Annotated in this window: 48 protein-coding genes (2 of these 48 cut by a window edge); 22 read left to right on the forward strand and 26 right to left on the reverse strand. The window is 51.4% G+C overall.

Annotation, left to right across the window (positions count from 1 at the left end; all coding sequences use genetic code 11):
* The 4 genes from CCY32_RS07605 to CCY32_RS07620 all read left to right on the forward strand — a co-directional run.
* Positions 1-133: the final stretch of an SIS domain-containing protein gene (locus CCY32_RS07605; protein WP_088329998.1), read on the forward strand. It extends 464 nt beyond the left edge of the window; only the last 133 of its 597 coding nucleotides appear in the window; the start codon falls outside the window, past its left edge; its stop codon occupies positions 131-133.
* Entirely contained in the window at positions 126-707 is a 582-nt protein-coding gene (gene dolP, locus CCY32_RS07610) for a division/outer membrane stress-associated lipid-binding lipoprotein (RefSeq protein WP_088329999.1), read from the forward strand. The genes CCY32_RS07605 and dolP overlap by 8 nt, the downstream gene beginning before the upstream one ends.
* A 347-nt stretch (positions 708-1,054) precedes the next feature.
* On the forward strand, positions 1,055-4,225 hold the full coding sequence (locus CCY32_RS07615; protein ID WP_088330000.1) for a TonB-dependent receptor: 3,171 nt from the start codon (positions 1,055-1,057) through the stop codon (positions 4,223-4,225).
* Positions 4,226-4,357: 132 nt separating this feature from the next.
* Positions 4,358-6,208, forward strand: a complete 1,851-nt coding sequence (locus CCY32_RS07620; protein WP_246840557.1) for a prolyl oligopeptidase family serine peptidase — start codon at positions 4,358-4,360, stop codon at positions 6,206-6,208.
* Between the two features lie 65 nt (positions 6,209-6,273).
* On the opposite strand, the gene CCY32_RS07625 is transcribed toward CCY32_RS07620, so the two are convergent.
* The 8 genes from CCY32_RS07625 to CCY32_RS17190 form a co-directional block, all read right to left on the reverse strand.
* Positions 6,274-6,669, reverse strand: a complete 396-nt coding sequence (locus CCY32_RS07625) for a ClpXP protease specificity-enhancing factor (RefSeq protein ID WP_210401699.1) — start codon at positions 6,667-6,669, stop codon at positions 6,274-6,276.
* Positions 6,669-7,301 carry a stringent starvation protein SspA gene (gene sspA, locus CCY32_RS07630; protein WP_088330002.1) on the reverse strand — a complete coding sequence of 211 codons (633 nt, stop codon included), beginning with the start codon at positions 7,299-7,301 and terminating at the stop codon, positions 6,669-6,671. Before sspA ends, CCY32_RS07625 begins: the two co-directional genes overlap by 1 nt.
* A gap of 132 nt (positions 7,302-7,433) precedes the next feature.
* Positions 7,434-8,168 carry a cytochrome c1 gene (locus CCY32_RS07635; RefSeq protein ID WP_088330003.1) on the reverse strand — a complete coding sequence of 245 codons (735 nt, stop codon included), beginning with the start codon at positions 8,166-8,168 and terminating at the stop codon, positions 7,434-7,436.
* Positions 8,165-9,433: a cytochrome bc complex cytochrome b subunit gene (locus tag CCY32_RS07640; protein ID WP_088330004.1), complete on the reverse strand. Its 1,269-nt coding sequence runs from the start codon at positions 9,431-9,433 to the stop codon at positions 8,165-8,167. The genes CCY32_RS07635 and CCY32_RS07640 overlap by 4 nt, the downstream gene beginning before the upstream one ends.
* Position 9,434: 1 nt before the next feature.
* Positions 9,435-10,028: a ubiquinol-cytochrome c reductase iron-sulfur subunit gene (petA, locus tag CCY32_RS07645; protein WP_088330005.1), complete on the reverse strand. Its 594-nt coding sequence runs from the start codon at positions 10,026-10,028 to the stop codon at positions 9,435-9,437.
* A 330-nt stretch (positions 10,029-10,358) separates the two neighbouring features.
* Positions 10,359-10,751, reverse strand: coding sequence for a 30S ribosomal protein S9 (rpsI, locus tag CCY32_RS07650; protein ID WP_088330006.1), 393 nt, complete (start codon positions 10,749-10,751; stop codon positions 10,359-10,361).
* A 13-nt stretch (positions 10,752-10,764) separates the two neighbouring features.
* A complete protein-coding gene (gene rplM / locus CCY32_RS07655; RefSeq protein WP_088330007.1) occupies positions 10,765-11,193 on the reverse strand; it encodes a 50S ribosomal protein L13 in 429 nt (142 codons plus the stop codon).
* Between the two features lie 28 nt (positions 11,194-11,221).
* Positions 11,222-11,392, reverse strand: coding sequence for a hypothetical protein (locus CCY32_RS17190; RefSeq protein ID WP_168171449.1), 171 nt, complete (start codon positions 11,390-11,392; stop codon positions 11,222-11,224).
* A 415-nt stretch (positions 11,393-11,807) separates the two neighbouring features.
* On the opposite strand from CCY32_RS17190, the gene CCY32_RS07660 reads away from it, so the two are divergent.
* The 4 genes from CCY32_RS07660 to CCY32_RS07675 are packed head-to-tail and all read left to right on the forward strand — an operon-like array spanning position 11,808 to position 17,112.
* On the forward strand, positions 11,808-12,632 hold the full coding sequence (locus CCY32_RS07660) for an SAM-dependent methyltransferase (protein WP_168171450.1): 825 nt from the start codon (positions 11,808-11,810) through the stop codon (positions 12,630-12,632).
* Between the two features lie 46 nt (positions 12,633-12,678).
* Positions 12,679-12,954: a hypothetical protein gene (locus CCY32_RS07665; protein WP_088330009.1), complete on the forward strand. Its 276-nt coding sequence runs from the start codon at positions 12,679-12,681 to the stop codon at positions 12,952-12,954.
* 7 nt (positions 12,955-12,961) lie between these two features.
* Entirely contained in the window at positions 12,962-16,159 is a 3,198-nt protein-coding gene (locus CCY32_RS07670; protein WP_141096191.1) for an ATP-binding protein, read from the forward strand.
* On the forward strand, positions 16,156-17,112 hold the full coding sequence (locus tag CCY32_RS07675; RefSeq protein WP_088330011.1) for a diguanylate cyclase: 957 nt from the start codon (positions 16,156-16,158) through the stop codon (positions 17,110-17,112). The genes CCY32_RS07670 and CCY32_RS07675 overlap by 4 nt, the downstream gene beginning before the upstream one ends.
* Before the next feature lie 46 nt (positions 17,113-17,158).
* Here CCY32_RS07675 and CCY32_RS07680 read toward each other — a convergent pair whose 3' ends face one another.
* Positions 17,159-18,001, reverse strand: coding sequence for a transporter substrate-binding domain-containing protein (locus CCY32_RS07680; RefSeq protein WP_168171451.1), 843 nt, complete (start codon positions 17,999-18,001; stop codon positions 17,159-17,161).
* A gap of 190 nt (positions 18,002-18,191) precedes the next feature.
* Between CCY32_RS07680 and CCY32_RS07690 the strand changes: the two genes are divergently transcribed.
* Positions 18,192-20,195, forward strand: coding sequence for a TonB-dependent receptor (locus CCY32_RS07690; protein ID WP_210401700.1), 2,004 nt, complete (start codon positions 18,192-18,194; stop codon positions 20,193-20,195).
* Here the strand turns inward: CCY32_RS07690 and CCY32_RS07695 are convergent.
* The 4 genes from CCY32_RS07695 to CCY32_RS07710 all read right to left on the reverse strand — a co-directional run bounded on the left by CCY32_RS07695 (position 20,186) and on the right by CCY32_RS07710 (position 26,045).
* On the reverse strand, positions 20,186-21,154 hold the full coding sequence (locus CCY32_RS07695) for a GGDEF domain-containing protein (RefSeq protein ID WP_088330015.1): 969 nt from the start codon (positions 21,152-21,154) through the stop codon (positions 20,186-20,188). The genes CCY32_RS07690 and CCY32_RS07695 overlap by 10 nt on opposite strands.
* A gap of 30 nt (positions 21,155-21,184) precedes the next feature.
* On the reverse strand, positions 21,185-23,110 hold the full coding sequence (locus CCY32_RS07700) for an EAL domain-containing protein (RefSeq protein WP_141096192.1): 1,926 nt from the start codon (positions 23,108-23,110) through the stop codon (positions 21,185-21,187).
* Between the two features lie 241 nt (positions 23,111-23,351).
* Positions 23,352-24,431 carry a ferrochelatase gene (gene hemH / locus CCY32_RS07705; protein ID WP_088330017.1) on the reverse strand — a complete coding sequence of 360 codons (1,080 nt, stop codon included), beginning with the start codon at positions 24,429-24,431 and terminating at the stop codon, positions 23,352-23,354.
* Between the two features lie 18 nt (positions 24,432-24,449).
* Positions 24,450-26,045 carry an AbgT family transporter gene (locus CCY32_RS07710; protein ID WP_246840558.1) on the reverse strand — a complete coding sequence of 532 codons (1,596 nt, stop codon included), beginning with the start codon at positions 26,043-26,045 and terminating at the stop codon, positions 24,450-24,452.
* A gap of 240 nt (positions 26,046-26,285) precedes the next feature.
* On the opposite strand from CCY32_RS07710, the gene CCY32_RS07715 reads away from it, so the two are divergent.
* From CCY32_RS07715 to nspC, 3 genes are all read left to right on the forward strand, one after another.
* On the forward strand, positions 26,286-27,656 hold the full coding sequence (locus CCY32_RS07715; protein ID WP_168171452.1) for an MATE family efflux transporter: 1,371 nt from the start codon (positions 26,286-26,288) through the stop codon (positions 27,654-27,656).
* 139 nt (positions 27,657-27,795) lie between these two features.
* Complete coding sequence (locus CCY32_RS07720) at positions 27,796-28,998, forward strand: saccharopine dehydrogenase family protein (protein WP_088330020.1); 1,203 nt, start codon at positions 27,796-27,798, stop codon at positions 28,996-28,998.
* Between the two features lie 89 nt (positions 28,999-29,087).
* Positions 29,088-30,224: a carboxynorspermidine decarboxylase gene (nspC, locus tag CCY32_RS07725; protein ID WP_088330021.1), complete on the forward strand. Its 1,137-nt coding sequence runs from the start codon at positions 29,088-29,090 to the stop codon at positions 30,222-30,224.
* 4 nt (positions 30,225-30,228) lie between these two features.
* Here nspC and CCY32_RS07730 read toward each other — a convergent pair whose 3' ends face one another.
* Both CCY32_RS07730 and CCY32_RS07735 read right to left on the reverse strand, forming a co-directional pair.
* On the reverse strand, positions 30,229-31,890 hold the full coding sequence (locus CCY32_RS07730; protein WP_088330022.1) for an acyl-CoA dehydrogenase family protein: 1,662 nt from the start codon (positions 31,888-31,890) through the stop codon (positions 30,229-30,231).
* Positions 31,871-32,374: a thioredoxin gene (locus CCY32_RS07735; RefSeq protein ID WP_141096193.1), complete on the reverse strand. Its 504-nt coding sequence runs from the start codon at positions 32,372-32,374 to the stop codon at positions 31,871-31,873. Before CCY32_RS07735 ends, CCY32_RS07730 begins: the two co-directional genes overlap by 20 nt.
* A 208-nt stretch (positions 32,375-32,582) precedes the next feature.
* On the opposite strand from CCY32_RS07735, the gene CCY32_RS07740 reads away from it, so the two are divergent.
* Positions 32,583-33,335, forward strand: a complete 753-nt coding sequence (locus tag CCY32_RS07740; protein ID WP_088330024.1) for a hypothetical protein — start codon at positions 32,583-32,585, stop codon at positions 33,333-33,335.
* Between the two features lie 210 nt (positions 33,336-33,545).
* Here the strand turns inward: CCY32_RS07740 and CCY32_RS07745 are convergent, their stop codons facing one another.
* From CCY32_RS07745 to CCY32_RS07760, 4 genes are all read right to left on the reverse strand, one after another.
* Entirely contained in the window at positions 33,546-35,978 is a 2,433-nt protein-coding gene (locus CCY32_RS07745) for a prolyl oligopeptidase family serine peptidase (RefSeq protein WP_088330025.1), read from the reverse strand.
* Between the two features lie 221 nt (positions 35,979-36,199).
* On the reverse strand, positions 36,200-37,264 hold the full coding sequence (locus tag CCY32_RS07750; RefSeq protein WP_088330026.1) for a hypothetical protein: 1,065 nt from the start codon (positions 37,262-37,264) through the stop codon (positions 36,200-36,202).
* Between the two features lie 84 nt (positions 37,265-37,348).
* Positions 37,349-37,822, reverse strand: coding sequence for a peptide-methionine (R)-S-oxide reductase MsrB (msrB, locus tag CCY32_RS07755; RefSeq protein ID WP_088330027.1), 474 nt, complete (start codon positions 37,820-37,822; stop codon positions 37,349-37,351).
* Between the two features lie 22 nt (positions 37,823-37,844).
* Complete coding sequence (locus CCY32_RS07760) at positions 37,845-39,806, reverse strand: class I adenylate cyclase (protein ID WP_088330028.1); 1,962 nt, start codon at positions 39,804-39,806, stop codon at positions 37,845-37,847.
* Positions 39,807-39,997: 191 nt separating this feature from the next.
* Between CCY32_RS07760 and CCY32_RS07765 the strand changes: the two genes are divergently transcribed.
* Positions 39,998-40,627 carry an OmpA family protein gene (locus CCY32_RS07765; RefSeq protein ID WP_088330029.1) on the forward strand — a complete coding sequence of 210 codons (630 nt, stop codon included), beginning with the start codon at positions 39,998-40,000 and terminating at the stop codon, positions 40,625-40,627.
* A 15-nt stretch (positions 40,628-40,642) separates the two neighbouring features.
* Here CCY32_RS07765 and CCY32_RS07770 read toward each other — a convergent pair whose 3' ends face one another.
* Positions 40,643-43,513, reverse strand: coding sequence for an FAD-binding and (Fe-S)-binding domain-containing protein (locus CCY32_RS07770; protein WP_088330146.1), 2,871 nt, complete (start codon positions 43,511-43,513; stop codon positions 40,643-40,645).
* A 106-nt stretch (positions 43,514-43,619) separates the two neighbouring features.
* On the opposite strand from CCY32_RS07770, the gene CCY32_RS07775 reads away from it, so the two are divergent.
* On the forward strand, positions 43,620-44,477 hold the full coding sequence (locus CCY32_RS07775) for a MurR/RpiR family transcriptional regulator (RefSeq protein WP_088330030.1): 858 nt from the start codon (positions 43,620-43,622) through the stop codon (positions 44,475-44,477).
* Between the two features lie 105 nt (positions 44,478-44,582).
* On the opposite strand, the gene CCY32_RS07780 is transcribed toward CCY32_RS07775, so the two are convergent.
* From CCY32_RS07780 to CCY32_RS07795, 4 genes are read right to left on the reverse strand one after another with little or no spacing between them, the layout of a single operon-like run.
* Positions 44,583-45,722, reverse strand: a complete 1,140-nt coding sequence (locus tag CCY32_RS07780) for a DUF1343 domain-containing protein (protein WP_088330147.1) — start codon at positions 45,720-45,722, stop codon at positions 44,583-44,585.
* Between the two features lie 47 nt (positions 45,723-45,769).
* Positions 45,770-46,729 (reverse strand): N-acetylmuramic acid 6-phosphate etherase, encoded by a 960-nt coding sequence (gene murQ, locus CCY32_RS07785; RefSeq protein ID WP_088330031.1) that lies wholly within the window; start codon positions 46,727-46,729, stop codon positions 45,770-45,772.
* Positions 46,729-47,625 (reverse strand): BadF/BadG/BcrA/BcrD ATPase family protein, encoded by an 897-nt coding sequence (locus tag CCY32_RS07790; protein WP_088330032.1) that lies wholly within the window; start codon positions 47,623-47,625, stop codon positions 46,729-46,731. The genes murQ and CCY32_RS07790 overlap by 1 nt, the downstream gene beginning before the upstream one ends.
* A gap of 3 nt (positions 47,626-47,628) precedes the next feature.
* Complete coding sequence (locus CCY32_RS07795; RefSeq protein ID WP_088330148.1) at positions 47,629-49,215, reverse strand: sodium:solute symporter; 1,587 nt, start codon at positions 49,213-49,215, stop codon at positions 47,629-47,631.
* 198 nt (positions 49,216-49,413) lie between these two features.
* Here CCY32_RS07795 and CCY32_RS07800 point away from each other — a divergent pair, with 198 nt between their 5' ends.
* The 6 genes from CCY32_RS07800 (at position 49,414) to CCY32_RS07825 (ending at position 55,556) form a co-directional block, all read left to right on the forward strand.
* Positions 49,414-51,297, forward strand: coding sequence for a glycoside hydrolase family 3 N-terminal domain-containing protein (locus tag CCY32_RS07800; protein ID WP_246840559.1), 1,884 nt, complete (start codon positions 49,414-49,416; stop codon positions 51,295-51,297).
* Between the two features lie 242 nt (positions 51,298-51,539).
* Positions 51,540-52,340, forward strand: coding sequence for a putative hydro-lyase (locus CCY32_RS07805; protein WP_088330033.1), 801 nt, complete (start codon positions 51,540-51,542; stop codon positions 52,338-52,340).
* A 10-nt stretch (positions 52,341-52,350) separates the two neighbouring features.
* A complete protein-coding gene (locus tag CCY32_RS07810; RefSeq protein ID WP_088330034.1) occupies positions 52,351-53,076 on the forward strand; it encodes a 5-oxoprolinase subunit PxpA in 726 nt (241 codons plus the stop codon).
* Positions 53,073-53,780: a 5-oxoprolinase subunit PxpB gene (gene pxpB, locus CCY32_RS07815; RefSeq protein WP_088330035.1), complete on the forward strand. Its 708-nt coding sequence runs from the start codon at positions 53,073-53,075 to the stop codon at positions 53,778-53,780. Before CCY32_RS07810 ends, pxpB begins: the two co-directional genes overlap by 4 nt.
* Positions 53,777-54,727, forward strand: a complete 951-nt coding sequence (locus CCY32_RS07820; protein ID WP_088330036.1) for a biotin-dependent carboxyltransferase family protein — start codon at positions 53,777-53,779, stop codon at positions 54,725-54,727. Before pxpB ends, CCY32_RS07820 begins: the two co-directional genes overlap by 4 nt.
* Complete coding sequence (locus CCY32_RS07825) at positions 54,720-55,556, forward strand: glutamate cyclase domain-containing protein (protein ID WP_088330037.1); 837 nt, start codon at positions 54,720-54,722, stop codon at positions 55,554-55,556. Before CCY32_RS07820 ends, CCY32_RS07825 begins: the two co-directional genes overlap by 8 nt.
* 22 nt (positions 55,557-55,578) lie before the next feature.
* Here CCY32_RS07825 and trxC read toward each other — a convergent pair whose 3' ends face one another.
* Both trxC and CCY32_RS07835 read right to left on the reverse strand, forming a co-directional pair.
* The gene (gene trxC, locus CCY32_RS07830) at positions 55,579-56,034 is read right to left on the reverse strand and encodes a thioredoxin TrxC (RefSeq protein WP_088330038.1); all 456 of its coding nucleotides are present in this window, start codon (positions 56,032-56,034) and stop codon (positions 55,579-55,581) included.
* Positions 56,035-56,199: 165 nt separating this feature from the next.
* Positions 56,200-57,048 (reverse strand): TIGR02285 family protein, encoded by an 849-nt coding sequence (locus tag CCY32_RS07835; RefSeq protein WP_088330039.1) that lies wholly within the window; start codon positions 57,046-57,048, stop codon positions 56,200-56,202.
* Between the two features lie 297 nt (positions 57,049-57,345).
* Between CCY32_RS07835 and CCY32_RS07840 the strand changes: the two genes are divergently transcribed.
* Positions 57,346-57,671 carry the start of a hypothetical protein gene (locus CCY32_RS07840; RefSeq protein WP_088330040.1) on the forward strand. It continues 670 nt past the right edge of the window, so only the first 326 of its 996 coding nucleotides appear in the window; it begins with the start codon at positions 57,346-57,348; its stop codon lies off the right edge, out of view.

The raw sequence follows: 57,671 nt of genomic DNA on the forward strand, positions 1-57,671 counted from the left end.
ACCCAATGATTTGGAAATCCGGGTGCCTTCCAATAAGCCCCAGCGAACTCAGGAGGTGCATCAGCTGGTCATTCACACTCTTTGCACTGGTATTGATAATTGTCTTTTCCCCGAACATAGCGGAGATGAATAAGGTGAAAAAAATAACCCTGTTACCCCTACTACTGATCTGTCTGGTTTTGCTGCAAGGATGTGCTGCAGTTGTTGTTGGAGCCGGTGTTGGTGCGGCTGCGGTTGCCCATGATCGGCGTACAGTAGGAACACAGTTAGATGACAAGACTTTAACGTCTCGCATCAACACGGCTCTGAATGAAAATGCCAACCTGAAAAAATACGCTCATATCAATGCCTATGTTTTCAACGGCGTGACATTACTGGTAGGTCAGGCGCCCAATGACGATTTAAAGCGCCAGGCGCAGCAGGTTGCCGAATCTCTTCCCCATGTAACCAAGTTGCACAACCAGATACGCATCGGCTCGCCAACAGTCACCTCAACCCGCACCCATGATATCTGGCTGGCCACCAAAGTCCGCAGTGTATTACTCACCGATAAATCCGTTGATGGGCTGCATATTAAAGTCATTGTTGAAGACTCTGAAGTCTTCTTAATGGGTCTGGTTACGCGCCAGGAGTCGAATCAAGCGGTGGAAGTGGCTCGCAACATCGATGGCGTGGCGCGTGTGGTCAAAGCATTCGAGTATCTTTAGAGAATTAGTATTCCAAAAAGAACAATATTTATGCAAAAAGATATAAGCACATCCACCCAATACGTAAATAAATCATTCCAGTTTTTTAGGGTATAGCTTTACATCGGCCAGTTGAATGGTTCTTTCCTAACTAAGTGCGCCTGTGCCTAGGGGCGCACTTTGATCTTCAGCCTTAAAATTACATTTTTTTACAAATGTGTTTCGGGATATTGAATTCTTGAACCATTCGTAATAAAAACGTAATTGTGGTGTCTGACTGCTCCTACCACTTCTGTGGCATCAGTCGGATTACAAAATAAAAAAGCACACCAACAACCAGTTGGGTCAATGTATTCCAGGGAAACACTATGATAAGAAAAAGCAAAGTCGCGAAGGCGATTCAATACTCATTGCTGCTAAGCTCCATGGCCATTGCGCCGGGTGCTCTGGCTCAGGCAGAAGATTTACTTGAAGAAGAGACGCTCGAAGAAGAGCCGGTAGAAAAAGTGGTCATTACCGGTTCCCGTATTCGCCGCGCCGAATTCTCCAGTGCCTCCCCCATCCAGGTCATCGATGGTGAAGTGTCAAGAGAACTGGGTTTGTTTAATGCCGAAGACATGTTGCAAACCAGCACACAGGCTTCAGGCCTGCAAATTGACAACAGTTTTGGCGGTTTTGTACTGGATAACGGTCCGGGAAGCTCTACCATTGGTTTTCGTGGACTGGGCGCAGCAAGAACCCTGGTGCTGATGAATGGTCGCCGTATTGCACCTGCTGGTGTAGGCGGTGCCCCCGTAGCGGCCGATCTCAACCTGATTCCGGGTGTGATGATCGACAGAGTTGAGAACCTTTTTGACGGTGCATCAACGGTTTATGGTTCAGACGCCATTGCTGGCGTGGCCAACATCATCCTGCGTCAGGATGTGGAAGGATTCGAATTTGAAGGGTCTTATTCCAACCCTGAAGCCGGTGGCGGTGAAGAAGAGATCTTCTCACTCATGTACGGTAAAACCTCTGACAAGTGGTCCTTTACCATTGGTGCTGAATACAACAATCAGCGCAGACAGTCTATTGCTCAGAACGCTTTCACCGGAGAGTGTACCGAGCTCCATTATGAAGATGAGCAGGGTAACATTCTGTCCGAATACCGTGGTTTGGCTCCATCAGCGTTGCCAGACGACGCCTGTGATATCTTCCCCTTGACCAACCGTGTATTTTTTAACAACTTTTACGGAAGCTTGTATTACACGCCCGGAAGCACCAATACCGGTATCGATAACTTCACTGAAACCGGTATCCCATTCAGCCTTGTCGGCTTCCACCCTAGCTGGATAGCGGTCGATGACAACGGAGATGGCATTGCCGATGCGGGAATCGTTGACGGCAATGGCGATGGCTTGCAGGATATTTCCTTCAAAGACCCCTTCTACGCTTATGGTCGCAGTGACTATTACCGTTCTGGAGACTTTATCAGTGCCAACAAGCGCTACTCTGTGATGGTTAATGGTGATTACAGCTTCGGCGATGATAACGACACCAGAGCCTTCTTCGAAGGTCTGTATGCCAAAAGAAATTCTGACTCCTTTAGCCCCGGTGGCCAGTTCTTCCCGGTGGTACCGGCTTCTAACCCCTACAACCCTTGCGGTATCTATGCTGAACAAGACTGTCTGTCCTTCCTGGGTGTACAGGGCGGTCGGGTTCTGGCGCAGCCTATTCTTAACATCCGCGGTGATCGCGACCAGAGCGACGTAGATGTCTCTCAATATCGCCTGTTAGCCGGCCTGGAAGGTAACATCGGCGCCCTGGATGACCTCGGCATGGGTAACTGGGTGTATGAAGTGCATGCAGCATACAGCTCGTCAACGGGTGAAAATACCATTCAGGGTGTTCACAGAGGACGATTAAGCAACTCACTGAACACCTCAGTACTCAATGACGACGGCAGCATTACCTGTGGTAACGGCTCCGATGGTTGTGTACCGGTAAACCTGTTTGCTCCTAACATCTATCAGGAAGGTGGCGGTACTTTCACCGATGCAGAGGCTGCGTACCTGTTTACTGATCGCTATATGGAAACCAAAGTTAAGCAAACCATGTTCAGCGGCTTTATTACCGGTGACTTGTTGAGCTTGCCATGGAACGATGAAATTGTACCGATCGTACTGGGTGCCGAGTTCCGTAAAGACGAAATTGAATCAAACCCCAACGAAGCAACTTCTGAGGGCCTCATCCAGCACTACTTCTCAGATAAGGGAGCCGATGGTTCGCGTAATCTGAGGGAAATCTTCACTGAATTTGAACTGCCGCTGGTACGTGGTCACAAATTTGCCGAAGAGCTGACAGTGACCGCGTCTGGTCGCTGGACAGATGAGAGCTACTACGACCCTGCTACGACGTACAGCCTGAAAACTGTCTATCGTCCGGTAGAGTGGTTTACACTGCGCGGCACCAAGGGAACCTCGTATCGTGCGCCTAACTTGCGCGAGCGCTTCCTGAACGGCACCACAGGGTTTAATGATGTAACCGATCCTTGCGTTGTACCTACCGCGGCAAGAGACGGTGACCCATTAGATCCAAACGCCTTACCTACTTACAATGCAGGCAACGACACCCGCCAGCAGCGTGTACTTAATGCCTGTATCGCCAACGGTGTTGATCCTACCTCCCTGGGTATTGGTAGTGCGCAAAATACCTACACGCCTCAGGTCAACGTGGAAATCAGCACGGGTGGCTCTGAGACACTCAGTGAAGAGAACTCAACCGCTAAAACATGGGGTCTGGTATTTGAACAGCCCTTCAGTGATGCCTTTGATCTGACCTTGTCAGCTACCTGGTATGACATTGAAATCGTAAACGCTGTGGTAGAGCCGGGTAACCAGTACATTGTTGATCAGTGCTACGACAACCCTGACATACCTGATGGCAGCAGCGGTTTCTGTAGCCGTATTACCCGTGAAGCAAACGGTGATATGACACTGCTGGATGCCAGCTTTATCAACGCCGGGCTGGAAACCTCCAGGGGTATCGATTACAACGTCTACTATAGTCAGGACTTTATTGTTGGTGAGAAAACCCTGGGCGTGACCTTTGACCTGTTAGCCACCAACATGAAAGAACAGATGTTTGATATTCTGGGCTCAGTTGATGACAACGTGGGTGAGCCGGCATTCCCTGAATGGCGCGCCAATTCACGCCTGTCACTCGAATACAGTGACTTCCGTGTTAGCTGGATCACCCGCTTTATTCAGGGTGGTGAGCTGGATGATCCAGAAGAGTTCGACCCGACCAATGCGGCGTGTGATGGCCTCAACATAGGTTGCCGTCCTGTACCCTATACAGAAGACTACTATCGTCACGATGTTGCTGTGAACTACACACAAGACAACTACAGCGTGACCTTTGGTATCCGTAACGTCTTCGATGAAGCACCATCGAAAGCTGACGATGACGGTGTGTTCTCTGTGCACAACATCCCACTGGGTATTGGCTATGACCTCTTCGGTCGTACTGCCTACTTGAACTTCGGTATGAATTTTTAATTAATACCGATTAGCAGGTTAAATAGCACCAATTGTCTTACAGTTGGTGCTATTTTTTTTCACTCAACACTAAAAGAGCAAGTCATGAAATGTAGCAAGTTAGTTTCTATTACTCTTTTTGGCCTAATCTCAATGTTTGCATCAGCAAAACAGACGCTGCCATTAGATGCCTTTGCCATGCTGCCTGCCATTCAGCAGGTGAGCGTATCAAGGGATGGCAAACAGCTGGCAATGCTAAGAGCCACCAGTAAAAATGGCGATTACATTATTGAGGTGCGTAAGGTCGATAATCTCAAGGGCGAACCCGTTCGGCTGGGCGCGGATCGCATGGAGATCACTGGGTTCCAGTGGTTAAACAATAAAAAGCTGGGGGTAGGCTTTCGCCAGAACATTCAGGATGGCAACAAAAACTACTGGGTTAGTAAATACGCCATTGTCAATGCCGATGGCAAGGGCGACTGGCTTGTTCCCTTCAGAAGTGACAGTCAGGCCAGCTTTTCACTGCTAAGCTCACTGCCGGGCGATGAAGATGAAATACTGCTGGAATACGATATCAACAATAATCGTATTCCCGATGTCATCCGTTTTAACATTGAAAATGGTCGCAGCCGCACTGTTCTTCGGGGTAACACAGAAATCAGTGGTGGATTTATTCCTGATAACCAGGGAGAGATTCGCGCTGCTCAGGGCTTTAATGCTGCAGATACCACCATTGACCTGTATGCCCGTGCATCCACAGAAGATGACTGGGTTAAGGTCAAGAGTATTTCTCCTAAGAAACGGGAAGTGTTTGATTTTCTCTACTTTTCAAAAGAGAGTCCCAGCAAGGTCTACATAAAGGCCACTCTGGGCGAAGATAAGGCCGGTATCTATCTGTACGATATTAAAACCGGTGAATACTCGGAGCGCCTGTTTGGCCTGAAATCAGTAGATGCAAGTTCAGTGGTACTCAGTAGCAAGGAGGAAGACAGAGGTGCCTTACTAGGCTTCAGTTTTACCACCAAACACCCGGATGTTTATTTTACCGACCCCGCAGAACAGGCGTTACAGGAATCCATAGAAGCACTGTTTGAAGATAAGTTTGTGCGTATGGTCAGTCGCTCTGAAGATGACAATGTCATTGTGATCAATACCCGTTCAGATAAAGATCCCGGCACGTACTACCTGCTGCAGGACAAGCAATCCCTGAGTAAACTGGGTGAGGTCTTTCCGCTTATCGAACCGCAGCACCTGTCTGATGTAAAATACATCAGCTACAAGGCTGCTGATGGCTTAAAGATCCCGGCCTACGTCACCATTCCCTCTAAAGGTGAAAAACCTTACCCCACCGTGGTCATGCCTCATGGCGGTCCCTGGGCCCGTGATGTCGTGATCTATGATGAGTGGTCGCAGTTACTGGCACATCATGGATATCTGGTAATACAGCCTCAATTTCGTGGCTCTGAAGGCTATGGCCTGAATCATTGGATAGCCGGAGATAATGAGTGGGGCCTGAAAATGCAGGACGACATGGATCAGGGCGCACAGTTCCTGGTAGAAAAAGGCCTGGCCGATCCAAAACGTCTTGCCATGTTTGGCTGGAGTTATGGGGGCTATTCTGCATTTGTCGGATCTATGCGTGAAAACAATATTTACCAGTGCACCATCGCCGGAGCCGGCGTCAGTGATCTGGCACGCATCAATGCCACCCTGCACGACAGTATCTTCCTTAGAGAGCTACAGCGACCAACGATTTCAGGCGTTTCACCGCTGGACCAGGTAGAAAAAGTCAATGTGCCCATTATGGTGGTTCACGGTGATATCGATCAGCGTGTTCCGGTAGAGCACAGCCGCTTATTCGTTGAAGAACTGAAGGAACACAATAAGGATTATAAGTACGTTGAGTTAGAGGGTGCCGACCACTTCTCCAACACCTTATATTACAATCACAAGACACAATTCTATTCCGCCATGCTGGATTGGCTTGAGAATAAGTGTTTCTGAGAACAACCTGTATTCATCAGGTACAAAAAAGGCGCCTCAGGGCGCCTTTTTTTATAGACCTATTATTATTTAACCACTTTTAATTGTGGTTTGCCTTTGGAAGGTGGCGGCTCCGGTGGTGGCGGCGTGTTATCCGGCTCATCATCTTCCGCAGTGAAGATCGTCCCTGCGCCATTTTCTCTGGCATAGATAGCCATAACGGCTGCCATGGGAATATGCAGTCTGCGTGCTACTCCGCCGAAACGGGCATCAAAGGTGACATCCAGATTACTCAGCTGTAATTTGCCGCACGCAGAGGGGGAGATATTCAACACTATCTGACCATCCCGTACATGCTCCTGCGGCACCTGGGTACCCTCAACCGTGGCATCCACCACCAGGTGCGGCGTCAACTCGTTATCCAGAATCCATTCATGGAAGGCCCGTAACAAATAAGGTTTGTTCGAAGTCATTACTGCCATCAAAGCGGATTGTGAATTTCGCGTTCCTGATCCGTCAGCGATGCTTTAAAGGACGGACGCTCAAAAATACGGTTCATATAGTTCTTCACGTCTTTGGCGCCATTACCCGTCAGTTCAATCCCCAGCGCCGGCAAACGCCACAACAGCGGTGCCAGATAACAATCCATCAGACTGAATTCTTCACTCATAAAATAGGGGTTGTCAGCAAACAGTGGCGCCAGCGCCAAAATGCCTTCTCGCAAATCGTTGCGAGCCGTAGCAATATCACCTTCTTTCTTCATAATGCGATCGGCAATACTGTACCAATCCTGCTCTATACGATGCATCATCAGGCGACTCTGGCCTCGGGACACCGGGTAAACCGGCATCAACGGCGGATGGGGGAAGCGCTCGTCCAGATATTCCATAATAATGTGTGAGCGATACAGTACCAGTTCACGATCCACCAGGGTTGGCAAGGTACCGTATGGGTTTAACTCCAGCAAATCTTCCGGCAGGCTGGCCGGATCAACGAAGCTGATTTCAACGCCCACGCCTTTTTCTGCCAGGACAATACGTACCTGATGGCTGTATATATCCAGCGTATCCGAGAACAATGCCATAATTGAACGCTTATTGGTGGCAACGGCCATTCACACTCCTCCAAAACCCAAAAGTAATGGGCTACTTAACGCCCATTCATAAAACGATAAAAAGGGCAGTGTCAACGTGCACACTGCCCCTAAAAAATTGCGTGTCGCCATTATACCTGAAAAACTGCCTAATTAGTGCACATCGCGCCAATATTCTTTTTTCAGCAGATAGGCGAATACGAAGAACACCAGAATAAACACGATAACCCAGCGCCCGATACTCTCGGCCTCCAGCCTCGAAGGCTCGCCGAGGTACACCATGAAGTTCACCAGGTCGAGTACCGCTTTATCATATTCCTCAGGACTCAGCGTACCAGAACCATCTGATTTAATTCCGGCATAGACTTCTTTCATCTCACCATCAATCATCCGCTCTTCATGGCTATCGTAGGGAACACCTTGCAATTCTTGCAGTACATGGGGCATACCCACATCGGGGAACACTTTATTGTTCACACCAAAGGGACGACTGTCATCCACATAGAAAGTGCGCAGGTAGGTGTATAGCCAGTCGGCTCCGCGAACTCGTGCCACCAGCGTCAGATCCGGTACCGCCGTACCAAACCATTTTTCAGCCGAGGCTTTGGGCATCGCGCCTTTCATGTAGTCACCGACCTTCTCACCGGTAAACTGCAGATTTTCCTGTCCCAGTTCAAGCGGTACACCGATATCTTCAAAGGTACGCTGATACCGCTGGTATTGTGCCTGGTGACAACCCATACAGTAATTCATAAAGATCTGTGCACCACGCTGCAAAGAGGCTTTGTCGGTCAGATCATACTCTGCCTTGTCCAACGGATAGTTGCTGCCTGCGGCAAACACCAGTGAAGGAAGTAAAAAGCTCAGCAATACGACAAGTTTTCTCATTTGCTAATCCTCTCTGGCAGTGGCTTGGTTTTCTCATTCTTACTGTACAGCCATAGCAAGGCGAAGAAGCCAAAGTACAGGAAAGTACAGATCTGCGAGGCCGTGATTTTCCAGGGTTCCTGAGGCGTACCGCCCAAATAACCGAGGAACACAAAGACTGCGGCAAACACCAGCAGGTTATATCTGTGAATACCACTACGATAACGCCAGGATTTCACCTTACCGCGGTCTATCCATGGCAACAGCACCAGCATGATAATCGCAGCGAACATGGCGATAACGCCACCCAGCTTGTCTGGTACCGCCTTCAGAATGGCGTAGAAAGGCGTAAAGTACCATACAGGGAAAATATGCTCTGGCGTTTTCAGCGGGTTAGCATGTTCGAAGTTCGGATGCTCCAGGAAATAGCCTCCCATTTCCGGGTTAAAGAACAAGACATAGGCAAAACCCAGCAAGAAAATGGTGAACGCGACCAGGTCCTTGAGAACGATATGAGGGAAGAATGGCACCACATCATCAACAATATCGTACTTGTTGGTGTAGTATTCGTGCATCTTCCACTTGGTCTTTTCTTCTTCTTTGAGTGAACCTTTCTTACGCTTCACTTCAACGCCGTCAGGGTTGTTGGAACCCACTTCATGCAGGGCAACAATGTGCAGGAACACCAGAATTACAATCACCAGTGGCAACGCGATTACATGCAAGGCAAAGAAGCGGTTTAACGTGGCGCCAGAGATAACATAGTCACCCTGGATCCAGATTACCAGGTCTTCACCCACCACAGGAATCGCACCAAATAAAGACACGATAACCTGAGCACCCCAGTAGGACATCTGGCCCCATGGCAGCACATATCCCATAAAGGCTTCAGCCATCAATGCCAGATAAATGAACATGCCGAAGACCCATAGCAATTCACGGGGCTTCTGGTACGAGCCATAGATCATGCCTCTGAACATGTGCAGGTATACAACAATAAAGAACGCTGAGGCCCCAGTAGAATGCATGTACCGGAGGATGTAGCCGTACTCCACCTCACGCATGATGTATTCAACGGACGCAAAGGCACGTTCTGCTGAAGGCTCAAAACTCATGGTCAGCCAGATACCGGTCACGATCTGGTTAATCAGTACGATGGTGGCCAAGAAGCCAAACACATACCAGAAGTTCATGTTTTTCGGTGCGGGATATTCCATGGCGTGCATTTTTGCCACGCGCATCATAGGAATACGATATTCAATCCAATCGAGCAGTTTATTTGACATCTCAGGCTGCCCCCTCTTCAGAACCAATCAATATGGTGTTGTCGTCGATGTAGTAATAAGGGGGCACCACCAGATTAAGCGGGGCAGGTACACCCTGAAAAACACGGCCAGCCATGTCAAATTTAGAGCCATGACAAGGACAGAAGAAACCTTCAGGTACACCTTCCACTTGTTCGGCAAAGGCACCATTTTTCAGGTGCTGTGGTGAACAACCGAGGTGAGTACAAATCCCCAGTGCGACCAGATACTCTTCTTTGAGAGACCGGTATCGGTTTTTTGCAAATTCAGGTTGTTGAGGTTGTTCGGAGTCGGGATCCCGTAACTGGTCTTCATGGGCAGCCAGAGATTCGAGGGTCTCAGGGGTGCGGCGGACAATCCACACCGGCTTGCTGCGCCATTCAACACGCAACATCTGACCAGGCTCTAACTTACTGATATCAGCTTCCACATCCGCCCCGGCTGCCTTGGCTTTGGCACTGGGATTCCAGGAAGCGATAAAAGGCACTGCGGCACCTACCACTCCGACTCCGCCTACTACCGAGGTAGCGATGGTCAGAAATCGGCGCCGCCCATTATCTACTGGCGCATTACTCATCCACTTTACTCCAAAGGTTGGATTATGTGCTTTCCAGGCCAATTGTCTTATTTTTATCTGCGCAATTGTGACAGGAAAGTCTGAGGTTATGATTTTAGCCGGAAATGATAAAAGAAAACCCCTTTAAAACACAAGGAAATGATGGACAAAACAACAGATTAGTTAGCATGAATGGATAAACCGCAGAAATTTAGCTGCTAAAAGCACTAAAACTCCGGGAGAGTTTTAGGACAGCTTTCGCTTATCCCGCGAAGCGGGTGAGTCTCATGGATGAGACAAACAAAAAACCCGGCAAATGCCGGGTTTTTATATAACAACAAAACTGTCGTATTAACGCTTGGAGAACTGAGGGCGTCTGCGTGCTTTGTGCAGACCCACTTTTTTCCGTTCCACTTCACGGGCGTCACGAGTAACAAAGCCAGCTTTACGCAACGCGGGGCGCAGGGCCTCGTCGTAATCCATCAGTGCACGGGTAATACCGTGACGAATGGCGCCGGCCTGACCGCTGATACCACCACCAGAAACAGTGATGTACAGGTCAAACTTATCGGTCATCTCTAACAGTTCGAGAGGCTGACGAACCACCATACGGGCAGTTTCACGACCAAAGAACTCTTCCAGAGAAAGACTGTTTACTGTGACTTTACCAGTGCCCGGGCGAATAAATACGCGAGCAGTGGAGCTTTTGCGACGGCCAGTGCCGTAATATTGATTATCTGCCATTACTCAATGCTCCTTAAATATCCAGAACCTGTGGCTGCTGAGCCGCATGCACATGCTCAGAACCAGCGTAGACCTTCATTTTGCGGAACATCGCGCGGCCCAGAGGACCTTTTGGCAACATACCTTTTACCGCTCTTTCGATGATCAACTCAGGCTTGTGCGCCTGCAGTTTTTCGAAAGTGGTCTCTTTCAGTCCACCTACGTAGCCTGAATACGAATAATACATTTTGTCCTGAGTCTTATTACCTGTAACCCGAACTTTTTCTGCATTGATGACTACAATGTAGTCACCTGTGTCCACATGTGGCGTGTACTCAGGCTTATGCTTACCACGCAGACGACGGGCGATTTCAGTAGCCAGGCGTCCAAGGGTCTTGTCTGTGGCATCAACCACAAACCAGTCACGTTTTACCGTTTCTGGCTTAGCAACAAAGGTTTTCATTTCTCGTTACCCAAAATTTCAAATTTAGTTACTTGTGCACTTGCTGCAAGGCTTGCGCCAGCATCAAGGCTGCTAAAATCAGGTGAATTGCCCCTTCGAGCATCCTGATTGTTCCGCTTTCCCAAAGCGGCTCGTGTAACTGGGCAGGGCGCGCATTATACAGCAGTAAAAAATAAACGCGAGGAGAAATTTTGCGCATAAAGAGGTCAGGTTGCAGACGTCAGCTTTCAGTAGCCACCGCAAAGCCTTACTTTAATTACAAAAGGCACAATCCCACTGAGGACTGACAACTGAAAACTTGTCTGGCTCTGCAACGCTACCAAGAATAATGCCTTTCCTGTAGTGCGTAATAAAAAGCAAACCACGCTATTGCAAACCATTCTCATTTGCATTAAATTGAACCTGCACTACTCCTCAAGTCTACTGGTCTTTCTTGGGAGTCATACCAATTCCTCACATGATTGGTATTTACCGGGCGGGTTCTCCATGGCCCGCCCGGTTTTTTTACTTCACTAAACATTGTCTCATTCAGCTTGGTGTGCTTTGTGTTGCGTCACCATCGAATATTTCTTATTCTTCAGTGATGGCATAAGGGTATGGCAAGGGATTATAACGTGAAGGATACGCACAACGGACGCTTAACCATAGCCGGGTGTGGACTGCACCCAGGCCACATGACACTGGAAACCCAAAGCCTTATTGAAGCGGCGGAAACGGTGTTATTGGTTGCCCCCAACCCCCTGTCGATTCAGCATATCCGTCAGCTCAACGCTAATACAGAACACCTCGGCAGGTTTTACAATATGGGCTATTCACGCCCAGAGATATACCGTCAAATGGCCCTTCGCATAATCGAACTGGTGCAGCAGGGCCAGTCAGTGTGTGTGGTGTTTTACGGCCACCCTGGCGTATTTGTCTCGTCTACCCGCATGGCGGGCCGGGTATTGTCAGAACGCGGTTACCCCGTCACCATGTTACCAGGCATCTCCGCAGACGCCTGCTTATACGCCGATTTAGGCCTTGATCCGGCCGATACCGGCTGTCAGAGCTATGAATCCACCCGCTTTTTACTCACCCGTAGAGATGTCGATAACAGTGCGGCGCTGATTTTATGGCAACTGGGGCTGACCGGTGAACACAGCATGGATAAGTTCGAACCCGGGAAAAAGGGCCTGGCAGCCTTAAGCCGACTATTGCAACAGAGCTATCCGCCAGAGCATCAGGTGTGTTTATACGAGGCTCCGACCCTGCCGGGCTTTGAGCCCCGCAAGGACTGGATGGCACTGACCGATCTGGCACCGGCGGATGTGAATACTATTACCACGCTTTATGTGCCAGCATGTCAGGAACCGTCTTTTGCGGCTGAGCGCTTAGCATGGCTCGGTCTGAATGAGGATGACATTCGCCATTGGGATGAATACGAAGAAATTGAGGTGTAAGGCGTTGCAATCAGGCAACATACTATGGCAAGAAGAGGAAGAAGATATGGATAATTTAAGCCGTTTCTATCTGGAGTTGGCGACCAACACCAATAAGCTACAGACCTTTAACCTGAGCGAGGATAACCGCCGCGTTATGTTAGAACAAGCAGGCGTTAAGGATATTGATAACATCCTTAACATGGATAAAGAAAACCTGCGCCAGACTCTGGCCAAGGCGCTGATTGAGCAAACCGGCGACTGGCAGGGGCTGGATAACACCGCTGGTAACGATGACAATAAAAATAATATCGGTCGTATTGGCCGCACAGTAACCCACTGAGGTCTGCGTGTGCCGGTTATTGTGCTTTCTGGCTGTGCTTGCATCGGTATCATTCCCCGATGCAGGCGCTCAGAGTCCGGACAATAATCCGGCACCGGGCTCGGCTTTTCAGAAATCTGTCAGCGGTAACTGGTTTGCCGAACGTACCGAGCAACTGGCCCGTAATCAGCCCGAAGATGCCCTTACCCTGGCACAGCAGGCGCTGGCGTTTTTTGCCGATAACCCCGATCCCAGTGCCCATGGTCGGGTACTAAATGCCTCGGCCTATGCGCTGTACTTTATGGGCCGATATGGCGAGTCCATGCAGCACGCCCGTGACGCCGAACTCCTGGCCGAACAGCATAAATTACCTGCCGTCCGTGCCCGTGGACTAATGTTACAGGCCAATGTATTACAAAGTGTCGGCGAATACCCCCGCGCTATAACCAAATACCAGCAGGCCGCCAGTTATTATCGTGAAGCCGGCAATCAGCTGTATGAAGGCTATTGTTATAATAATATGGCCAATACCTACAAGGCCGCCGGACAGTACCAGACCGCCCTGGAGTATTATCAGCAATATCGGCGTTTAGCGGCAGGTGAAGATAATTTGGCCAGTGCAGAAAAAGGTACTGGTGATGTATTTCTGCAATTAGGAAATATCGATGAGGCCACACGCTATTTTAAAAATGCACTGGCTCTCTATACTGAAGCTCAGGATAATCTGGGAATAGCTATTGCCAGCAATGCCCTAGGGGAAGCCAAGCTTAGCAAAGAGGATATTCCCGGAGCTATCGCTTTACTTGATAAAGCTATCGAATTGTCCGTTCAGAATAACCTTCAATACACTTTATTTAGTTCTCTTGTTCTGAAGTCTTCCGCCTTAAGCAGACAAGGTGAGATGGAGCAGGCTCTGGCATTGCTTCTACAGGCCCGTCAAACCGCTCAGGATATGGGAAGTAAAGCAAACCTAAGCAAAGTCGAATACCACCTTGCCGATATTTACCAACAACAAGGTAAGTTGCCGCTCGCTTTTGCAACCCTGAAGTCGGCCCAGCAAACAGAGCAGCAGTATCTGAGTGAGCGCAGCGCCAGGCAGTTGAGTGTCATGCAGGCGCTGTTTGACAGTGAAACCAAAGCCGCACAAATAGAACAGCTTGAGCAGCAAAATCAGTTGTTACAACTGGAGCAGGAAGTCAGTCATCAGAATACCCAGAATGCGCGGTTAATGGCGGCCATGCTGTTTGGCGCACTGGGATTGATCACACTGTGGGCCGTACATATTTTTCGAGAACGTCAACGCTTAAGTCGTCTGACAGAAGAACTGAAAAAAGCACGTCAGCAAGCAGAGTCAGCGGCTCAAACCAAGGCGGCATTTCTGGCTAACATGAGCCATGAGATTCGTACCCCCATCAACGCAGTGATGGGCCTGAGTCGACTGGCTCTGGATACCGGCTCAGCGCAAGAAAAGAAAGGCTACCTCAACAAGATCCTCGATTCCGGTAACACGCTGTTACGACTGGTGGAGGACATTCTCGATTTTTCCCGCATCGAAGCGGGAAAATTACATATCGACCAGATAGAGATGAAGCCTAGCCAGGTGATCAAGTCCGCGCTGAATATGAACACGGTGCAGGCCCATGAGAAAAGTTTGTCACTGATCACCCATGTTGCACCGGACACGCCGGTTCAGGTGATCGGCGATCCGTGGCGTATACAGCAGGTGCTGGTGAACCTTATCAGTAATGCAGTAAAGTTTACCGCCGAAGGACACATCACGGTATCTGTACGGCAGCGAAATGATCCTCATCATGGGGGCCCTACTCTGCTATTCAGTGTGGCCGACACCGGTATTGGCATGACCGACGAACAGCAGAAAAACCTGTTCCAGTCTTTTTCTCAGGGTGATGACTCTATCACCAGAAAATATGGCGGCACCGGATTGGGCCTGGCGATCAGTAAACAATTGTGCAAGCTGATGGGAGGTGAGATCTGGGTAGACAGTGAACCCGGAAAAGGATCCACTTTTAGCTTTACGCTACCATTGAAACTGCCTCTGAAACACTCGGAGGCTGGTGCTGAAGTCATGCCCCGTGTCGCCAACGCCATGCCAGCACCGCCGGATTTCAGCGGATACACTCTGCTTTTAGTTGACGATAACAGTATTAACTGTGAAGTGGCGAAAGGCATGTTGAATAAAACGGGTGTGCGGGTGGATATCGCTTCAAGCGGCGAGCAAGCACTGACGCTATTGCAGCGTCAACCTTATGATCTGATTCTGATGGATATCCAGATGCCGGGGCTGGACGGCCTCAGCACAACCCGAAAAATTCGCGAAGACCTGCACATCCAGACGCCTATCATTGCCATGACCGCTCATGCTTTGGCATCCGATCGATTGAAATCCGAGCAGGCTGGAATGGATGCTCATCTGGCCAAGCCCATAGAGCCCGCGCAGTTGTACCTGATGCTGGAGCACTATTTACCCACAACACCGGTAAAGACACCTGTCTCTGATGCACCGTCCCCTTCCGCAATCTCCTCATTAATATCACCGGATGCACCACGGCAGCGACCTGAACAGAGCATGGAAGCCATCAGCGGCCTTGCAGAACTGGATACGACAGGGGCTTTACAGCGCCTGGCGGGAAATACTGAGTTGTATATGAAGCTTATTTATAGCTTCTGTCGAGACCAACAACATACAGCCAGCCGCATAAGGCGTATGCTGGCAGCTGACGATCAACAGGGCGTGTATCGTGCTGTTCATTCTCTCAAATCCAGTTTCGCTTATATTGGTGCCTTCAGGTTGTCACAGGCCTGTGAGGCGCTGGAAAGCAAACTGTCTGGCGAGCATCCCTGTGGCAATGATCTCAATGACATCTGTCAGCACCTTGAGGCCTTACTCGACACATTAAAGCCCCTGTGTACGGACAAGCATGACACGGTCAGAACACTGAGTCAGACTGAGCTCACTGACGAGCTCAGCGCCCTGATTCCGATGCTGCAACGATCCGATCTCAGTGCCCTGGAACACCTGAATAATCTGCAACCTCAGCTTGCAGATCCTCTGCTTTGTGACAAGTTTGAGCAACTTGTACAATTCACCCAGGAAGTGGAGTTCGAACAGGCAACGAAATTGGCCAGGGATATTCTGACTCAACTGACGGAACGATCAGACAATCATGAACGCCGTGACGAAGAGCAGGGAAAGAGCACGTCATGACACCACGCCAACAGATATTAATCATTGACGATGAGACCGACAACCTGATGATTTTAAGTGATATTCTTAGAAATCAGGCCGATATTCTGCTGGCCAAAAACGCCCAGCAGGGGATCCGCAAAGCCACCGAACTAAAGCCGGATCTAATCCTCTTAGATGTGGTCATGCCTGGCATGGATGGCTTTGAGGTCATGACAATGTTGCAGCGCGATCCCGCCACCAGTGATATTCCGGTTATTTTCATTACCGCTTTGGGCGACATTCAGCATGAGGAGCGAGGCTTTCAGCTTGGCGCCTGTGATTACATTCAAAAGCCATTTCACACTACCATCGTTCTTGCACGCATCAGACTCCACCTGGAACTGGTGCGTCAACGCAGAATGCTGGAACAACTGGCAAATATTGACCCTCTGACCGGTATCGCTAACCGTCGTCGCTACGAAGATGTACTGAAAAAAGCGTGGCGGGTAGCGCTGCGCAGACAAAACCCTCTGTCTCTGGTTCTGGTGGACATTGATAACTTCAAACACTACAACGACCACTTCGGGCATGCCGCCGGGGACAGAGTCTTGCAAAAAGTAGCGGGAACACTGAATGAACGTTTGCAACGACCCGGCGATTTGGTCGCGCGCTTCGGTGGCGAAGAATTTATCATTTTGTTGCCCGATAACCCAAAGCAAGGTGCGATAGACGTCATGGAGCACTGTCGTCAGGCGATTGAAAAGATGCCACTGGATGAGTTTAATCATGCAGATATTGGCAACATCACCGTCAGCATAGGTGGCTATACCTGTCACCCTGAAGTAGATATCAACCCGCAGGACGCCATCAAAATGGCAGACGACATGCTGTATATGGCGAAACACAAAGGCAAAAACCGTATCCTGTGGTTTTGCGACAATCAGGGGATCAGCGAGTTGCCACTAAATACCCCGTCCACCTCATCGTTCTGAGACAATGGCAGGCCGGTTGGATGGCCACTCTTTTAGCGAACCGATATTAGTGCGCCGCAGGGGCACTGGCTCGTGCAATAATCATCTCTACCTGACCACTGTCCACCAACGCTGTGATCGACTGATTCAGTGGCGCTAATAAGTGTTGCCAATCCCTGTGCAATTGAATATGCAAGGTTGCACGATCATGTACCGGGCCTTTGACGACTTTTCCGGGATGCTGACGCAGCCAGTAATCGAGGATGCGCTCATTAACAATAGCCACATCGGCCCGCCCACGGGCAATAAAATCAAGCACCGCGGATTCGTTCTTCAGATCAATACGCTCACCAAAGTTCTCTGCACCGATATAGCCATAGCCTCTTACCAGCGCCACACGCTTGTCATGTAAGTCCTCCAGACTTTCAATGGGAAACACCTTTGTCGGCGCAAAGACAAACAGGTCCTGAGTGTAAAACAGCGGATAGGTAAATAATTGGATCGCTTGCTGGTGGGGCTCAGCATACCAGACCGGATTAGCGCAGCATGCCATAGCAATTTTTCCCTGTTCGAACATGCGCTGATTCCGACTCGACGGCATCGGTATCAGGCGATATGCGATTCCTGCCTGTTCCAGCACAGCTTTAAACAAATCAATGTAAATACCCCGATACTGGCCTCCTTCGTCTTTATAGGCCAAAGGCGGTTTATCGGTATCAAAAATGGGCAGAATCAAAGGCTCTCGCTTCTGTGCCTGTGCCTGTGCCTGTGCCTGTGCCTGTGCCTGTGCCTGTGCCTGTGCCTGTGCCTGTGCCTGTGCCTGTGCCTGTGCCTGTGCCTGTGCCTGTGCCTGTGCCCAAAGCGTACAGACACTGCACCACAGTGCCAGACCTATCAGTATCTTTTTCATGCTCTGTGATCCCTGAACCTGTTTCCATAAGTGGTTATTCACACTCCGTTGCCCTTATCCTATCAGCAGTGTTGTTGTGTCGGCGACGAGAATCTTGGCTCATCGCATAAAACTGAACACTGCCGCCATTGAGTAGATTTATTGATTGACGCTGTGAGAGCATACGTTCTTTAGCTTAATCTGGATGTCCATGCAGCGCGTTATATCTGTTTTCTCTCTTTGCATCGCCATGACCGCCGCTCCTATTGCGGCCAGCGAACTCGAACGCATTGTGGTGACCGCTCAGCGCCAGCCTCTGACGGTGGCTGAGAACCCGCTAAGCATCGCCAACGTGAGTGCAGCCGAGCTTGAGCTTTTGAATGCAGTTCATATTAATCAGGCACTGGATCGCGTGCAAGGTACATGGATCAGCCGGGGAAACGGTCAGGAACACTTAACGGCGATTCGCTCTCCTGTCTTAACCGGGGCTGGGGGCTGTGGCGCTTTTCTGATTGCAGAAGATGGTATTCCAAGCCGCGCCAGCGGATTCTGTAATGCCAATCAGCTATTCGAAATTAACTCTGAACAAGCCGCCTCCATTGAAGTACTCAGAGGGCCGGGCAGTAGCTGGTATGGCAGCAATGCCGTGCATGGCATTATTAATGTTATCTCTCCCATGCCCGCAATAAGCGATAATCAGCTGTCTGTGGAAACCGGCCCCAACCACTATATGCGTGGTAAATTCCAGCTTGGCTCAGACTCTTTGCTTGTTTATGGTAATCTCAGCCACGATGGCGGCTATCAGGCGGACTCAGGCTATGAGCAGCAAAAACTGAATCTGGTTCAGACCCTCTCGCTGCATGACTGGCATGTGACTAATCGCGTTGCACTGAGTCACCTTAACCAGGAAACGGCAGGCTATGTTCAAGGTCGCCAGGCCTATCAGGATGATAACCTGCGACGCACCAACCCCAACCCGGAAGCCTACCGGAATGCTGAGTCCCTGCGGGCTCACAGTCAGTGGGTGAAAGCCTGGTCGGGACAGCGGTTGAGTGTGACACCCTACCTGAGATATCAGGATATGAATTTCCTGCAACATTACCTGCCCTGGCAGGCGATTGAAGAAAACGCCCAGGTTGGAGCGGGTATACAAAGTCTGTATACCTGGGAGCAGCAGGAGTGGTTATTCCAGGCTGGCCTGGATGCGGAATGGACACAGGGAGAGCTCAACGAAACACAACCTCTGCCTTTTGCACCTAACATTCCTCAGGGTGACCATTATGATTATGAGGTGCATGCCCGCACACTGTCCCCTTTTATAAGTCTTCGCTGGCAGGCACATCGCGATATCAGTCTGACCGCCGGCTTGCGCTACGACTGGCTGGAATACGATTACCAGACCAACCTGGCTCCGGGCAGCGCCTGCGCGCAAGAGGTAGAGGTATGCCGGTTTATCCGGCCACAAAATTCGACACTAAGTTACCCAAACTGGTCCCCCTCACTGGGCATCATTTACCAGCTCTCTCCTCAACACCAGTTCTACTCACAACTGAGCGTTGGATTTCGGGCGCCACAAGCCACGGAGCTTTTTCGCTTGCAGCAAGGACAGCAGTTAGCGGAACTGGATGCAGAAAGACTCAGCAGCATTGAGGTGGGTTTACGTGGCGAGCATCAGGACTGGTTTTACGACATGACCGTTTTTTATATGGACAAGCGCAACTTCATCTTTCAGGACACCGAGCGACGCAATGTCAGTAACGGAGAAACACGCCACCAGGGAATAGAGCTGGCCCTGCGCTATCAGTTCACTAAACATTGGTCATGGCACCTCAGCGGAAGCTGGGCAAAACATCACTACAGCAACAATCTCTCGCTGGCCAGTACAGACATAAAAGGCAATGACATCGATACTGCGCCCCGCGTCATGCTCAACAACCGCCTGCTTTGGCAAGAAGATGAGCATCGCTCAGTGGAGCTGGAATGGGTGAAAATGGGCCGTTATTACCTGGATCCACAAAACAGCGCTGACTATGAAGGCCATGATTTATTACACCTGCGAGCCCGACAGTCATTGGGTGACTGGCGCATCAGCCTCAACCTACTGAATATTCTGGACACCGATTATGCAGAGCGGGCAGATTACGGATTTGGCCAATACCGATACTTTATTGGTCAGCCACGTTCTGTATACCTTAATCTCAGTCATCATTGGTAAAGGCAAAGGCTGTTGCGCCCTGATGCCTTCGCCTGATACATGGCTTTGTCGGCATGGCCCAGCCATTCAAATCCGGTTTCGTTGCCCTGATATTCGGCAACCCCGAGTGAAATAGTCACCGTTTCCCGACTGATATTGGCACAGGCGACTTCCTTGCGCAGCGCTTCTGCCAGATTACCCGCTTCCTGTAATCCGGTATTGCAGGCCAGGATCACAAACTCTTCGCCCCCGAAACGAAACACTTTATCGGTGCGCCGTATCCGTTGACGAATGATATCAGTGACTTTTTGAAGAATCACATCACCTTCTTCATGACCATATTTGTCATTGAAGTTCTTAAAGTTATCCAAATCTAACAGGATCAACGACATCGAAAGGGGAGCCCGTCGATACTGTGCCACGGCCTCGAGCAACTGCTCTTCCAAGGCTCTGCGATTCCCCGCACCGGTGAGGGCATCGGTTGTGGCCAGTTGCAGAAGCATCTGTTGCTGCTGGCGCATTCTCAGGGCAAAGACAAAGGTAAAACCCACCGTGGCACTGATGGTCAGATAGAATCCAGCCAACCGGGTCAGAGGCATGTCATCTAACAGAACAGGAAAAATCAACAGCAGCGTTACAACCACATAGGGCAGCGCCAGCCAGGGTCTGAGCAGAAAGAACACGGCCAACACTGCGGGATAAGCCCAGAAAACCTGTTCACTGCCACGCAGCTCTATGGTGCCCAGCAATGCCAGCGCGCACACCAATGCCAGTACATGGCTCATCAGACTGGTTTGTCGCCTGACTCTGACGAAGAAGAAAATGGTCAGCATGGCAAAAATGGCCACCGCATCCAGCAACGCAATTAACCAGTCACCCTGCATCACCCGTATGGCCATAAACGGGCTGATACTGACAGCCCCCAGCAGGCTAATTGTCATCACCACCCATTCTTCGGCTGTGCGATACGGCTGTTGCATTGCGATTCCTTCTCCTTTTTCCCTCTGTGACTATGAGCTATGGGTCTGAGGTATCTGGCTAGTTTGTAACAACTCAAGGAATGTTAACGCCTCACATGGCCTTGACCAATAGAAGCCCTGTCCTTTCTCGCATTCAAGCTCTCTGAGTTGCTCGGCAACATCAAGGCTTTCCACCCCTTCGGCCACGACTTCGAGATTGAGACTATGGGCCATCTGAATGATGGCTTTTACAATGGCCTTGTCCTGATTACTGTGATTGATCTTACTCACAAAGCTGCGGTCAATTTTCAGCATATTAACGTCGAAACGCTGTAAATATCCCAGATTGCAATAACCGGTACCAAAATCGTCGATGGCGAGAATGACCCCCTGCTGTCGCAGTTTTTGCAGGCAAAGCTGCAAGCTCGGTTGCACATCCAGCAACAGTGACTCCGTCAACTCCAGAATCAGTGATGTGCCCGGTAACCCTGCCTGACGAAGGGCCTCTTGTACCTGCACCTCAAAATCACCGCGACGGAGCTGGATTGCAGACACATTCACAGAAATACTGAGTTGCTTATAACCCATTTCATGCCAGCGTTTGCATTGGATCACGGCTGTTTCCAATACCCAGCGGCCCAGTTCGATAATAAGCCCGGCGCGTTCAGCCAGGGGAATAAAGTCAACCGGTGAAATCCAGCCACGCTGAGGATGGTGCCAGCGTATCAGTGCTTCTGCTCCCACAATCTCACCGCTTTGAAGGTTAACTTTGGGCTGATAGTGCAAGCACAGTTGCTCGCTGACCAGAGCCTGACGCAAATCCTGAGTGAGTTGCAACACCTCCATCTCTGACTGATTCATGTCTTGGTTGTAAAAACAGTAGTTGTTGCGTCCTTTGTCTTTACAACTGTACATCGCTGTGTCTGCCTTTTGACACAAATCATCGAAACAGTCGCCGTCATTCGGCGCCAGCGCAATGCCGATAGAACCACTGACAATCAGCTCGTTGCCATTGATAAAAAAGGGACGCGCAATGCCCTGCAAAATGCGCTGCGCAAGCTGATGAATTTGCGCATCCTTTTCAAAGCTTTGGCTTAACACAACAAATTCATCGCCGCCGAAGCGACATACCGTATCTGATTCACGCAGCACACTGCACAAACGCTCTGCGACCTTTTTCAGAAACTCATCGCCCGAGGCATGTCCCAACGAATCGTTAATGGCCTTAAAATGATCCAAATCCAGAAATATCAGCGCGATTTTACTGTTTTCCCGGTGAGCGAGCGCAACCGACTTGTCAAACAACTCTTTCGCTAATCTTCTGTTGGGTAAGTTGGTCAGAGGATCGTGATTGTACAACCTCAGGATTTCGTCCTCTGACTGCATGACCTTGAGGTTTTCATAGGACAACTTTTCCAGCAGATTGCGCAAATCCCGGGATAATAACCACACGCTGAAGGACACGATTATCAGAATCGCACTGGTCAGAAATGCGCTGCTGAGGCTGGTCTCCTGTATCACATTGGTATACAGGTTGTACTCATTGACATAGCCCAGCAACATAACCGTAGCGAGCATATAAAGTAATAGTAATACCAGTAAGCCGTAGCTGGCGATTACGGCAGAAAAAAGCAGAATGGCCGGAAAAACCAGCAGGGCTTCGTCACCCAGACCACCATAAGTCCACATAAAGTAGCTGCTTGTAATGGTAAGCGATGTCAGAAAAAGGGCTGCGCCCACCTGCAAACGCCCATATTTAGCCACGTAGTAGCAAATCGCCAGTACCAGGGCCAGCACCCCGAGAATGGTGGCCGTCTGCCAGCTCCCGATCAACAGTCGCTGCACCATCACCACCATCAAACAAAATTCACTGGCGATAAGAATCTGACGTAATTTATCCAGCTTAAACACCAGTGCCTGGTCTGCAGACAAGGGTTTTAGGGGGCGGGAAGACGTCGTAGACGAATTATCAGACAAGAATACAGCTCAGTTAACCACAGTAAAATGAGTGTAGACTTGGCAGCAAAGTGGGTCAAAGAAGCAACATAAAATATTCGCACCTGATGTCAGTCAGAGACAGGTTTATTCGTTTTCGCAGCAACTGGCCTGAGTGAAGTCTGTCAGCTGTCACGACATTCAATCACTTACCCTTTCCAATATTATTACTGGCGACCATCTCACATCGCCTAAAACAGCCCGCCTCCGCATGTGCTTCAGTTTATTGCGCAGCCCCCTGCTTCATGGCTCGCTCACTGCGCCCTTCTTCTTTTTTCACCGGTAACCAGTCACTGAGGTTCCGCTCAATCAGATCGACCAGCATATCAATATGTTGCGGATCCGCATTGAGTGCCGGAATGTACTCATAACGTTTACCCCCTGCCTGCATAAAATACTCGCGATTCTCTTCCCCAATTTCCTCAATGGTTTCCAGGCAGTCGGCCGAAAAGCCGGGGCAAACGATTTGCACAGATTCCACGCCTTGAGCAGGCAGGCCTTTTAAGGTGGCATCGGTATAGGGTTTGAGCCATTCCTCTCTACCAAAACGGGACTGGAAGCTGGTCAGATAGTGTTGTGGATCCAGCCCCAGTTGCTCGGCAATCAGACGTGATGTCTTGAGACACTGACAATGATAAGGGTCACCATTATCCAGATAGCGCCGGGGAATACCATGGTAGGAGAACACTAACCTATCGGCTCTGCCGTGTGCCTGCCAATGGCTCTGTATTTTATTGGCAACGGCGCGGATATAGCCTTCATCATCGCAGTATTGGTTAATAAAGCGCAGTTCCGGCATCCAGCGCTTGCCTTGCAAATACTGACTGAGCTTGTCGAAGGTGGATGCCGTGGTCGAGGCGCAGTATTGTGGATACAGCGGCAACACTAGCAGCTTACGGACGCCATTTTTCAACATGCTGTCTACGGTGGTATCAATGGCGGGGTTGCCATACCGCATGGCAAACTCCACCTGCACATCATCGCCCCATTTTTGTGCAAGATGTTGGCGAATGCCCTTAGCCTGATCGCGGGTATGGAACAACAGTGGTGACCCTCGGTCGGTCCACACCGTTTTGTAGGCCGCTGCCGAACGAGCCGGCCGAATGTTTAAAATCACCAGATTCAGAATACACCACCAAATGAGGCGGGGCACCTCGACCACCCTCGGGTCAGACAAAAACTCTTTCAGATAACGTCTAAGCGCGGTTTTTGTCGGTTCATCAGGGGTGCCAAGATTGGTTACCAGCACCCCCACCTTGTCCGCTTGTTGATGACTGAATCCCTGGCTATTTCGATACTTCATTGTCTCTCCCTACCCGAACTACGGCTGATAATAAGTTTCCGCACCTGGTCCTACAGGCATCCCCAGCAGGAACACCCACACGTAGAAGAGTAGCGTCCAGCCGACAAAAAAGATCATAGAATAGGGCAACATCGTCGCCACCAGGGTGCCAATGCCGAGATTTTTCTTGTATTGACTGGCTACCGCCAGAATAAGCCCGAAATAGCTCATCATGGGGGTGATCAGATTGGTCACCGAGTCACCGATGCGATACGCCGCCTGAATCACTTCTGGTGCAAAACCCACCAGCATCAGCATAGGGACAAAAATCGGCGCGGTGACGGCCCATTGTGCCGAGGCGCTTCCTAGCGAAAGATTAACCATGGCACACATGAGGATGAACAGCACGAATACCTCCGGACCATCCAGTCCGAGGGCCTGAAGCATGGCTGCGCCTTTTACCGCCAAAACGGTACCCAGGTTAGTCCACTTAAAAAAAGCAACAAACTGCGCGGCAAAAAACACCAGCACAATATACATGCCCAGAGTACTCATCCCCTTGGACATCGCGTTGATAACATCCTTATCATTTTTCATCACACCCACTGTCTTGCCGTAGACAAAACCGGGAATAGCAAAGCTGATAAAGATAAAAGCGACAATACCACGCAAAAATGGCGAACCCGCCACCTCACCGGTCTCCGGGTGACGCAGAATCCCCCACTCAGGTACGATAGTCAGCGCCAATAAAGCACACACCAGTGCAAAGGCCACTCCCGCCAGTTTTAATCCCTTCTTTTCGGTTCCACTGAGGGCTTCCATTTTCTGCTCAGATAATTCGATACTGGCCTCTGAGGGATCATAATGACCCAGACGGGGTTCAACGATTTTTTCTGTCACCAGCGCCCCTAAGCCCGCAATCAGAAACGTACTGATTATCATAAAATACCAGTTAACTTCCGGACCCACGATATAGTCAGGGTCAATCATGTGGGCGGCGGCTTCTGTAATTCCCGACAATAGCGGGTCCACTGTGCCGAGCAACAGATTGGCACTATAGCCCCCGGATACCCCCGCAAAAGCTGCCGCAAGACCGGCCAGAGGATGACGACCGAGGGAGTGAAAGATCATCGCCGCAAGCGGGATAAGCACAACATACCCCAGCTCCGATGCCGTGTTGGAAAGAATACCGGCAAATACCACTGTGACAGTGACCATGCGTCTGGACGCGTTCATCACCAGTCCGCGCATGGCCGCTGACAGTAACCCCGAATGCTCCGCGATAGAGACGCCGAGCAGTGCCACCAGAACGGTGCCAAGGGGTGCAAATCCGGTAAAGTTCGTTACCAGTCCGGTGACTATCCTTGCCAGTCCCTCCGCGCTGAGCAACGACACCACATAAATGACACCATCTGGTGCTCTGCCCGCTGCATTTTCAGGCCGGGGATCCATGACACTGATGTCAAAGTAACCCAATACCCCGCTCAGCAAAACGATAAACAGGGCAAAGCTGGCAAACAGGGTTATTGGGTGAGGAAGTAGATTACCGGCCCACTCGACGGTCGCTAGAAAACGATTAAACCAACCATTATTTGAAACCTGCGAGACATTATTATTGGTGTTTTCTGTCTGCACCGGGACACTCCTTAACTGCATAACAATTTGTCAAAACCACATAGTTTACCTTAATCGCGGTTCGGAGGCACCGCACTGATAGCGCTAAAACTGGCCGAAACGTCGCGAAAAGTGAACGGAAAACAGATTTATTCGCTGAATAGGTTTGCAATCTCTGTTGTGCCATCTGTTTTGTCGGTATAACTAGGCTCCATTTTTTGCGTCGGCCAGACTGGCAGAAACCGGAATAGCAACAATCCAGTGAACACATCAAGCGCACAACAAAAAGGATTATGGGGGCTGAGTAAACCCTTGTTACTGGAACAGGCACTGCAATTCAGTGTGCCATTAATCGACACCCTTTTTCTCAGCATCATCAGTGATCACGCCGCTGCCGCAGCAGGAGCCATTGCCCCCATCCTGTTCTTGTGCGGCAATCTGCTGTGGGTCATCGTCTTTGCCGGCGCCAGTATTGCCAACCAAAGACTGGGGGCCGGCTTAAAAGACAAAGCCATTGCCACGATCTGGGTCTTTGCATTCTGGTGCATGATATTGAGCCTGATGCTTGCGGCGCTATTGTATTGGGGAATCGACCCGCTTATCGCCCTGATGGGGCTACCAGCACAAATGGCCGACTACGCCCATCACTATTTGCACGTGGCATTTGTCCTGGTGGTCATCTGGAGCGCCAAAGCCATCTGTCAATCAATACTGAATATGTTTGGCCTGCCCGGCTGGAACCTGCTCGCTAATCTTATCTATTTTCTCGCCAATCTGGTGGGTAACACCATTATCGTCTTTCAGCTTTTCGGTATACCGGATTACGGTATTACCGGTATCGCCTGGGCCAGCGTTATTGCCTCGTTGCTGGGTGTTCTGGTAAGCCTTGTGGCGATCGCTACTCAACTGCACCTGCCCTTTAAGTGGGGCGATATCAGGCGCCATTCCGCTTCAGTCAGTCAGAACCTGGTGCGAATTGGCGCGCCCAGTATTATTGAGCCGATATCCTTTGACCTGAATCTGATCATGCTCAACAGCTTGGCAGCGAAGGTCAGCGCGCTGGCGCTGACTGCCAAGATTTTTATTTTCAATACCTTTATGCTGGGTGTCATCATCTCGGTCGCCCTCACAACCGCCACTCAGATTCTGGTGACCCAAAAGGTGGGTGCCGGCAAACTGGCCCATGCCGATCAACAGCTCAGGCACAGTCTCAGAATATCCCTGATGGGCACAGGCGTCGTGGCCGTTATCCTCACGGCTTTCCATCATCCCATTATGGCCATGTACACTCAGGAGCAACAGTTACTTGGTGGTGCCGCCTGGTGGTTTTTACTGGCAGCATTATCGGAGCCCGGGCGCACCACCAACATCATGGTGGGCTTTAATCTGCGCGCCACCGGTGATGGCTGGTATATCTCCATCGCCGGACCACTCTTTACCTGGCTGGTCGCCCTGCCTATGGCTTATGTGATGGCGTTTATCCTGAACTGGGGATTAAGTGGGCTGCTACTGGGAGCCCTTTTGGATGAGTGCGGCCGCGCCCTGCTGTTCTGGAGACGCTGGCGACAACAACACTGGCACCACTCTCATATTCACGCCAGAGAAGCACGAAAAAACCCTGAGCGGGTCTGAGTTGTACACTAACTGACATTAAACTAAGGTTAGAAACTGTTGCCAGAATGCAAATAGGTGTTAGCATGCAGCCGCTAATCTGCTGCCTGTTAGTACGGCTTTTCAGGACAAGCTAAATACCTTTGGAGGATACTCATTTATGTCTCGCGTATTGATTATTGGTGCCGGTGGCGTCAGTTCCGTAACGGTCAAAAAATGTGCTCGTTTACCACAGCTTTTTGATGAAATTTATCTTGCCAGCCGCACCCTCTCTAAATGTGAGGCGTTGCAGCAGGAAGTCGGTGCAGATCGTCTCAAAGGGGTGTTTGCGGTTGATGCTGACGATGCCGGTGAAGTGATTGAGCTGATTAAAAGGGTCGAGCCGGATCTGGTTATCAATTTGGCACTGCCTTATCAGGATCTGCCTATCATGGACGCCTGTCTGGCCACAGGCGTGGATTATCTGGACACGGCAAACTATGAGCCTAAAGACGTGGCTAAATTTGAATATTCCTGGCAGTGGGCGTACCAGGATAAATTTAAAGACGCGGGTTTGATGGCACTGCTGGGGAGTGGATTCGACCCGGGTGTCACCAATGTGTTTACCGCTTATGCGGCCAAGCATCATTTTGACGAGATCCATTATCTGGATATCGTCGATTGTAATGGCGGCGATCATGGTAAAGCCTTCGCCACCAATTTTAATCCTGAGATTAATATCCGCGAAATTACCCAGCGCGGTCGTTACTGGGAAGACGGTCAGTGGAAAGAAACCGACCCCCTCTCTGTGCGTGAAGATCTGGATTATCAGAACATTGGTGTGCGCGCGTCTTACCTGATGTTCCATGAAGAGCTGGAATCGCTGGTTAAAAATTTCCCCAGTCTCAAACGCGCACGCTTCTGGATGACGTTCGGCGAAGCCTACCTGACGCACCTCAAGGTACTGGAAGGCATTGGCATGACCAGTATCGAACCCATTGACTTCCAGGGCCAGCCTATCGTTCCACTGGAATTCCTCAAGGCGGTACTGCCAAATCCGGGCTCCTTGTCTGAGGGTTATCAGGGCATGACCTGTATTGGCACCTACATCACCGGCGTCAAAGACGGTAAAGAGAAAACCATCTTCATCTACAACAATTGCGACCATGCCAAATGTCATGAAGAAGTTGGTGCCCAGGCGGTTTCTTACACCACCGGCGTGCCAGCTATGATCGGCGCGGCGCTGATGTTAAACGGTACCTGGAAAAAACCGGGGGTTTACAACATGGAAGAGTTTGACCCGGATCCCTTTATGGATATGCTCAATCAGCACGGACTGCCGTGGCAAGTGATTGAATGCGAGAAAAGTCCGTTTAAAAAATAAATGAAGCCAGTCGGACAGTACTCCGACGCACGGAGGTCGTGCTGCGGCCCGACCTCCCTTTGTTGTGGCAATGACCGAGGATAGTCAGCTTGAACGATCCAATGAATAACCCTGAAATTCCCTCACCCTGCTACGTACTCGAAGAGGCACGTTTAAAGGCGAACCTGGAGCTGATGCAGCGGGTTCAGAATGAGGCGGGTGTGAGCATTATTCTGGCCTTAAAAGGCTTTTCCATGTGGGCGACCTTCCCGCTGGTTGGCCAGTATTTGCAAGGTTGTACTGCCAGTTCAGTATGGGAAGCCAAACTGGCCAAGTATGAAATGGGTAAGGAAGTGCATGCCTATTCTCCTGCCTACAAGCAACAGGATATGGATGAGCTGGTTACGCTGGTAAACCACATTTCTTTCAACAGCCTGACCCAATGGCAACGTTATCGCCAGCAGGTAGCGCAGGCCGGCATTTCCATGGGATTACGCATTAACCCTGAGCATCGTGAAGCCGACACAGAGCTCTATGATCCCAGTGCACCGGGTTCCCGCCTGGGCGTGCGCAGCAATGAACTCGAAGGCATCGACCTCAGCGGCATAGAGGGCTTTCATGTGCATAATCTCTGTGAATGTGATTCCTTTGCTGCCGAGCGTACCCTGCAGGCGGTGGAAAAACGCTTTGGTCAGTACCTGCACCGGTTAAAGTGGCTGAATCTCGGTGGCGGCCATCTGATGACACGTCAGGGTTATGATGTGGACCATTTAATTCGCACATTAAAGGCATTCAGGGAAAAATATGATCTGGAGATCATTCTCGAACCTGGATCCGCCGTTGCCTGGCAGACGGGTCCGCTGGTGTCAGAGGTGGTGGATATCGTGAATAACGATGGCGCCATTGCGATTCTGGATATCTCAGCCACAGCACATATGCCCGACGTACTGGAAATGCCTTATCGACCCACGGTGCGTGGTGCCGGTGAGCGCGGCGAGAAAGCCTTTGACTATAAGCTGGGGGGCAATTCCTGTCTGGCAGGCGATGTCATCGATTACTACAGTTTTGATCACGAATTGCAGGTTGGCGAGCGCGTCATCTTCGAAGACATGATTCACTACACCATGGTCAAAACCACCTTCTTCAACGGTGTGGAGCACCCCTCTATCGGCATTCTGCATACCGATGGCACCTTTGAACTGGTGCGTCAGTTCGCCTATGAGGACTTTCGCAACAAACTTTCATAATCCTTCATAGCTTTACAAATGCCCTGTCCACCAGGGCGTCGCAGTCCACTGATTCAGGCAAGGTTCCATACTGGTGATAACCTCGTTCGTTCAGGCGAGATTGCACAAAGGCATCGGCAATCCATGGCTCTGCGTAGGACAGCAAGGTCGCGGCTTGCCAGGCAAGCGCGAGGTGTTCCATCACCTGTCTGGCCCGATAGGGCAGCTGAGCATGATCGGTGAGGACCTGGTGCAATCCATCCAGATAGCGGTCATAGCACTCATAACGACCCCGGGGGAGCTCAAGCTCGGCTAACAGTGCGTTGAGTGAATCAGGCTCTTTTTGCAACACGCGCAGTAAATCCAGACATTGCACATTGCCCGACCCTTCCCAGATTGAATTCACCGGCGCCTCACGGTACAGACGACTGCAAATATTGTCATTTACATAACCTACCCCGCCAATACACTCCATGGCTTCAAAGCTATGTTGTACTGCACGTTTGCAGATCCAGTATTTACCAATGGAGGTGGCGCTGCGCACCAGAGCCGCTTCACTGACCTGTGTTTGGTTATCCAGGGCATGGGCAATGCGCATCGACACGGCCAGGGCGGCTTCCGCCTCCAGCGCCAGATCCGCGAGCACGTTCAGCATCAGGGGCTGTTGATGCAAGGGTTTGCCGAAAGCCTCTCTGCCTCCGGTATGCCAGATGGCCTCTCTGACGCCTTGTGCCATCAGTGCACTGGAGCCTAGCATACAATCGTAACGGGTTAAGGCTACCATCTCGATGATAGTGCGGATCCCCTGACCTTCGTCACTGAGCAGCCATCCCTGGGCCCCGCGCAGTTCGATCTCCGAACTGGCGTTAGAGTGATTCCCCAGTTTATCCTTAAGACGTTGAATATAAATGGCATTTCGGGTGCCATCTTGACACCAACGGGGAACCAGAAAACAGGACAATCTGTCACCGGTTTTAGCCAGCATTAAAAACCCGTCACACATGGGCGCACTGCAAAACCATTTGTGCCCCACAAGGGAATAGAGCTGCCCCGGCCCGGCCTCACCCAGAGGGGTTGCGACGGTAGTATTAGCCCGCACATCTGAGCCCCCTTGTATTTCCGTCATCGCCATACCAATGGTCACACCGCCTTTTTCAAAATAGGGCTTATTGCCACTGTCATATTCTGTTGCGGTGATAAGCGGCAGCCACACTGCGGCCACATCGGCCTGCCTGGAAATAGCCGGTACGCTGGCGAAAGTCATTGTCAGCGGACAACCTGATCCCGGATCCGCCTGATTGTGAAGATAGGCCATGGCGGCTCTGACCACATGGGAGCCTGGCTGATGATGGGTCCATGGCAGGCTGGTGTGTCCGGCTTCAATGGCATGGCCCATCAACTGGTGATAGGCCGGATGATAGTTAACCTGTTCGATGCGATGCCCGAAGCGGTCATGGGACTGAAACTCAGGCAACGATTTATTAGCCGCAAAGCCCGCTGCCAGCAGATCATGTCCTGTACGCCGCCCAAATTCAGTAAGGCGCGATCCTCCCCAGCTACCACCAAACCGGTTGACCCAGTACTGCAGTGCCGGGTCATGAAGGTAAGCATTGTAGTTTTCCAGCGCCAGGGGCTGATTAAACACCTCATGCGTTTTAGCAAAATGGTCACTGTTTTTTCGTGTCATGATCTTGCTCCTCTGCCTCCATCACACCACTTTGCAGCACCAACGCCAGCTCTCCTGCTGGTCGCTCCACCATGCGATACTGCTCACGGGTGTCATCCTTAATAATAATAGTGGGGGTATAAAGCAGATTAAACTGCTGCGCCAATCCCTGCGGGTCACGCTTATCCAGGCCCACGGCGATGAGTTGCAGCGCCTCTATTTCAACGCCGGACACATCCAGCAACTTTAGCAATCGGGGAACTTCACGCTGACTGTCATGGCACCAGGTTCCCAGAAATACCAGCACAGACTTACCCTTCAAGGCCTGCATGGCCTCCAGTTCCCGTGGACCTGGCTGAAACCGCTGATACGCCTGCTCAAATTCTGCAAACTGTGAGCGCAACTGCCCGCCGGTTATGGGTCCCAATGCGGCCTCGCCGTTATGTGCCGACACACAGGCAGTTAAACACAGCCCACCGAGCAGGAAGAGAAAAAAATGACGCATGATGTCATGACTCCATAAAATGATTGGTGCTTGATCCATTATGTTTTAAAAACAGTCATCGTTGCCAGAGTAAACCGACTATGCTTTATGCGCTGTTTGGATATTTGACGAATAGCACACACCACCAATTACCGTTAGCTTGTTCAGCTGTGGCTCTATCGTTGTTCGTTAATTGGCGTTCTGTTGATAAAACTCAAAGGAAGCAATAATGAATAATCTGATTACAAAACTTGCCATGACCCTGATGGTGAGCCTGTTGTTCAGTGTCGGCATGGTCGCGCAGGCAACCGAAAAGCTGGCGGAGTCCTGGGTGATGACGCCTAAAGAAGGCAAGAGCGATGATTTCCGCAAAGCACTAAAAGAACATGTGGCACACCGGGTTACTTTGCAAGATCCGCGCAAGTGGAAAATCTATACTCCTGTGCTGGGTGACAAACTGGATCGCTTTATCATCCGCGCCTGCTGCTTCGAATGGAAAGATCAGGATCAGTATATGGCCTGGAACAAAGAAAAAAATCCGATGCAGCATTGGCAGAAAAAAGCCGACAAACTGGTCCATTCTTACGCCCATCATTTATCCACAGTAGACAGTGAAAACAGTCATTGGCCAGCGGACCTCAGCTATAGCTATGTGGGTGTGACCAATATGCAGGTAAAAGCTGGCCACTGGTCCGCCATGAAGGCAGATCTTGCCACCATGAGCAGCATAGCCAAAACCCACAATTGGCCTTATCACTGGGGATGGACCTATTCAGTAGGAGGGCCACGCAGTGTCAGTCTGGTTATCCCTTACAACAATTACGCCGATATGGCGCCCCCCGAACAGAAGTTCAGTGAGCTGTTAGTCAAACACTTTGGCGATAAGGACAAAGCCCAGGCTTTCATGCAGGGCTGGTCTGATCATTTTGATACCAACGAGTATCAGATTTACCGCTTAAATACCGAGCTTTCGATGATGTAACCGCCGCCTTTAACGGTAAACAAGGCGTACTGTCAGCGATACCCTTCACCTAAGGCCGCTGTTCGCGTTGAGCAATAAGTCAGGGACGCATCAGCGTCCCTGAACTTTTCAGTGTGATATACCGCCTGGCCCCTCAGCCTGATGCAGGCGCACAGCCAGGAGCATTACCAGAGTCCTTTTTCATAGGAGAATCAACAAGTCAGCCTGCACCTATTCGTCAGCGTACAAATACTGCCACCACTGTGGCTGCTGTTTTAAATGCTTGTCAAAATAAGCCAGTATGGTGGACCACCAATGAAAGCTCTTCTCGCGACTGAGAATGTGGTGGTTGTCGCCTTTATACTCCACCAGTTCCACATCCTTACCCAGCAGTTTCAATGCAGTGTACATTTGCTGACTCTCACCAGGCGGCACATTGGTATCGGCGTCACCATGGATCAATAACATCGGATTGCTGATTTTATCGGCATGGAACAATGGACTCTGCTCGGTATACAGCTCGGCATTATTCCAGGGGAAGCTGCCTCTTGAGGCGACACCGGAATACAATGCCCCCCACCAGCCTTCGCCCCAGTATGAGGCGATGTTGGCAATACCCGCGTGAGAAACTGATGCGGCATACATATCGGTCTGGGTCGCCAGATACATGGTCATAAAGCCGCCATAAGAGGCACCAAGATGGCCAACCTTGTTCTTATCGACATAGGGGTGGGCATCTAAAAACGCCTTCGTTCCCTGCATAATATCCGCAGCAGTGTACTCACCCCAGGCATTCACATGGCGCGCAGAGAACTGCTGGCCAAAGCCATAGGCGCCTGAGGGTTGCAGCACATACACCACGTAACCCTGAGCGGCCCACAAATTAAACGGATAGCGACCGGTAAATGCGCGGCTCACGGGCGATGTACCGCCATAATAGTAAACCAGCGCCGGATACTGCTGCTGTTTATCCAGATCATGGGGAAGGTAGACCCGCCCTTTAATTTTGTCACCACGGTCGTTAACGAAATCAAATTCCTGCATCTTTGGAATACGGGTATGTTGATAGTCTTGCGACGCATCCCAGAGTTTTTTGGCGTCGCGATCCCACTTCTGGGTATACAAAGCCTGTGGTAATGACGCTGAGGTGCCGGCGTAAACCAATCTGGGGGTGTTACCTTTGGCCACGGCGACCTGGTCTATCACATCCAGTTTGGGTGATAGCAGAGTGTAGCGATTGTTTTTAAAGCCGTACAAGCGGGTTCGGCTTTCATCGGTCACCGTCAGCACCAGCTGATTGTGACCCACGGAGCGCATAGAGGTAATGGCCGGATCGAATTGTGTCGACAATGCTGTAACACCGCTGCCATCCAGCTGCATATGGTACAGCTGGCCATCATAGTCATTGGCTGTCTGACCGGCGCCCACCGCTAACCCTTTGCCTTGTGCGAAGTTTGGCCCGCCTAAAGCGTAAAGACCCTTGTCACTATATACGGCGCCGTTTAGCGCCCAGTATTCACCTATCAACCGCTCTTGCAAGGAGGACAGGTTGAGTTCATAGAGTGCACTTTTACCATGGGGGGGCTGACTGTAATCCACCACAGAGCGCATCAGCAACAATCGCTGTTTGTCATCACTGATATCCAGCAAATACGTGCTGCTGTCGGCCTGAGTTAGCTGGCGAATCAGTCCCGATTGCATATCCAGCTGATATAACTGACTGTTATCACGCCAATAGGACCAGCGATCTTGCAGAGACTGATAACGCTTTACCAGCTTGCCATCGTCTTTGCCGTCCTGTTTCCAGCTGAATATCAGTGTATTGTCATCGAGGAAACGAAAACCGGAAACATCGTCTACCCCCTCTGCCAGAGTGCGTGTTTCAAAGCTACTCAAATCCAGACTTAGCAGGCGTTCTCCCTGCAGATACACCAGCGCCTCACTGGAAGGAGTAAAAGTGGCACCGGCCATGGAGTCCGACCACCGGTGTTTGATGCTGGCGGAATCCAACGCCACCAGCTCAGTATGGGTTATGGGGGTATCACCGCTATGCTGTTCATAATGACGATAACCGACCAGCGCATACTCACCATCATCAGACACGTTCAGGGATGACACGACCTGACTGTCGTAAAGCTGCTGCATAGACAGACGATGCGCAGCACCATCTGCCAGGGCCACCTCATCCCATTCGGCTTTACCAATAAACTCAAAGCCTGGAGCCTTTTCCTCTTCGGTTCCCTGAGCCAGGATTACCAACCGATGTTCTCCGTTTATCAGCGCCAGTTTGTAGCCTTTCTCTCCTTTTTCCGCCACCGTGCCCGCTACAAAAACCTTTGGTTTTTTCAGCCCGGTTATCACCAGTTCGCCCTGTGTAAAACGCTGTACGGACAAGGTCAGGGTATAAGCCATCAAGCCTGCCTGCGAGCCTGTAATTTCAGCGGCCGTGCTCCAGGGATAGGTCTGTCCAAAGGCCTCAAGGGGGGCCATGCCCGCTTCCATAACCTGCGCCTGCGTTTGCTGATACATGGCATCCAGGTGCGGACTGTCCATGCTTTGCTGAAAAGGAATCGGACCGACCACCCGTATCCTCTTGCTATCCAGCATTTGTGAATGCACCAGCGAAGGCGCAAGAATAATCAATAAAATCAATAATTTGTACATGGACTTCCTTATATTCTTGAAAGCTTCAGCGGACCTTTTTTACGACCAATCCGCATAGTCAGCGGTTCACTCTGGGCGAACCGCTGACTATGCGGATTGCTTTTTTATCTGCAACGAGCCTATCAGAGGTGCCGGTTCAGGTATCGTAAAACACGATAACTTACCCGAATTCAAAGACAATTTGCCAGCAAAGGCACAGGGTTAAACCCGCGCCTTGTGTGCTAATCCATTGACACCCGCATCACTCCGCCTTTGTATAACCCCAGGTACAGGTGCTGCTGATGCACTGTCATGCTGTGAACGCCACCGAAAAGCTCACCATCAGGGTGCTGAAATTGCTCCCAGGTTTGTCCTCCGTCTTCGCTGCGCTCAAGAATAAGTGGCTGGGGTTGGTCATAGTCTTTGTTCCAACCCGCGGTATAGAGGATATTCTTGTCCTTGGGGTCGAGCACAAGGTCAAAGTAAAAGCGATAATCTTCATTGGTATGTAACGCCTGCCAGGTCTCTCCGTTGTCACTGGTTTTGATGATGCCACCCTCGCCCGTGATGAAAATCACATGGTGCAGGTCAGGATCGAAGACGATGTCTTTGACGGTGCTGGGAACAGGCAGTAATTCGTCAATGCCGGGGAATTCACTGTAGGCCATGGAATCGGTACGATAATGCATCAACAGCGGATTTTCGATGGCCCCCTGTCCGCCATACCAGATATCGATGCCATTTTGATTGATAGCAAGCGCTGACATCCCCGTTGCAAAGGCGTTCCAGTTGCCCGCCAGCAGTTGCCAGTTTCTGCCGAAATCCTCGGAAACGGCCAGCACGTTGTACCCCACTGCATAGAGCTTAGCCTCATGGTACTGCAGGCGTCTGATGGGTTCTCCCATATCAGCCGGTGACAACGCGCCGCCGCCAAAGTTATGCGTCACCAGCTCCCAGCTGTCACCCTGGTCAAGACTTTCAGCAAGCAGGGCGTTTTCTTTGTGCCTGTAACTGATCAGCAGGTGTTCGTCATTGACTATGGCGATATCTATGATGTCCCACTCTTCATGGGTAAGACGTTGCCATTGATCATTTTGCTGGTGACGATAAAGCCCCTGATCGGTTGCAGCATAGAGTTGCTGCTGATGACTGACCAGACGATGGACAATATGCTGGTTGAGTCCGGCAGCACTGAAACCGGGCTGATAGGGGGGTTCCACAATAGGGTTGCCGGCTTCAATACTGCCATTACAGGCGGTCAGCCATAAGATGCTGCCAAGCAAAAAAAGGGCTTTGAAGTGAGACATAAATACTCCCGCGGGTCGTTTTTGCGATACCCACAGAGTGCACCCGAGCCAAGGTTTTATCTCGTTCAGATTTGTGTCGAATTGTTACTTTTTGTCCGCTTTTGGATGACCCTCTTCGTCCAGTTTGGTCAGCGCGACGGCATTGATGCAATAGCGCAACCCGGTAGGAGGCGGTCCGTCCGGAAAAACATGACCAAGGTGCGCGTCACACACATTGCACAGAGACTCAATACGCTGCATGCCGTGAGAATCATCCAGATGATAGGCCACCGCATTCTCCTGTGCTGGCTGCGTAAAAGATGGCCAGCCACTGCCACTGGCAAACTTCTGCGTTGCATCAAAAAGCAGTGAGCCGCAGCACACACAGGCGTATCGCCCCGGCTCAATGGCTTCACACAGCCCTGAACTGAAAGGACGTTCCGTGCCTTTTTCCCGGGTAATGGCATAAGCGTTATCAGTTAACTGCTCGCGCCATTGTGCCTGTGTTTTTTGCACACGGCGCGGCGGCGTTGGATTACCTTTAGTCGCAAACTGCATTACCGCATTCCAATCGAGCATACTTTTCTCCTCTATTAACACCTTATAACAAGGTCACGACGCCCAACCCTGAGAGTCTCAGAAAATGTTCAAATAACCGCTGCTTATGACTTTGCGATGGAACGGACAGATACACCTCAGGCGGATGCGGTGTTTCAAACTCAGCACGCAACGCCTTGAGCGCATCAAAGCCGTCACTCACACTGAGCTCACCCCAGCTATTCAGGATAATCACCCGCAAACTATCCACTTCAGACTTAAGACGACGACTTTCGAAATTCATTACCGCCATCACCTTCTGCACCCTCACCGGGGCTAACAACGCCGCCCGGCTCAGGGTCGATACTCTGACCGGAGGAAAGACCTGCTGCAAATGTGCCACCAGCAGACTCAGATCCTCTTCTTTGACCGGCTCGGTGTGATAATCCAGATAAAGGCGAGTCTGACCGTCAATAATTTTGTTCCACACGGCCCAAAGTAACAGGTCGATGGGGTTGTCACCGGATTTGAGCAATACATTACTCAACCCCTCTGCATCGCAGTTAATCTGATTACCGCTGTAAAGAGACCATTCCCGCTTCTGGTTAGCCGATGGTCTGGCTTTCACCGTCGCTACCGAACAATATAATTCATCATCAAAAGCGCTGCGCAGATACTCTATTTTATCTGCACGTTTACTGTAGTACGTCTCCAGTTTGCGACCGATAACCGTCATATCTTCCTGACTAACCGTCTGCTCAGACAAGCGGATCGCCGACGAAATGCGGCGGTAACAGAGGATCAAAAAGCCGTGAATCTGCCGGCTCAGCGCGGAGAGCTCGCGAAAACTCCAGTGACTGAGGTTATCCAGTCGCTCAATGTATTCTTCACTCCATCCCCATTGCTGCACATAACTGGCCAGGATCTGACGTTTAAAGGTGTGCTCCTTTTCCGGCACCTTCTGACTCAACCGACAACCACACTTGATGTACAGACACAATTGCAGCAATTCAACTATCTGAGCTTCATTCACGGCCTGATAGTGCTGGATAAGTTCGTCAAACATCAGGGCATAGGGGTCTACATGCTCCAGCTCCCCGGGTGCACGGACTCCGCTATGGACCTTACGTTTAAGCACATTACACAGAGGTTGCCTGTGCTTCAGGTTGTGCAAAAACACTTCCAGTTTCGCCATTTTCAGTACCGACTTAAAAGGAGAGTCCATGGCCTTACTGATCTGCCAGATAGCCGCGCCAAACAGCTCGCCAGAGTCCATCTCCTGTAAGTTGCCCAGATCCATAAACAATCTTGGATCCGGTGGCTGATTAGGTTTCAGCGAGCCAATCAGTTCCTGATAGTGCGTATCGGAAATCTTGTCCGGCATCAGCCACCAGAACGGCAGCTTGCCGGCCACCACCACATTGGTGGTGTAAAATTCGGCCTTGAGAAACAGCGCCTGCGCCGAACCCGAGCTTTCCTCATCGGCCTCACCAAAATCATTAAGCTGCACTTTTTCGATGTCGGATAAAAAGAAGTGCACTTCCAGGCCTTGCTCCTCTGCCCACTTTTCCACCAGGGTGAGCTTTTTCTGTAACAAGCTTCGCGGTTTGGGCTTAAGCCGGTTGCCATGAACACAGACCCAGAAATCAAAGTCAGAGGAGGATGACTGCGCGATCGTGCCAATACTGCCCATCAGCGCTAAAGACTCAATTGCACGTCGTTTTGGCCAAAGCGCACGTATTTTCTCAGCACTGGCTGTGGATGCACCGAATACGGTTAACAAGGCTTCACTGACTTGTTTTCGTAATGAGTAATGATTGATGCCAAAAGGCACATCAGCATGGTCAATATATCCCGGAAAGTCCGGATGGTTGACATGCAGTAAAAAGGGCAGCACGTGAAAAAGGGGGCGCTTGTCTTCAGGCATCAGCGCCAATGCTCGCTCATTGCGGGCTTTGTTATACCTTAATACCCGCAACAGACGTATGGCCAGGTTATGCTGAATGGTGTGCTTTTGTGCCGTCATAGATTCTCTGTATAGGCCCGTAAATTTTGGTTTTCAATACAGGACATGTCTGTAAGAATGGCCCATCAGGCGGGAAAATTCATGCTGTAATCCGCGACCTCTGTTCGGGTGCTGAGCATAGCCCCGCTGTTCAGGCTGGATTAAGCCATCCAATCTACACTGGTATTCTCTTATATTCTCAGGAAGCGACAATGAAAAAAAGTATTATTGCAGTTGCCATTTCAGCCCTGGTGCTGGGTGGCTGTGCGGCCAACAGCAGCAACACCCAAAAAGGCGCGGGAATTGGTGCCGTTGCCGGTGCCTTGCTGGGAAAAGCCACCGGTGATAACGCCAAAAGCCGCTACGTCTGGGGCGCGGCGGTAGGCGCCTTGGCTGGCGCCGCGATTGGTAATTATATGGACAAGCAAGAGCAGGCATTTCGCGAGGAACTTGCTGACAGTGGCGTTTCAGTGCAGCGAAACGGCGACGAATTAACCCTGCAGCTTCCAGGTCAGATCACCTTTGCCACTGGCAGCGCCAATATTTCCTCACAGTTTCACACCGTACTGGATGATGTGGCGAAGGTGTTGAATAAGTATGAGAAAACCACCCTGATGATCGAGGGACACACTGACGATACCGGCACAGCACAGGGTAATCAGGCTTTGTCTGAAGCCCGGGCTAATGCCGTGCGCCAATATCTGGTGAGTCGTCAGGTGGATATGCGCAGGATAACCACGATCGGTCTCGGCCAGTTCCAACCGCTGGTTGCCAACACCAGTGAACAGAACCGCCAGCAAAATCGCCGCGTAGAACTGCGCATTTTACCCAACAAGCAGTAAATAAAAGCAGGCCGTTCAGGTCGCTGAACGATCTTTAGCGGTGCTGACTTTGTCCAGCAGGTACGCCACTGACTGGTAGGCAATACCACTGTGCTGACGCAAGCCAATCTCACAACTGCGGCTGTTAGAAACGCCCTGTGAGCAGTGCTGAGGAACCTGCTCCGCCAAGGTTTTCAGCGCACTGGCATTGAGTTCAGGGGTATAAAAACCTTTATCTCCGGCAAAGCCACAACACTGAATATCATCGGGCACGATGACCTTGTCGGCGCAGGCCTGCGTCAGTCTGAGCAAAGCCTGCTCATTGTGCATTCTTCTGCTGCTACAGGTGATATGTAACATCACCGGCTCTGCTTGAGGGGTGATGTCCAGTCTGGGCAACACAAACTGGTGCAGAAACTCCGCCGTTTCATACAATTTGAGATCCGCGAAGCGCGGATCAGACCGAAATGACTTTAATTGCAGCGCACAAGGTGAGGCATCCACCAGTATGGGTAAATCTTGTTCAGCCGCCAGCGCCGCCAGTGCGGTCAGACTTTGCTCACCTTTTTCCCTGGCAAAATGAGGGTAGCCTTTACTGTCCCAGGGGGTACCGCAACAGAGCTCCGACACCGTGTCCGGTGTCAGCAGCTGGTAGCCGCCTTTTTCCAGCACCGATGCCAGAACTTCAGATAAGGAACGCTGATCAGTCGCCTTGGTATCGGCAGCGAAAATACGATTGGTACACGAGGGGAAATACACCACCTTTTCTGTGCGCGTCACTACGGCGGATTCTTTCAGCTTGTGCTGAGCAGACGGTACCGGCCAGGCAGAATAATAGGTAGGAACAGTCCCACCTGAGAGCTTTTTAAGCCCCCGGAACAGGCGACTGGTCCCGGCTTCACCCAGTATCCTGCGACCGACATTGACCGACCCCAGGGCAAAACGGGCGATGCTCGCCGTCGCAGCAAAGTGCCCGGCAGCCTGCCCCGCCAGCCAGGGCTTTTGTGCAGACTGCTGACGTAACCGGCGGATAAAATCACCGGTATTGATACCCACGGGACAGCGCTGGGCACATAAGCCGGTAGCAGCACAGGTATCAATCCCCTGATATGCATAGGCCTGTCGCAGTTGTTGATCTTGCTGCGAAGTGAATTCACCGCCCTGCATCTGTCGCCACAGGGCAATACGCTGGCGTGGTGTCAGGGTCAGATCTTTTGATGGGCACACAGGCTCACAGAAACCACATTCAATGCACTTGTCCAGCTCTGCATCCACGGCCGGAATAGGCTTAAGGTGGCGCAGATGGGCATGCTCATCGGTATTCAGAATCACGCCGGGATTGAGAATTCCCTTAGGGTCAAAGAGCATTTTTATTTGCTCCATCAGCGCATAGGCTTCATCTCCCCATTCCATCCGCACAAAAGGCGCCATATTGCGTCCGGTACCATGTTCGGCTTTCAGCGAACCGTCGAATGTCCCCGTCACCAATCGGCTCAATGCCTGCATAAACCGATCGTAGCGGGCTACCTCAGCCTCGCTATTAAACGCCTGAGTAAACACAAAGTGCAGGTTTCCCTCCAGTGCATGCCCGAAAATAATCGCTTCGTCATAACCATGCTCCACAAAGAGTTGATGCAGCGCCGCCACGCCTCGGGCCAACTGTTCCAGGGGAAACGCCACATCTTCGATGATCACTGTGGTGCCAGCGGGTCTGACCGCCCCCACGGCGGGGAAGGTTCCTTTTCTAATCGCCCACAGGGCCTGATTTCTGTCCTCATCCTGACTGAACGGCACACTGGCCAGCAGCAAAGAAGAATCGGGATTAATGACCTGGCTGACCTGACGCAGGTGCTGTTCAAGCGCTTGCGGGGTGTCACCTGTTACTTCAATCAACAGCCCCGCGGCTTGCTCATGCAGCGCGCTCATTCCCTGAGGCATGGCAGGCTTATCGGCCACACTTCTGAGCGCCCTGGCGTCCATCAGTTCAACCGCCGCTACGGGGGTATCGCGCAGCCGGCTGACCAGTTCGCAACAGGGCTCAATGTGGTTAAAGATAAACAGACCGGAGGCCCGATACCCTTCATTGGCCACAGTGTGATAGGTAATATCGGCGATAAAGCCCAAGGTCCCTTCCGAGCCGATCATCAGATGCTTCAGTATGTCCAGCGGCTGCTCAAAATCCAGCAACGCGTTAATGCCATAGCCTGTGGTATTTTTTAACCGGTATTTATGGCGTATTCTGTCCGCCAGTAATGGCGACTGTAATACTTGCTGGCGCAGTGCAGACAAACCGTCAAGCAGTCTATGATGGTGCCTTTCGAAGGCCCGAATGCTATTTTCATCAGCGGTATTCAGAACAGTCCCATCCGCCAACACCAGGGTCATATCAGACAATGTGTGGTAGCTGTTCTGCTTCACACCGCAACACATACCAGAGGCATTGTTTGCCGCTATGCCACCAATTTTGCAACTGTCGATAGAGGCCGGATCCGGACCAATTTTACGCCCCAGCGGAGCCAGCAAGCGATTAGCCTGGGCCCCGATGACACCAGGTTGCAGTCGTATTTTTTCCCCGTTTTGCAGAATCTGTGCGCCACGCCAGTTCTCGCCCAATACCACCAACACCGAATCGGTTACTGCCTGGCCGCATAAACTGGTTCCTGCTGCACGAAAGGTCACGGCCACCTCAAATTCAGCGGCCAGGATCAACAACTGACAAAGCTCATCAAGATCATTAACACGCACCACCAGCCGCGGCGTCATACGATAGAAGCTGGCATCGCCACTCAACGCCAGGCGCCGGGGTAAGTCACGAATGAGAGTATCTTGCGGTAACAGGGCAGCCAGCTTCTGCTCAAACTCAGCGGGCAATGCCTCCGTGGAAACGGCTTCGGCGTGTGATTGCATCAATTCCCAACCTTTGATTAATTCACTGAATTCCATCAAGAATGTTGTTAAAAATTCTTAATACCATAGAATGAAAGGAATAGTTTATTATTCCAACCATACGATCATGTCGACTTTTATCAAAATCAATGCCATGCGCGACAACCTCTCATCGAGCGAGCAGGCACTGGCCGACTATGTGCTGGCACAACCGCACAACATTCGCGACCTGTCCTCACAAAAGCTTGCCCAGCAGGTGGGGGTAAGTCAGTCGAGTGTGGTCAAATTCACGCAAAAGCTCGGCTATAAAGGTTACCCGGATTTTAAATTTGCCATCAATGACAGCCTGCGTACACACCAGGACCAGTCCCATCCGCCACTGCATGGTCAGATTTCACTGGATGATCCCTTTGAAACCGTCGGTGAAAAACTGCTTGCCAGTAAAGTTTCTGTGCTCACCAACACCCGTGCCGTCAATGACCAAAGGGCCTATGAAAAAGCCCAAATGTTATTACAAAAAGCGACTCGCATACTGATTTGTGGTGTCGGTAGTTCTGCACTGGTTGCCCGCGATTTTTCCTTCAAACTGCAAAAGCTGGGCATGGCTGCCGTGGCAGAAAGTGACAACCATATTCAACTGGCCAACATTGCCAATTACGGTCCCAAAGACCTGCTGTTTGTGATCAGTGAATCCGGAGAAACCCGTGAAGAGGTGGCGGTCACTGAACTGGCAAAAACCAATCAATGTAAGATCATCAGCCTGACAGGCTATGGTCACAACAGCATTGCAAAACTGGCCAACGCCAAACTCTATACCGTCTCTGAGGAAGACTCGGCGCGTCTGTCCTCGATTCTGGCTCGCACTGCGCAGGAATTCGTTATCGACACCCTGTTTATTCTGTTAACCCAGGCATCCGGAAAAGGCCGCAAATTACTCGAAGCCTCCAATCAGGCCGTGCGCCAGTATCGGCATAAGCAGCGCTGAAAACCGTAATGTCACCACCTCGGTGACATCGCTGGCACTGACACTCACTACAGCAAAACCCGGCAGCCAGGACGATGGCCTCAGCCCGCCTGCCTCAGTCCCCCTTCAGGGATACAACAGATAAGGGGCTCTGGCCCTGGCAAAGGCCTCCAGATCCTGCTGCCAGGTAGCGCGAATTTGCGCTTCAGTGGCACCTGCGGCCAGTGCTTTTCTAAGTCGATCCGTGCCTGCCAGCTTATCGAAAAAGCCCTCATTGGTAAAAAAAGGCACCTGCTGACGGGCAAATGCCTGATGCCAGGCCACTAAATAGCCGAGGTTCAGACCCGTGGCGGTTTTATTTCGCAGATCCATGCCTTTTATCTCGATGCCCTCAAACTTTGGATGAGTGGCTGCACCCGGTATGGAACGCGGGGTAAAGTGAAAGGGCTCCCCCTCACTCAGCGCAATGTGCTGATGGCCGATGACCTGAAACGGGAAATCTGTGCCCCGACCAATACTGACCACAGTGGGTTCAAAGAACCCCAGCGACGGATAATGACGCACCGACACATAATTCGGTAAATTCGGACTGGGCTTGACCGGCAACGAATACACCTGATCTCTTCGATAACCTGACACAGGAATCACTTCCAGTTGCACAGGTTTATCCGTCTCCAGCCAACCTTCTGCGTTAATCATCTGTGCCAGTTCGCCCACCGTCATACCGTGCACCAAAGGAATAGGGTGCATACCCACAAAAGACTGAAAAGATAAATCCAGTACCGGCCCATCCATGTAATCGCCATTAGGATTAGGGCGGTCCAATACCACAAAAGGGATATCCGCTTCAGCGGCCGCTTCCATCATGTAGTGCATGGAGCTGATGTAAGTGTAAAAGCGCACCCCCACATCCTGTATATCAAATACAATCACATCCAGGTCGCTAAGTGCCTGCGCTTCTGGCTTGCGGGTTTTACCATAAATTGAATACAGCTCAATCCCGGTTTTACTGTCTTTACCACTGGCGACCTTGGCGCCAGCGTCATGATCACCGCGAAAGCCATGCTCCGGTGCAAAAATACGTTGAACGTTTATCTGATTCTCCAGCAACAAATCCACCAGATGCTGTTGCCCCACCCTGGAGGTCTGATTCACCACCAAGCCGACTCGCTTGTCTTGCAGAAGCGGCAAATAGGCCTGTGTTTGTTCTGCGCCCGTTTGCAATGCAGGGGCAGACATGTCTGCGCCACAGGCAGAGATCAGCATAGCCAGTAACACACCGCCCAGCCGTATCAGTCGTACGTTGACCAAGCTCATTTCGTCGCTCCCTGAGCTTGCTCCACCGCGCGGCGTAAAAAGCCCTGCTGCTGATCCAATAGCGCCTGACCTTGCTGCTCATCTAATCCTGTGAGCACATGCAAAATCGCCAGCTTGGCTTTATAGCCCGTCTTACTTAAAGCCTCGCGGGCAGTCTGATGATCACAGTCGGTGGCTTGCATAACAATGCGAATGGCGCGGGCATAGAGCTTCTGGTTACTGGCATGTACATCCACCATCAGGTTCTCGTAACTCTTGCCGCTGCGGATCATGCTGGCGGTGGTGAGCATGTTAAGGATCATTTTTTGTGCTGAACCTGACTTCATCCGTGTCGACCCTGTCAGAGCTTCGGGCCCGACCAGGGCGCAGATACCAATGTCGGCGGCCTGTGTCACCGCCGATTCCGGATTACAGGTAACACTGATGGCGGGGGCGCCCATTTTACGGGCGTAGTGAAGCGCCGATACCACGTAAGGTGTACGGCCACTGGCAGCAATCCCTACCAATACATCGTCCGCACTGACGTCGAGCTTTTGCAAATCCTGTATTGCCAGCTCAGGATCGTCCTCAGCACCTTCTACCGCTTTGTACATCGCCCCTTCACCGCCAGCAATAATGCCGATAACCTGCTGATCCGAGACGCTGAATGTAGGGGGGCATTCAACGGCATCCAATACCCCCAGACGCCCACTGGTACCGGCACCGATATAAATCAGACGCCCGCCTTTGGCAAACGCCGCAACAATCTTGTCTACAGCCTGAGCAATCAGCGGAATCGCTGCGGCAACCGCCGCCGCCACTTTCTGATCTTCAGTATTAATTTTCTTTAATATGGCTTGAGTACTGAGTAAATCAATGTCCATGGTATCGGGGTTGCGCCCCTCTGAAACCATGCTATCCAGTTGTTTCAGCAACACCGATTCAGTTTGGATACAGTCGCTACCTTGTTGACTCATTATTCGGACTCCCCTTTGGACATAGCGGGTAAAGATGTTTGCATAAGTTTTTCGGCCAGGATGCAGGCCCCGTCCAGCGCATTCCCCCTGGCAGGAATAACACGCGTTTTCAGCGTTGCATGAAGGTGTTTGGCGCTGATATCTGCCAGTCCACCGGTCAGCACGACGGGCAGTTGTTCACCCGTTGCACAGATCAGACGCTCTACCGCCTGCATATGCGCTTTAAACAAAGTTTTCGCCAGCGCGCAGGTTTCCATGCGCTCAACAATTCCGGGCACCAGCCCTGCGTACTGAGTGGCTGTGGCATGGCGAAGCCAGTAAAGGATTGCCGAGCGCGTAGTCCCCAGCTGGCTGCATAACCAGCGCCCAAGATCCGATTCTGCTTTGCCCCGGGTATCCAGTTCCCACAGCATGGCATTAATGGCATTGACACCGAGTCTCGCCCCGCCGCCTTCATCGCCAACCAACAGTCCCCAACCGCCAATCATGGTTTCCTGTCCCTGCTCGTCCAGCATCATCGCCACGGAGCCGGTTCCAAGCGCCACCACCGCCACGGGCTTTCCGGCATTGGCGCCATAGGCAGAGGTACGGGCATCGGTCATGATTTGCAGCTGTGCAAAATGAGAAGCCATGGCTTCATGGGCCTGATTGGCCAGACTCACTTCGCCAGCACCGGCAAGGCCACACACCACGGCCATCTGATTCAGGTCACACTGGGCGCGAAACGCCAATTCCCTGGCCAGTTCGAGAATCACAGCTACCGAGCGGGTCAGTCCCAGTGATAAGGACGACGCCGCGGCACGCCCTTCCCAGCTTCGCCCGCTGGGTTGATGAAGCAATCGGGCGGTGGTTTTGCTGCCTCCCCCATCGACCCCGAGTAGATATTCACACTGCATGACTCACCTCCCCGCGGCATCGGCAGACACCGTGCCACTGTTATTTTTGCCGGCAATGCAGACGGCAAAGGCCACCGCTGTGCCAATACAAAGCTGCCAGGTAAACCCCAGTTCAAACTGCAAATTCTTTGGCAGTAACAGCCCCAAAATGTAAGGCTGCAGGGCCAGGGTTACAAAGAATCCGCTCAACAACGCCAGCAGCACGGTGCGGCCGTTACCTCTGCGGGTAAATAACACCGTAAAATAGACGCCCAGCAAGCCGCTGTAAGAAAACACCATGACGCTCAGCGCAAAAGCCAGTAACGGCATATCAGAATACTGTTGCCAGTAGAAACACAGTATCGCCATGGACGCCAGAGCCACGGCCGCGGCCACCATGCCCATCTGTCCGGCCCAGACATAATGTCCTTCATGTTGCTCGGGTTTGAGCCGTTGCATCAGCGGCCGGTATAGATCCTGCACCAGCACCGAAGACATGGCATTGAGACCTGAATTGAGTGTCGACAGTGCCGCTGCAATGACCCCCACCGTGACCAGGCCTCTGACACCAACAGGTATCTCGTTGAGCACGTAATACATGAAGATGGTGACCTGTTCGCCTTCAAAGGTTGGCACCACAGACTGACCGTCTGCTGACATCATCAGATCGGGGCGCTGGTAGTAGATGTATAGCAACAAGCCGATAATGATAAATAACGCCATCACAGGAATGACCATAACCACTGACCAGATCAACGCGGACGCCCCTTTCTTAGCATCTTTACAACTGAGCATACGCTGCGTCATGTCCTGATCCATGCCAAAGGCGGCGATATTCAGCAACACGAAACCACTGATGGCAGACCAGAAGGTAAAAACACCTGATGCCGTAAAATCCAGCCTGAAATCCAGTAAGGTGAGCTTGGATAGTTCGCGATCATGAGGTTCTCGCAGGGCCTGAATGATGTCGCCAAAATCAGCAGGGATGGCCGTGTAAAGGAAGTAGATGACAAACAGCGCCGCCCCCACATAAACCGTGCACTGAATCACATCACTGACAATAACGGAGCGAATGCCACCGACAAAAGAATACGCCAGTCCCACCAGAGTCAGGATCACCACTGAGGTGATCACACTGGAGGCCTGAATGTCCGCGAACAGAATCATGGATACCGCAATGGCAGCCAGATAGAGACGGGCACCGCTGGCAAAAACCCGTCCGAATAAATACATCAGGCCTGCCTGTCGCTTGGCTGAGGCACCAAAGCGTTGCTCCAGCATTTCATACACGGTGGTAACCCGGGCCTGATAGAACTTCGGCATAAGATAAGCGGCCACGAAAAAGGCACCAATGAAGGCGCCGATATTGGTGGCCAGATAGCTGAAATCATTGCGATAGCCCTGATCGGGCCCACCAAGGAAAGTCGCCGCAGACTGGGCAGTGGCTAGTACCGAAATCGCCACCATCCAGACCGGCATGCTGTTCCCTGCAAGGAAATAGTCCGCCGTGGTGGCGGCCTTTTTACGACTGTAATACCAACCGGTGCTGGCCATTACCAGAAAATACGCCACGAACACCAGCCAGTCCTGCCAGGCAAATTGGCTCTGCATAAATACCTCTTGCCAACGGCTTTTCACTTTTGCCGTGAATAAGCGTTGCTGTAATTTTTTATATTGATAGAATCTTATTCTAATGAATAATTAATTCCTTTTACCAGTAAAAGTTTAACTTTGTTGCCCGGGGTCGCCAGAAACTTCCCTCTTCCGGGCAACATAAAATGATTAAAAACATGATATTTAGGGGCTTTTATGATGATTTTCGGGTGGAGAAATAAAACTGCACTGTTACTGGCAGCAACGCTGATGACGATCACGGCGTGCTCTGAGGCGAGCAACCCGGTTGCAGAAAAAGATGAGGCAGACACCGCAACGCTGCGCCGGGCAATCGCCCAGAAAATCATCATCGATTTGCGCTATTTTTGTGAAGAAGCGCCGCAGGAAGGCCCCTGCAAGAAGCCAATGACAACGCTGCCTCCGCAATTGGCCAGGGTAATCAGTGACACCGGTATCGGCGGGGTGATTCTGTTTGCTGAGAACCTGGTGGACACCGCTCAGATGATTCAGCTCAATCACGATCTGCAACAGGCAGCTGTCAATGGCCTGTCGGGCCAACCTTTATTGCTGACCCTGGATCAGGAAGGTGGTAGAGTGGCACGCATTCCCCGCCACCTGGCAACCTCTTTAAGCGGTAATATGGCTATCGGTGCCACATTTGCCGAACATGGGCTGATGTTCGCCGAAAAAACCGGTGACATACTGGGGGGAGAACTTGCCTCACTAGGCTTTAACGTCAACCACGCGCCGACGGTGGACGTGAATGTTAATCCTGAAAATCCGGTCATTAACGTGCGCTCATTTGGTGAAAACCCCCTGCATGTGGCACAACTGGGGCTGGCGCAACTAAAAGCCATGCAACGCCAGGGTGTTATCGGCACCCTTAAGCATTTCCCCGGCCATGGCGATACGGCAGTAGACAGTCATACCGGGTTACCCCGTGTCGATCACGATCGCAACACCATCGAAGAGGTGGACTTATTGCCATTTCGCTACGCCATTGAGCAAGGGGAAGTGGATATGATCATGACCGCTCACATTCAGTACCCCCAGCTTGATAGCAGTGAAATAGAGAACACGGCCGGTGAGAAGATGCTGCGACCCGCGACGCTTTCGCGCGCCATTCTGACTGACCTGCTGCGCAAAGACATGGGATTTGAAGGCGTCATCGTCACCGATGCCATGGATATGGCCGGTATTAGCGCTTTCTTCGAGCCAACGCAGGCAGTGATTGAAACCTTTAGGGCAGGAACCGATCTGGTGTTGATGCCCGTAAGGCTGCACACCCCGGAAGAACTTGAGCGCTTGCCGGCGCTGATTTCCCAGTTGCTTGAGGCGGTGGAAGCCGGAAAACTGAATGCTGCAGAAGTTATTGCATCGGCGAAGCGCATTCACAAACTCAAGCAAAAATACCTGCGTAACCCGCTGCAACCCTCAGCAGAACAAATTGCCAGGGCCGAGGGCATACTGCGCCATCCGGATCATCTTGCCACCGAGCAGGCACTGGCCGATGCCGCGCTCACCCAGATTGGCGAGAACAATGTGAATACACCGCTGACAGCACAAACCATGCATCTGCTTATGCCGGATCGCAGTAAATGCCTGGCCATGGAGCAGGCTCTGAGTCGCCATTTGCCTGACTTAACGGTGAGTTGCACCAGTCTGCAATCCTATTTGCCGCAACAACAGCGCCAGGCCATGGATAATGCCGATATATTGCTGGTCGCCAGCATTACACCGGCACAAAGTGCCGTAGAACGCGGAGGCATGGAAGACATGCAACAGGTTGAGGCTGAGGCCATCGCTCATCAGGATCAACAGGCGCTGCTTCCACAACAAATCGACGCTGCCAAGCGTGCAGGCAAAGAGGTGATTTTCGTGAGCCTGCGTGCACCCTATGAAATCCGTACTTTAGCGGAAAAAGCGGATCTGGTGCTGGCCACCTACGGGTATAATACCCATGTGGTACCCGACACGCAGGCCAATCCGCAGGTACATGGCCCGGCTTTTGAGTCTCTGGCCCGTTATCTGGCCGGAAAAATAGACGCCCGGGGACAACTGCCTGTTACCATTGAGTAAAAGAGCCGAAACTAAAAAGCCGGTCAAAAGACCGGCTTTCTAGCAGCTCCAGTGAGAGGGCAATCTACTGGAAAAGGTTATATTGCTTCCTTCCTGGGCACAAAATAACCACTAGCAGTTAGAATTTAATAGAATATTCCTGTTTTTGCAAGCATTTGAAGATAAAGTATTCAATTGCAGACTGTGATAACGTTTTCGCTATAACATTAGCGCCAGATAAATAAGACATTGAGGAGTCGCACTTGTCATCATCCGTCCCATCCGTTGCCACGCCTTACGCATTGCGTCAGCAAATACGCAAGGGGCAGTTTAAGGGTAATACCTCAGGACAGGCTCCGGGCTTTGTGCAATGCAACCTGGCCATATTGCCTGCCGATTATGCCAATGACTTTCTGCGGTTTTGCCAGCTTAACCCGAAGCCTTGCCCACTTATTGGTATGGCAGCCAGACCCGGTAACTACCTTCTCGAAGAAGCAGGCAGAGACGTTGACATTCGCACCGATGTACCTGCCTATCAGCTTTTTGAAAATGGACAGGCCACTCAGCAGGTGAGTGACTTGATGGATGTCTGGCGAGACGACCTGGTCACCTTTATGCTGGGCTGCTCTTTTTCCTTCGAGGAAGCCCTTTTAGCCGATGGTCTTGAGATCAGAAATATCAGCGAGGGCGTTAACGTTCCCATGTACCGTACTAATATTCCCTGCACTCCTGCAGGACGTTTCAGCGGTAACATGGTGGTCAGCATGCGTCCCATGGCGGCGGCTGATGCCATCAGGGCGGTGCAGATATGCAGCCGTTTCCCTGCGGTGCATGGCGCTCCGGTGCACCTCGGTGACCCCGCATTGATCGGTATAGAAGATATTTCACGTCCCGACTTCGGCGAGGCTGTCACCATTCATCCCGGCGAACTGCCGGTATTCTGGGCCTGTGGCGTAACCCCTCAACTGGCCATTGCTGAGGCAAAACCGCCCTTTTGCATCACTCACAGCCCCGGCTGTATGCTGGTGACAGATATTCCCAACAGTAAACTATCGGTACTTTAAGAGGCTGAGCATGTTATTAAACTGCGATCTCGGTGAGAGTTTTGGTAACTGGAAGATGGGCCTGGATGATCAGGTCATGAGCTACATTGATCAGGCCAATATCGCCTGTGGCTTTCATGCGGGTGACCCCGATGTTATCCAGCACACCCTGGCACTGGCGAAAGCACATAATATAGAAATTGGTGCACATCCGGCTTATCCCGATTTACAGGGCTTTGGGCGTCGCTCTATGGCCCACAGTCACGATGAAATCGTCAATTTGTTGCATTACCAGATTGGTGCGCTTAGCGGCATGGCCGCGGTGCAGCAACTGGAGCTAAGCTATGTAAAACCCCATGGCGCACTGTATAACGACATGATGGGCAAAGAGGCCGTGTTTGTCGCCGTACTGGATGCCATTGCACAGTTCCCCCGCCCACTGAAACTGATGTTGCTGGCCACCTCTGAAGCGCCAGGTTATCAGCAAAAAGCCCAGGAGGCCGGCGTTGAACTGCTGTTTGAGGCCTTTGCCGATCGCCGCTATCTTGATGACGGTCGGTTAAGTCCCCGCAGCATGCCGGATGCCGTATTAGACTCGCAGCAAACCCTCGAACAAGTGGAACTGCTCGCCAAAGAAGGGGCCGTGATCACCGTCAGTGGCAACAAGCTGCCCCTGAAAGCCGATACGCTCTGTGTTCATGGCGACAACCCCCATGCGGTTGCGATGGTCAAACAAATCCGGGATTTACTGCCATGACTGAGTTTCCCCGTATTGAGCTGGCATCAGAAAACGCCCTCATCCTGTATCTAGATAAGCACACCAGTGAAACGGTCGCCGCCACCATCGCCGCATTATTGCCACAGATACGCGTTGCGCTGGGTGATAATCTGCTCGATCTTATTCCTTCTTATAATTCTATACTGGTGCAATACCATCCGCTTAAGACGGACCACTTTCGTATGCGTGCACAATTGAAAGCCCTGCTAAAAGCACAGTCAGACAAGGAGCTCAACAACGAACAAGGAGAGCTGGTAAGGCTGCCTGTGTGGTACAGCGAAGAGTCCGGTCCCGATCTGGCTCATCTGGCAGAACAGGCGGGCCTGAGCGTCGATGACGTGATTGCACTGCATGAACAGACCCAATATCGGGTGTATGCCATTGGCTTCGCTCCCGGCTTTGCCTATCTGGGGGAAGTGGATGAACGCATTGCGGCCCCGCGCCTGGCCACACCGCGCAAACGTGTTCCCACCGGTGCCGTTGCCATTGCCGATCGCCAGACAGCGGTTTATCCGGCTCCCTCGCCGGGTGGCTGGAATCTGATTGGCCTGTGTCCGCAGCTGATGTTCGACAAATCGGCATCCCCGCCAATGCCGGTGCGGGTAGGTGACAGGGTTCAGTTTTACCACATTGATAAAGACACGTTTTTGCGCCTGGGCGGCAAGATGGAGACATTCAGATGAGTGGCATCGTCATTGAAAACCCGGGGATGCTGGCATTGCTAACGGATCAAGGGCGTATGGGTCAGGCTCATCTTGGCCTGACCACGGGTGGGCCCATGGACCCCTTTGCCTTTACGCTGGCCAATGCGCTGGTGGGTAACCCGACGAACGCCACGGTCATTGAGACGACGCTGGGAAATCTGAGCGTGCGAGCCAACAAAGATATCCTGATAGCAGTGACCGGCGCACCAACGCCGTTACAGATAGCGGGTCAGCCTTGTGCGTTATGGCAACGCCACAGCGTTAAAAAAGGACAAGTGATCGAAATCGGCGCTCCAACAGAGGGCTTGCGCAACTATCTGGCCATTGGCGGTGGCCTGACAGTGGATGCGGAATTTGGCAGCACCAGTACGGTGCTGCGAGAAGGTATTGGCGGATTGAGGGGGCAAAAGCTGCAGCAAGGCGACACATTGGCAGTGGGTCAATCTGCTACGCCCCACCGCGACTGCGCGCTTCCTCAGTCTGCCATTCCCACTTATCATGCTGATGCGCCTTTACGCCTGGTAACCGGCTACCAGTATGAGCAGTTTAGTGTCACCAGCCGCAGCCGTTTCTTTAACAGCCAGTACCGTATCAGTGACCAGGCCGATCGCATGGGATACCGTCTGACAGGACCGGCCATTCCTGCGGCATCGAGAGCGCTACTTTCCGAGGGCATCGCGCTGGGAGCGGTGCAGGTACCGGCAGATGGTCAACCGATTATTCTGCTCAATGATCGCCAGACCATTGGCGGCTACCCCAAACTCGGCTCGGTGCTGGCCATGGACTGCGCCAGGCTCTCACAATGGCGTCCGGGTACAACCTTGTCCTTTGAGCCGATCAGTATTGAGCAGGCTCACAATCTGCTGCACTTGCATCACGCGAAGCTGACAAGGTTGTTGCAACAACTGGAACAGCACCATGAATAGCCTTACGACCCTAAGCGAGGCACTTGAAATCTTACTGGTGCAAAGAAACCTGCGCGGGATGCAGCCTCTGCGACAGCACCTCGAATCAGGCTACCTGTTGCGTGCTGCCAGATTGCTGGCCGACAATCCCGGCACCGTGATTATTGGCACCGGTTTTCCGGTCACCGGGACCTTTGAAACTGATGGTCCGGTAGGCGCCATAGCCCTCTACCAGGCCCTGGAGGCGCTGGGCTATCAACCTTACATCGCGTGCGGCAAGCCCCTGAGCGCTGCCATTAGCACAGATTTTCGCGTGATTGAGCTTAAGGTTAATGCTCTGGAGCAGGCTCGCAGTGAGACCCAGACCATACTGCAACGGCTCAAACCCAGCCTGGTGCTCTCCATAGAGCGCCCGGGACTGGCACAGAACGGTCGCTATCACAATATGCGCGGTGAGGATATCAGCGCACGTTGCGCCTGTTTCGATTATTTTGTTACCGACGCCACCTGCCCCACGATTGGCATTGGTGATGGCGGCAACGAAATTGGTATGGGAAAGGTATTCGATGCCCTGCAAGCCATGGACATTATTGCGGCGCGCACACCCTGCGATGAACTGGTTGTGGCTGATGTGTCGAACTGGGCCGCGTACGGTATTCTTGCCATGCTTGGCCAGCTCACAGGAACGGATTTACTCGGCAACATCCGGCCATTGGATATTCTTCAATATTTGTCAGATAAAGGCAGTGTGGACGGCGTAACCCGCGAAAACACCCTGACCGAGGACAGCCTCTGTTTCACTGCCGGTGAAGATTTACTGCGTCAACTTCAGGCCAGACTGGCTCCCTAGGGGGCCACAACCCGCCATCCATTTATGCCCTCAAACCAGATAATTGTTGTGCTAACCAATGACTTAGTTGTGAGCCGGGCAAGGCCCCCGATACTCTGGCCACCTCCTGTGCACGATAAAACAGGACCAGCGTGGGGATAGAGCGAATCTGGCAGCGACTGGCCGTAAGCTGATTGGCCTGAGTATCCACTTTTACAAACTGACAACGGGTGGCCATAGTGAGTGCGGTCTGCTCGAAAACCGGTGCAAATTGTAAGCACGGGCCACACCAGGGCGCCCAGAAATCCACCAGCAACGGTAGGTCTGACTTATCCAGCCAGCGCTGAAACTGATTGTCATTCAGATTGACCGGCTTACCACTAACAAGTAATTGCCGACAATGACCGCAAAGGGGCTGCTGCGCAAGTTTAGACGCCGGAATACGATTCTGTTTATGACAGGAAGCGCAAATGACATGCACTGGATTTTGACTGACCATATTCTTTCCCTACGTTGTCTGGCGGGGCCATGACGCCGGCCCAATTCACCAACTCACCCAAATAAACAGTGCCGATTATACAGCGAATAACCCTGTGATGCCTGCAAGTGGCGGTCAATTTGCTAAACGTGTATCAGGCAATACACAGCAGAAGGCGTCAAAGCATCAAAGAGAGGGGTGCTGGGCAAAGCGCTGCTCTGAGATTTTCTGATGCAATCGGCGACTGTCGGCATCCAGCCAGCTCTGATAGGTCGCCAGATAGTCGGCAGACAAACGATGCGTTTGCAACAGGGTATTGATATGGGCGATAACGTTTTCGCCCCAGGCATTGCGCGAACAGGCAATGTAACTGGGTGTGGCCTCTGGCATGCCGGCCACGGGAATAAAGCGCATGTCAGTGCTGATATTTCCGAGGCGCTGCTGATATTTCAGCTCAACGGGAAAGCCAAAGGTATAGTCAATCCGTTTTAAATCGAGCATCTTGAGCAAGTCAGAAAACACATTTGCTCCAGAACGTTTGAGTACATGCTCGGCCTGCTGGTAGCGTGCAAGTTCACTGTCTATGGGGCCCTTGTACAGCCTTCCGTCCGCCACACCGCCCAATAAATTGGAGTTTTTCATCAACGTTGACAGAACAATGCCTCGTTCACTGAGATAAGGCGTGAACTTGTGACGATCCACTTCTCTGATGATCAGACCGTTGGGGAGCACCACCCCTCTTGGCTCTGAGTAAAGAATAAACTGTTCACGCTGCTCCGATTTATACAGCCCCACGATGCAGACATTGTGGGTTGCCATCAGTTTTACAATACGTTCATAGCCTGCGGTTTGCACTGCATGCTCAAACTGCGGCAGACGCTCGGTGATAAACTGACGGGTCAGATCATTGTAGCCTTTATCCTTCAGCGGCCCTTCCACAAAGGTGCCCGGCGGAAAATCAGGCCGCAACCACAGGATCTGCTCAGCACAGACGGCAAAACAGCAAAACCAAAGCACCACCAGCAACCCTTTCATCTTAATCTCAGACTCACGCTTTACATACACCTTTGTATGCACTCTCACATTTAAAACTATAGCCTTTTACGATGGTGCATTCATTATCACCGACAAATTATTTAGTCATTCAAATGATGTCTGTGTGAAATTATTACGTGTCACTCATTGAATTGGCCAGTTTTTACACGGATTGGTGCAAACCACTAACTGCTTACCGCAGGTGTTTTTTAACTTCTTGTTTTTAAACAATTATTTAATGGCCCGGGAATTGCTAAAACTATCTGGCAAACGTCACACAATAACAAGGATACCACCATGTATACCGATGAAGACCTTGAACAGGCAAGCCAACACGGGGTACTCAGCGAGCAGTCCGTGCAGCAGTTCCGTCAGTTTATCAATGAACAACAACATCAATTGCGTCAGGATCAGGAAAATTTCCGGCTGATCGCCGGCTTTAACGATATTTTTGTGGTTATCGCCTGTGCCCTGTTATTGAGCTCTGTTGGCTGGTTAACGCAATACAGCGGCAGTTTCTTAGGCGCATTAGCCTTCTCGGCCCTGTCCTGGGGACTGGCAGAGTTTTTTGTACGCCGACGCAATATGGCACTGCCCGCCATCGGCTTGTTGCTGAGCTATCT

This window comes from Lacimicrobium sp. SS2-24, assembly GCF_002201535.1.
In the GTDB taxonomy this organism is placed as follows: Bacteria; Pseudomonadota; Gammaproteobacteria; order Enterobacterales; family Alteromonadaceae; genus Lacimicrobium.

What these genes read in the sequence shown, in the direction of transcription:
- dolP (WP_088329999.1), top strand. Translation starts at nt 126, where the DNA reads ATGAATAAGGTGAAAAAAATAACCCTGTTACCCCTACTACTGATCTGT.
- CCY32_RS07615 (WP_088330000.1), top strand. Translation starts at nt 1,055, where the DNA reads ATGATAAGAAAAAGCAAAGTCGCGAAGGCGATTCAATACTCATTGCTG.
- CCY32_RS07620 (WP_246840557.1), top strand. Translation starts at nt 4,358, where the DNA reads ATGTTTGCATCAGCAAAACAGACGCTGCCATTAGATGCCTTTGCCATG.
- CCY32_RS07625 (WP_210401699.1), bottom strand. Translation starts at nt 6,669, where the DNA reads ATGGCAGTAATGACTTCGAACAAACCTTATTTGTTACGGGCCTTCCAT.
- sspA (WP_088330002.1), bottom strand. Translation starts at nt 7,301, where the DNA reads ATGGCCGTTGCCACCAATAAGCGTTCAATTATGGCATTGTTCTCGGAT.
- CCY32_RS07635 (WP_088330003.1), bottom strand. Translation starts at nt 8,168, where the DNA reads ATGAGAAAACTTGTCGTATTGCTGAGCTTTTTACTTCCTTCACTGGTG.
- CCY32_RS07640 (WP_088330004.1), bottom strand. Translation starts at nt 9,433, where the DNA reads ATGTCAAATAAACTGCTCGATTGGATTGAATATCGTATTCCTATGATG.
- petA (WP_088330005.1), bottom strand. Translation starts at nt 10,028, where the DNA reads ATGAGTAATGCGCCAGTAGATAATGGGCGGCGCCGATTTCTGACCATC.
- rpsI (WP_088330006.1), bottom strand. Translation starts at nt 10,751, where the DNA reads ATGGCAGATAATCAATATTACGGCACTGGCCGTCGCAAAAGCTCCACT.
- rplM (WP_088330007.1), bottom strand. Translation starts at nt 11,193, where the DNA reads ATGAAAACCTTTGTTGCTAAGCCAGAAACGGTAAAACGTGACTGGTTT.
- CCY32_RS17190 (WP_168171449.1), bottom strand. Translation starts at nt 11,392, where the DNA reads ATGCGCAAAATTTCTCCTCGCGTTTATTTTTTACTGCTGTATAATGCG.
- CCY32_RS07665 (WP_088330009.1), top strand. Translation starts at nt 12,679, where the DNA reads ATGGATAATTTAAGCCGTTTCTATCTGGAGTTGGCGACCAACACCAAT.
- CCY32_RS07675 (WP_088330011.1), top strand. Translation starts at nt 16,156, where the DNA reads ATGACACCACGCCAACAGATATTAATCATTGACGATGAGACCGACAAC.
- CCY32_RS07680 (WP_168171451.1), bottom strand. Translation starts at nt 18,001, where the DNA reads ATGAAAAAGATACTGATAGGTCTGGCACTGTGGTGCAGTGTCTGTACG.
- CCY32_RS07690 (WP_210401700.1), top strand. Translation starts at nt 18,192, where the DNA reads ATGCAGCGCGTTATATCTGTTTTCTCTCTTTGCATCGCCATGACCGCC.
- CCY32_RS07695 (WP_088330015.1), bottom strand. Translation starts at nt 21,154, where the DNA reads ATGCAACAGCCGTATCGCACAGCCGAAGAATGGGTGGTGATGACAATT.
- hemH (WP_088330017.1), bottom strand. Translation starts at nt 24,431, where the DNA reads ATGAAGTATCGAAATAGCCAGGGATTCAGTCATCAACAAGCGGACAAG.
- CCY32_RS07720 (WP_088330020.1), top strand. Translation starts at nt 27,796, where the DNA reads ATGTCTCGCGTATTGATTATTGGTGCCGGTGGCGTCAGTTCCGTAACG.
- CCY32_RS07730 (WP_088330022.1), bottom strand. Translation starts at nt 31,890, where the DNA reads ATGACACGAAAAAACAGTGACCATTTTGCTAAAACGCATGAGGTGTTT.
- CCY32_RS07735 (WP_141096193.1), bottom strand. Translation starts at nt 32,374, where the DNA reads ATGCGTCATTTTTTTCTCTTCCTGCTCGGTGGGCTGTGTTTAACTGCC.
- CCY32_RS07740 (WP_088330024.1), top strand. Translation starts at nt 32,583, where the DNA reads ATGAATAATCTGATTACAAAACTTGCCATGACCCTGATGGTGAGCCTG.
- CCY32_RS07745 (WP_088330025.1), bottom strand. Translation starts at nt 35,978, where the DNA reads ATGTACAAATTATTGATTTTATTGATTATTCTTGCGCCTTCGCTGGTG.
- CCY32_RS07750 (WP_088330026.1), bottom strand. Translation starts at nt 37,264, where the DNA reads ATGTCTCACTTCAAAGCCCTTTTTTTGCTTGGCAGCATCTTATGGCTG.
- msrB (WP_088330027.1), bottom strand. Translation starts at nt 37,822, where the DNA reads ATGCTCGATTGGAATGCGGTAATGCAGTTTGCGACTAAAGGTAATCCA.
- CCY32_RS07760 (WP_088330028.1), bottom strand. Translation starts at nt 39,806, where the DNA reads ATGACGGCACAAAAGCACACCATTCAGCATAACCTGGCCATACGTCTG.
- CCY32_RS07765 (WP_088330029.1), top strand. Translation starts at nt 39,998, where the DNA reads ATGAAAAAAAGTATTATTGCAGTTGCCATTTCAGCCCTGGTGCTGGGT.
- CCY32_RS07770 (WP_088330146.1), bottom strand. Translation starts at nt 43,513, where the DNA reads ATGCAATCACACGCCGAAGCCGTTTCCACGGAGGCATTGCCCGCTGAG.
- CCY32_RS07775 (WP_088330030.1), top strand. Translation starts at nt 43,620, where the DNA reads ATGTCGACTTTTATCAAAATCAATGCCATGCGCGACAACCTCTCATCG.
- CCY32_RS07780 (WP_088330147.1), bottom strand. Translation starts at nt 45,722, where the DNA reads ATGCTGATCTCTGCCTGTGGCGCAGACATGTCTGCCCCTGCATTGCAA.
- murQ (WP_088330031.1), bottom strand. Translation starts at nt 46,729, where the DNA reads ATGAGTCAACAAGGTAGCGACTGTATCCAAACTGAATCGGTGTTGCTG.
- CCY32_RS07790 (WP_088330032.1), bottom strand. Translation starts at nt 47,625, where the DNA reads ATGCAGTGTGAATATCTACTCGGGGTCGATGGGGGAGGCAGCAAAACC.
- CCY32_RS07795 (WP_088330148.1), bottom strand. Translation starts at nt 49,215, where the DNA reads ATGCAGAGCCAATTTGCCTGGCAGGACTGGCTGGTGTTCGTGGCGTAT.
- CCY32_RS07800 (WP_246840559.1), top strand. Translation starts at nt 49,414, where the DNA reads ATGATGATTTTCGGGTGGAGAAATAAAACTGCACTGTTACTGGCAGCA.
- CCY32_RS07810 (WP_088330034.1), top strand. Translation starts at nt 52,351, where the DNA reads ATGTTATTAAACTGCGATCTCGGTGAGAGTTTTGGTAACTGGAAGATG.
- pxpB (WP_088330035.1), top strand. Translation starts at nt 53,073, where the DNA reads ATGACTGAGTTTCCCCGTATTGAGCTGGCATCAGAAAACGCCCTCATC.
- CCY32_RS07820 (WP_088330036.1), top strand. Translation starts at nt 53,777, where the DNA reads ATGAGTGGCATCGTCATTGAAAACCCGGGGATGCTGGCATTGCTAACG.
- CCY32_RS07825 (WP_088330037.1), top strand. Translation starts at nt 54,720, where the DNA reads ATGAATAGCCTTACGACCCTAAGCGAGGCACTTGAAATCTTACTGGTG.
- trxC (WP_088330038.1), bottom strand. Translation starts at nt 56,034, where the DNA reads ATGGTCAGTCAAAATCCAGTGCATGTCATTTGCGCTTCCTGTCATAAA.
- CCY32_RS07835 (WP_088330039.1), bottom strand. Translation starts at nt 57,048, where the DNA reads ATGAAAGGGTTGCTGGTGGTGCTTTGGTTTTGCTGTTTTGCCGTCTGT.